At 65.8% G+C, this 52,079-nt stretch carries 37 protein-coding genes; 28 read left to right on the plus strand and 9 right to left on the minus strand.

Annotation, left to right across the window (positions count from 1 at the left end; all coding sequences use genetic code 11):
• Positions 1–353 precede the first annotated feature (353 nt).
• Positions 354–1,532 carry a 5-demethoxyubiquinol-8 5-hydroxylase UbiM gene (gene ubiM / locus HLH36_RS17705; RefSeq protein WP_182987616.1) on the minus strand — a complete coding sequence of 393 codons (1,179 nt, stop codon included), beginning with the start codon at positions 1,530–1,532 and terminating at the stop codon, positions 354–356.
• 16 nt (positions 1,533–1,548) lie between these two features.
• Positions 1,549–2,139 carry a nitroreductase family protein gene (locus HLH36_RS17710; RefSeq protein WP_182987617.1) on the minus strand — a complete coding sequence of 197 codons (591 nt, stop codon included), beginning with the start codon at positions 2,137–2,139 and terminating at the stop codon, positions 1,549–1,551.
• A gap of 185 nt (positions 2,140–2,324) precedes the next feature.
• Between HLH36_RS17710 and hisB the strand changes: the two genes are divergently transcribed.
• The 8 genes from hisB to HLH36_RS17750 all read left to right on the plus strand — a co-directional run bounded on the left by hisB (position 2,325) and on the right by HLH36_RS17750 (position 7,640).
• The gene (gene hisB / locus HLH36_RS17715) at positions 2,325–2,921 is read left to right on the plus strand and encodes an imidazoleglycerol-phosphate dehydratase HisB (protein WP_182975705.1); all 597 of its coding nucleotides are present in this window, start codon (positions 2,325–2,327) and stop codon (positions 2,919–2,921) included.
• Positions 2,918–3,304 (plus strand): hypothetical protein, encoded by a 387-nt coding sequence (locus HLH36_RS17720; protein WP_182987618.1) that lies wholly within the window; start codon positions 2,918–2,920, stop codon positions 3,302–3,304. The genes hisB and HLH36_RS17720 overlap by 4 nt, the downstream gene beginning before the upstream one ends.
• A 2-nt stretch (positions 3,305–3,306) precedes the next feature.
• The gene (hisH, locus tag HLH36_RS17725; RefSeq protein WP_182987619.1) at positions 3,307–3,978 is read left to right on the plus strand and encodes an imidazole glycerol phosphate synthase subunit HisH; all 672 of its coding nucleotides are present in this window, start codon (positions 3,307–3,309) and stop codon (positions 3,976–3,978) included.
• Complete coding sequence (gene hisA / locus HLH36_RS17730; RefSeq protein WP_182987620.1) at positions 3,975–5,330, plus strand: 1-(5-phosphoribosyl)-5-[(5-phosphoribosylamino)methylideneamino]imidazole-4-carboxamide isomerase; 1,356 nt, start codon at positions 3,975–3,977, stop codon at positions 5,328–5,330. The genes hisH and hisA overlap by 4 nt, the downstream gene beginning before the upstream one ends.
• Positions 5,330–6,103 (plus strand): imidazole glycerol phosphate synthase subunit HisF, encoded by a 774-nt coding sequence (hisF, locus tag HLH36_RS17735; protein ID WP_182987621.1) that lies wholly within the window; start codon positions 5,330–5,332, stop codon positions 6,101–6,103. Before hisA ends, hisF begins: the two co-directional genes overlap by 1 nt.
• A gap of 28 nt (positions 6,104–6,131) precedes the next feature.
• The gene (locus HLH36_RS17740; RefSeq protein WP_182987622.1) at positions 6,132–6,614 is read left to right on the plus strand and encodes a phosphoribosyl-ATP diphosphatase; all 483 of its coding nucleotides are present in this window, start codon (positions 6,132–6,134) and stop codon (positions 6,612–6,614) included.
• A gap of 17 nt (positions 6,615–6,631) precedes the next feature.
• Positions 6,632–7,012: a histidine triad nucleotide-binding protein gene (locus tag HLH36_RS17745; RefSeq protein ID WP_182987623.1), complete on the plus strand. Its 381-nt coding sequence runs from the start codon at positions 6,632–6,634 to the stop codon at positions 7,010–7,012.
• 142 nt (positions 7,013–7,154) lie between these two features.
• Positions 7,155–7,640, plus strand: a complete 486-nt coding sequence (locus tag HLH36_RS17750) for a hypothetical protein (protein ID WP_182987624.1) — start codon at positions 7,155–7,157, stop codon at positions 7,638–7,640.
• A 31-nt stretch (positions 7,641–7,671) separates the two neighbouring features.
• On the opposite strand, the gene HLH36_RS17755 is transcribed toward HLH36_RS17750, so the two are convergent.
• Both HLH36_RS17755 and HLH36_RS17760 read right to left on the minus strand, forming a co-directional pair.
• Positions 7,672–9,210 carry a M81 family metallopeptidase gene (locus HLH36_RS17755; protein WP_220792908.1) on the minus strand — a complete coding sequence of 513 codons (1,539 nt, stop codon included), beginning with the start codon at positions 9,208–9,210 and terminating at the stop codon, positions 7,672–7,674.
• 204 nt (positions 9,211–9,414) lie between these two features.
• Entirely contained in the window at positions 9,415–11,247 is a 1,833-nt protein-coding gene (locus HLH36_RS17760; RefSeq protein WP_182987625.1) for an ABC transporter ATP-binding protein, read from the minus strand.
• A gap of 261 nt (positions 11,248–11,508) precedes the next feature.
• Between HLH36_RS17760 and nth the strand changes: the two genes are divergently transcribed.
• Positions 11,509–12,195, plus strand: a complete 687-nt coding sequence (gene nth / locus HLH36_RS17765) for an endonuclease III (protein ID WP_246377016.1) — start codon at positions 11,509–11,511, stop codon at positions 12,193–12,195.
• A 127-nt stretch (positions 12,196–12,322) separates the two neighbouring features.
• Here nth and HLH36_RS17770 read toward each other — a convergent pair whose 3' ends face one another.
• Positions 12,323–14,350: a ComEC/Rec2 family competence protein gene (locus tag HLH36_RS17770; RefSeq protein WP_182987626.1), complete on the minus strand. Its 2,028-nt coding sequence runs from the start codon at positions 14,348–14,350 to the stop codon at positions 12,323–12,325.
• 226 nt (positions 14,351–14,576) lie between these two features.
• On the opposite strand from HLH36_RS17770, the gene gltX reads away from it, so the two are divergent.
• From gltX to HLH36_RS17820, 10 genes are all read left to right on the plus strand, one after another.
• A complete protein-coding gene (gene gltX, locus HLH36_RS17775; protein ID WP_182987627.1) occupies positions 14,577–15,977 on the plus strand; it encodes a glutamate--tRNA ligase in 1,401 nt (466 codons plus the stop codon).
• Positions 15,974–16,939, plus strand: coding sequence for an aspartate carbamoyltransferase catalytic subunit (locus HLH36_RS17780; RefSeq protein WP_182968577.1), 966 nt, complete (start codon positions 15,974–15,976; stop codon positions 16,937–16,939). Before gltX ends, HLH36_RS17780 begins: the two co-directional genes overlap by 4 nt.
• Complete coding sequence (gene pyrC, locus HLH36_RS17785; protein ID WP_182987628.1) at positions 16,936–18,249, plus strand: dihydroorotase; 1,314 nt, start codon at positions 16,936–16,938, stop codon at positions 18,247–18,249. The genes HLH36_RS17780 and pyrC overlap by 4 nt, the downstream gene beginning before the upstream one ends.
• On the plus strand, positions 18,249–18,887 hold the full coding sequence (plsY, locus tag HLH36_RS17790) for a glycerol-3-phosphate 1-O-acyltransferase PlsY (RefSeq protein ID WP_182968595.1): 639 nt from the start codon (positions 18,249–18,251) through the stop codon (positions 18,885–18,887). Before pyrC ends, plsY begins: the two co-directional genes overlap by 1 nt.
• Positions 18,884–20,059, plus strand: coding sequence for a DNA-processing protein DprA (gene dprA / locus HLH36_RS17795; protein WP_182987629.1), 1,176 nt, complete (start codon positions 18,884–18,886; stop codon positions 20,057–20,059). Before plsY ends, dprA begins: the two co-directional genes overlap by 4 nt.
• 36 nt (positions 20,060–20,095) lie before the next feature.
• A complete protein-coding gene (gene topA, locus HLH36_RS17800; protein ID WP_182987630.1) occupies positions 20,096–22,816 on the plus strand; it encodes a type I DNA topoisomerase in 2,721 nt (906 codons plus the stop codon).
• A 2-nt stretch (positions 22,817–22,818) separates the two neighbouring features.
• The gene (rnr, locus tag HLH36_RS17805; RefSeq protein WP_182987631.1) at positions 22,819–25,086 is read left to right on the plus strand and encodes a ribonuclease R; all 2,268 of its coding nucleotides are present in this window, start codon (positions 22,819–22,821) and stop codon (positions 25,084–25,086) included.
• Positions 25,086–26,687, plus strand: a complete 1,602-nt coding sequence (locus HLH36_RS17810) for a S41 family peptidase (protein WP_182987632.1) — start codon at positions 25,086–25,088, stop codon at positions 26,685–26,687. Before rnr ends, HLH36_RS17810 begins: the two co-directional genes overlap by 1 nt.
• Before the next feature lie 36 nt (positions 26,688–26,723).
• Positions 26,724–27,062 carry a DUF1491 family protein gene (locus HLH36_RS17815; RefSeq protein WP_182987633.1) on the plus strand — a complete coding sequence of 113 codons (339 nt, stop codon included), beginning with the start codon at positions 26,724–26,726 and terminating at the stop codon, positions 27,060–27,062.
• A gap of 213 nt (positions 27,063–27,275) precedes the next feature.
• Entirely contained in the window at positions 27,276–28,418 is a 1,143-nt protein-coding gene (locus HLH36_RS17820; RefSeq protein ID WP_182987634.1) for an OmpA family protein, read from the plus strand.
• Between the two features lie 133 nt (positions 28,419–28,551).
• Here HLH36_RS17820 and cysK read toward each other — a convergent pair whose 3' ends face one another.
• Entirely contained in the window at positions 28,552–29,541 is a 990-nt protein-coding gene (gene cysK / locus HLH36_RS17825; RefSeq protein WP_182968584.1) for a cysteine synthase A, read from the minus strand.
• 167 nt (positions 29,542–29,708) lie between these two features.
• Here cysK and HLH36_RS17830 point away from each other — a divergent pair, with 167 nt between their 5' ends.
• Entirely contained in the window at positions 29,709–30,158 is a 450-nt protein-coding gene (locus HLH36_RS17830) for an RrF2 family transcriptional regulator (RefSeq protein ID WP_182987635.1), read from the plus strand.
• 53 nt (positions 30,159–30,211) lie between these two features.
• On the opposite strand, the gene HLH36_RS17835 is transcribed toward HLH36_RS17830, so the two are convergent.
• On the minus strand, positions 30,212–30,751 hold the full coding sequence (locus tag HLH36_RS17835) for a hypothetical protein (protein ID WP_408871913.1): 540 nt from the start codon (positions 30,749–30,751) through the stop codon (positions 30,212–30,214).
• Positions 30,752–31,068: 317 nt separating this feature from the next.
• On the opposite strand from HLH36_RS17835, the gene HLH36_RS17840 reads away from it, so the two are divergent.
• The 5 genes from HLH36_RS17840 to HLH36_RS17860 all read left to right on the plus strand — a co-directional run bounded on the left by HLH36_RS17840 (position 31,069) and on the right by HLH36_RS17860 (position 39,307).
• Entirely contained in the window at positions 31,069–31,611 is a 543-nt protein-coding gene (locus tag HLH36_RS17840) for a hypothetical protein (RefSeq protein WP_182987637.1), read from the plus strand.
• 50 nt (positions 31,612–31,661) lie between these two features.
• Positions 31,662–33,692: a DNA topoisomerase IV subunit B gene (gene parE / locus HLH36_RS17845; protein ID WP_182987638.1), complete on the plus strand. Its 2,031-nt coding sequence runs from the start codon at positions 31,662–31,664 to the stop codon at positions 33,690–33,692.
• A gap of 44 nt (positions 33,693–33,736) precedes the next feature.
• Positions 33,737–34,657, plus strand: coding sequence for an EamA family transporter (locus tag HLH36_RS17850; RefSeq protein WP_182987639.1), 921 nt, complete (start codon positions 33,737–33,739; stop codon positions 34,655–34,657).
• A gap of 81 nt (positions 34,658–34,738) precedes the next feature.
• Positions 34,739–35,674, plus strand: coding sequence for a 2-hydroxyacid dehydrogenase (locus HLH36_RS17855; protein ID WP_182987640.1), 936 nt, complete (start codon positions 34,739–34,741; stop codon positions 35,672–35,674).
• A 537-nt stretch (positions 35,675–36,211) separates the two neighbouring features.
• Positions 36,212–39,307 carry a TonB-dependent receptor plug domain-containing protein gene (locus HLH36_RS17860; protein WP_246377017.1) on the plus strand — a complete coding sequence of 1,032 codons (3,096 nt, stop codon included), beginning with the start codon at positions 36,212–36,214 and terminating at the stop codon, positions 39,305–39,307.
• 793 nt (positions 39,308–40,100) lie between these two features.
• Here the strand turns inward: HLH36_RS17860 and HLH36_RS19950 are convergent.
• Positions 40,101–40,367, minus strand: a complete 267-nt coding sequence (locus HLH36_RS19950) for a hypothetical protein (RefSeq protein WP_246377018.1) — start codon at positions 40,365–40,367, stop codon at positions 40,101–40,103.
• Between the two features lie 52 nt (positions 40,368–40,419).
• Between HLH36_RS19950 and HLH36_RS17865 the strand changes: the two genes are divergently transcribed.
• The 3 genes from HLH36_RS17865 (at position 40,420) to HLH36_RS17875 (ending at position 50,342) form a co-directional block, all read left to right on the plus strand.
• Positions 40,420–43,293, plus strand: coding sequence for a TonB-dependent receptor plug domain-containing protein (locus HLH36_RS17865; RefSeq protein WP_246377019.1), 2,874 nt, complete (start codon positions 40,420–40,422; stop codon positions 43,291–43,293).
• A gap of 181 nt (positions 43,294–43,474) precedes the next feature.
• Complete coding sequence (locus tag HLH36_RS17870; RefSeq protein WP_182987641.1) at positions 43,475–46,123, plus strand: M1 family metallopeptidase; 2,649 nt, start codon at positions 43,475–43,477, stop codon at positions 46,121–46,123.
• A gap of 1,183 nt (positions 46,124–47,306) precedes the next feature.
• Positions 47,307–50,342, plus strand: coding sequence for a TonB-dependent receptor plug domain-containing protein (locus HLH36_RS17875; protein ID WP_182987642.1), 3,036 nt, complete (start codon positions 47,307–47,309; stop codon positions 50,340–50,342).
• Between the two features lie 304 nt (positions 50,343–50,646).
• Here HLH36_RS17875 and HLH36_RS17880 read toward each other — a convergent pair whose 3' ends face one another.
• Positions 50,647–51,813: a nucleotide sugar dehydrogenase gene (locus HLH36_RS17880; RefSeq protein WP_182987643.1), complete on the minus strand. Its 1,167-nt coding sequence runs from the start codon at positions 51,811–51,813 to the stop codon at positions 50,647–50,649.
• Positions 51,814–52,079 lie beyond the last annotated feature (266 nt).

Genomic DNA, 52,079 nt, shown 5'->3' on the forward strand with positions numbered 1-52,079 from the left:
AAACTCGAAAGCTATAAAAACGCATAAATCAAAGAAATATGCCCCACAGCGTCCAAGCAGGCTCAATCAAACCCAGGCTAAACCCAGATAAAACCAACCCCTAACAACCCACTCTCACAGGCCGTCAGAACGCCGCCAACATATCCCTTCCATTCCATTATTCTATTGTCAAAGAACAACTTCTAATCCCATCCGCCCCAGAAGGGCCAAAGAAACTAGCAGGTCCAAACCACCAGGTCAAGAACCTCAGCCCCGGCGGTGAACAGCGATCTACACCCCACCCCTAATACCGTCAACAGCGAAAAATGCGCCCCGTCGTTTTTTTCTGACCCGCCGATCAGAAAATGGCGGTTTCAGGCCGTTCTGCCCCGATCGATCAGCATGTTGGTCACGGCCGCCTTGAATGGCGCGAGAGAATCGGCCGCCCGCAGACCGGCGCGACGCAGGTAACGGAAGGGTGATTCGTCACGCGTATAGAGGGTGGCGATGCCATTGGTGGCGGCGAACAGTGGCGCCGTGGCCAGGCGATGACGGGTAGAGAACCGCCGCAGCACCGCAGCCGCCCCAGGATCGCCATCGCGCACCATCCCGGCCGTGATTTCCTGGGCCAGGATATCCTGGCCCTTGAGGCCCAGATTGAAGCCGTGCGCGGTGATGGGATGCATGCCCACCGCCGCATCGCCGATCAACGCGAAGCGCCGCGCCGTGAAGCGATGCGCATAGACCGCCCGCAGCGGATAGACATGGCGCGTGCTGACCAGCCGCATGGCGCCCAGCCGATTGCCGACCCTGGCCATGATCTCCTCGTTGAAGCGGTCGCGTTCCATCGTCCGTAGCGCCTCGATCTGGTCCGGCGGCAGGGTCAGGACCAGGGAGGACGCGCCGCCATTGACGGGCAGCAGCGCGACCGTCTGCCCGTCATCGAACCATTGGGTCGCCACATGATGATGGGGCGATTCATGCGCCATGCGGCAGACCAGCATGGATCGATGGAAATCATGGATGATCGCGCCGATGCCCTGCAGGCGCCGGATGTCGGAAAACCGGCCATCGGCCGCGATCGCCAGGCGCGACGTCACGTCGCCCCCCTCGGCCAGCACGGTCACGCCGTCACCATCGTCCCGCACACGCCGCGTCGCGACGCCCGCGCGCACCACGATACCGGGGCGCGTCACGGCCTCTTCATACAAGGCCTGACGGATCATGTGATTGGAGACCAGATACCCCAGGGCTTCGACACCCTGGCCGTTCGTATCGAAGGTCAGCGGATGGTTGTGCCGTCCGGTTTCCACCCTTGCCTCGCGCAAGGGGGAAATGCCCACCGGGGGGATGCGCGCCCATGCTCCGGCATTCCGCAGCAGCGTGACCGAATGATGGGTCAGGGCGATCTCCCGCCCGTCGAACGCGGGTTCGGCCAGCGCGGCCTGCGGCGCGCGCTCCAGCACGGTGACGGACAGGCCGGCGCTTTCCAGCGACAGGGCCGTGGCCAGGCCGGCGGGACCACCGCCGATGATCGTGACGTCGCTGCGCATCTCGCTCTTCCGTATTCTACTCTTTGTCCGCCCCGAACGTGACCGGCGCGCCGTGCCATTCCGCCACGTACCCAACCACCGGCCGGCGCGGCGGCACGGCCCGGTTCGGGTCCGGCGTGCCGACGAACAGGAAGCCCGCCAGCCGGTGCGGCGCATCGAACCCCAGCGCCGAAGCCAGCGCGGGATCAACCGCCATGTCGCCCGTCACCCACACCCCGCCGAAGCCGGTGGCATGCAGGGCATTGAGGATGTTCATCGCCGCCGCCGCGACCGCCATTTCCTGCTCGATCAGCGGGATCTTGTCCTCGGGGCGCAGATGCATGCCCAGTGCGATGGTCAGCGGCATGGTGGAGAAGCGGGTGCGGCGCTTCTCGATTTTCGCGGCCGGCACGTCCGGATCGCGCGCCAGCATGCCGGCCACAACCAGTTCGGCCAGCTTGGGCCGGGCCTCGCCACGGATCAGCACATAGCGCCACGGCCTCAGGCGGCCATGGTCCGGCGCGCGCATCGCGGTGGAAAGGATATCCTCCAGCACCGATCCTTCGGGCGCGGGTTCGGACAGGGCGTCGGTCGATGAGCGGGACAGCAGGCTGTCGAGCACGGCCATAGGGGCCTCCTTGATCTTGGGCCCCGGCAGCGGTCGCGCGGCCCTGGCCGGCACCATGCAGCAGAAGAAAGGTGAAGCCAATATCCGCCGCCTGCGACCCAGAGGCACGAACAGGGCTGGCAACACTGCGCGCGCCCCATACAGGAGAGTGGCCTAACGCGGCCCACTCCTGTAGGAGAACGGGCATGGATACTGCCCGCACAGCCACGATTCATCGCGTCACCAGCGAGACCGACATCACGCTCCGGCTGAACCTGGACGGCACCGGCCAGTCCCGGATCGCGACCGGAATCGGCTTCTTCGATCATATGCTGACGGCGCTGGCCCGCCATGGCCTGTTCGATCTGGAAATCGAGGCCAAGGGCGACCTGCATATCGACTTCCATCACACCACCGAGGATACCGGCATCGCGCTGGGCCAGGCCTTTGTCCGCGCGATCGGCGACAAGCGCGGCATCCGCCGCTTCGGCCATGCGCTGGTGCCGCTGGACGAGGCGCTGAGCGAAGTGGTGGTGGATATCTCCGGCCGCCCCTTCCTGGCCTGGTCGGTGGATTTCACGCGCGACAAGATCGGCGAGATGGATACCGAGCTGTTCGAAGAGTTCTTCCGCGCCTTCGCCATGAGCGCGCTGCTGACGCTGCATGTCACGCAGAAGGCCGGGCGGAACTGCCACCATATTGCCGAAGCCTCGTTCAAGGCGGCGGCCCGGGCCCTGCGCATGGCGGCCGAGCCCGACCCGCGCGCGGCCGGGAGCATTCCCTCGACCAAAGGCGTGCTGTGACGAGCTATTCCACATGGTTCCGGACTGACGACCGGCTTCCGCCCATCCTGGTGGCCGAGCGCCTGTCCTGGCGGGTGCTGCTGCTGGGCTGGCTGGGGCTGGTGATTCAGGGAAGCTGGATCGCCGGGCTGCTGGCCGGCACCACCAGCCTGCTGCTGCTGGACGCGGTGCGGGCGGCGCATCTGCCGCTGCTGCCGTTCTGGGCCGGGCTGCATCTGCTGCTGGGCCTGTGCGCCGCCGATATCAGAGAGTGGGAATTGCGGCTGAACGGCCTGGCCGCCGGTCCGGTGATCGTGGCGCAGGGGCGCGAGGCCGCGCTGCTGCGCCTGCTGGAGCGCAACCCCACGCTCGCGCGCACCCGTGGCAACCCGGCGGAGGTATGAATATGACATCCGCGACGCAATCCATCGTCGTCATCGATTATAATGGCGGCAACCTGGCCTCGGCCGCGCGGGCATTGGCGCGGGCGGCGGCGGATAGCGCCATCGACGCCGAGGTGACGATTTCGGCCGATCCACAGACGGTACGCGGGGCGGACCGGATCGTACTGCCCGGACAGGGCGCCTTCGCCGACTGTGCCGCCGGGCTGGATGCCGTGCCGGGGCTGCGCGCGGCCATTATCGACGCGACGGATGCGGGGACGCCGTTCCTGGGTATCTGCGTTGGCATGCAATTGATGGCCGAACGCGGGTTGGAACATGCCATCACCCCCGGTTTCGGCTGGATCGCGGGCGAGATCGCGCCGATGGACGCGCCGGGCCTGCGCCTGCCGCAGATGGGGTGGAACCGGCTGGATTTCACACCGGGCGCGCATCCGCTGACCGACGGGCTGGACGAAGACGCCCACGGCTATTTCGTCCATTCCTATGCGCTGCGCCACGGCACAGCGGGCGAACGGGTGGCGACCACCGACTATGGCGGGGCGGTGCCGGCGATCGTGGCCCGCGGCAACCGGGCCGGCACGCAGTTCCATGTCGAGAAGAGCCAGACGGTCGGCCTGCGAATCCTGTCGAATTTCCTGCGCTGGACCCCGGCCCGCGAAGGAGACCGCGCATGAGCGGCATCGGCAGCACCACCCGGGACCAGCCGCGTGCCGAGCGTGTCCAGTCGCTGACGGAAGACGATCTTCAGGCGCTATGCGAGGCGACCGACGCCGCGATCCTGGATGGCGGCGGGTTCGGCTGGCTGAACGTGCCTGGCCGCCAGGCGATGGAACGCTATTTCCGCGGCCTGCTGATGGTGCCGGAGCGCATGCTGTTCGTCGCGCGGCTGGACGGCATCATCGTCGGCGCCGCCCAACTGGTCCGCCCGCCGCGCAACAACGAAGCGCAGGCGATGAGCGCCACGCTGATGCATCTCTATGTCGCGCCTTACGCCAGGGGGCGCGGCCTGGGCCGGCTGCTGCTGCTGGAGGCCGAACAATGCGCGCGGGCCATGGGCTACCAGATCCTGAACCTGGATGTGCGCGAGACCCAGGAGGCCGCGATCCGGCTGTTCCGCACGTTCGGCTTCTATCAATGGGGCACCCATCCCAGCTATGCCCGCGCCGACGGGCGGACGATGCGTGGCCTGTTCTTCACCAAGCGCCTGCAGGAGAATGAGCGGGTCGTGCCCGCCCACCCCCAAGCGTCTTCCGTTCCCATTCCCGCCACAGGACCTGCCAGCGTGACCGGCCACAGCCTGACCCTCTACCCCGCCATCGACCTCAAGGACGGCGCCTGCGTGCGCCTGCGCCGGGGCGAGATGGATGATGCCACGGTCTATTCCGACGATCCCGGCGCGCAGGCCCGGGCCTGGATCGCGGCGGGCTGCGGCTGGCTGCATGTGGTCGACCTGAACGGCGCCTTTGCCGGCAAGTCGGCCAACAGCGCGGCGATCGAAGCCATCATCGCCAACGCCACCGTGCCGGTGCAGTTGGGCGGCGGCTTGCGCGACCTGGGCAGCATCGAACGCTGGCTGGTCGCCGGGATCACCCGCGTGATCCTGGGCAGTGTCGCGGTGAAGAATCCCGAACTGGTCCGTGCCGCCTGCCGCGCCTTCCCCGGCCGGATCGTCGCCGGTATCGACGCGCGCTCGGGACAGGTGGCGACCGAAGGCTGGGCCGAGACCTCGGACATGAAAGCCATCGATCTGGGCCGCCGGATGGAGGATGTGGGCGTCGCCGCGATCATCTTCACCGAGATCAGCCGCGACGGCATGCTGACGGGCATCGACATTCCCCAGACCGCCGAACTGGCGAACAGCCTGTCGATCCCGGTCATCGCCAGCGGCGGCGTCGGCAATATCGAGCATCTGCGCACGCTTCGGGCCGCCACGGTCACCGCGCCGGGGATCGAGGGCGTGATCGTCGGCCGTGCGCTGTATGACGGCCGGGTGGACCCGGCCGACGCACTGCGGATTCTGTCCTGATGCTGAAGCTGCGGGTCATCCCCTGCCTGGACGTGAAGAACGGACGGGTGGTGAAGGGGGTCAACTTCGTCTCGCTGCGCGACGCCGGCGACCCGGTGGAGCAGGCGGCGGTCTATGACGCCGCCGGCGCCGACGAACTGACCTTCCTGGACATCACCGCCAGCCACGAGAACCGCGACACGATCCTGGACGTGGTCAACCGCACCGCCGAGAAGATCTTCCTGCCCCTGACCGTGGGCGGCGGCGTGCGCACGACCGACGACATGCGCCGCCTGCTGCTGGCCGGGGCCGACAAATGCGCGATGAACTCCGCCGCCGTCAGCCGTCCCGAACTGGTCAACGAGGCCGCGCGGAAATTCGGCAGCCAGTGCGTGGTGGTAGGCGTCGATGCCCGGTCGGACGGGCATGGGTCATGGGAAGTGTACACCCATGGCGGCCGAACCCCCACCGGCCGCAACGCCATCGACTGGTGCCGGGAAGTGACCGAACGCGGCGCCGGCGAGATCCTGCTGACCAGCATGGACCGCGACGGTACCCGCAGCGGCTTCGACCTGGACCTGCTGCGCGCGGCCTGCGGCGCGGTGCGGGTGCCGGTCGTGGCCTCGGGCGGCGTCGGCACGCTGGAGCATTTCGTCGAGGGCGCGCGTGCCGGGGCCACCGGCCTGCTGGCCGCCAGCGTGTTCCATTTCGGCCAGTTCACCATCCCGCAGGTCAAGCAGGCCCTGGCGGAAGCCGGCCTGCCGGTCCGCCGCACGCCGGCTGCCAGATCCTGAACGGCGCGAATACCCAAGCGAGGGCCTGATGCCAAAAATCCCGAAGACCACGCGCAAGAACGACGACGCCAAGGCCGCCGGCAAGAAGGGCGTCACCAAGAAGACGGCCCGGAAAAAGGCCGCCCCCGCTGCCGCCATCGTGAAGGCGGCCCCTGCCCTGCCCGCCGAACCGACGGCGACGGCGGAAATCCTGGACCGGCTGTTCAATGTCGTCGTCTCGCGCAAGGGCACCGACCCGGCAGTCAGCCATTCCGCACGGCTGCTGTCGCGCGGCCGGCGCAAGATCGCGCAGAAATTCGGCGAGGAAGCGGTCGAGTGCCTGATCGAGGCCGTGGCCGGCAATACCGAGGAACTGGTCGGCGAAAGTGCCGACGTGCTGTACCACCTGATCGTCATGTGGGTTGATGCCGGCATCCATCCGTCGGATGTATGGGCCGAACTGACGCGCCGCGAGGGCACCAGCGGCATTGCCGAAAAGGCCGCCCGCCCCCGCGACCCGTTGGCGGTCTGAAACAAGGAGGCATGTCCATGGCCATTTCCGGACGGGGTCCGTACGACCCGCAGAACGTCTTCGCCAAGATCCTGCGCGGGGAAATCCCCTGCCGCAAGGTCTATGAAAACGAATACGCGCTGGCGTTCCACGACATCGCGCCGCAGGCACCGGTCCATGTATTGGTGATCCCCAAAGGGCCGTACGTCTCCTTCGCCGATTTCAGCCAGACGGCCGACGAGGCCGAAATCGCGGGCTTTACCCGCGCGGTCGGCCATGTGGCGGCGTCGCTGGGGCTGGAAGACCACGGATACCGCCTGCTGGCGAATATGGGCGCGGCGGCCGGGCAGGAAGTGCCGCATTTCCATGTGCATCTGTTCGGGGGTGCCGCCCTGGGGCCCATGCTGCATCGGTCCTGAGCGGGCGCTTCCTGTCGGGGCTCTGCCCCGACGCCCCGGCAGGAGGCTTGCCTCCTGCACCTCGATTCAGGACAGGGTTGGTGCCCGTCGGGATAGCGGATAAAGTATGTCAAAATATTGCCGCAAACGGGAGCGAACGGGAATGATCGTGTGGAACCGCGCGCCGGTGCGTGCCCTTGCCGTCCTGACCATGCTGGCCTGCCTGCCATCCTGCGAAACGACGGCCCAGAGGATCGCGCAGAAGGAAGACCATCTCGCCGCGGCCGGCTTTGCCCTGAGACCCGCCACGTCACAGCAGCAGCAGGCGATGCTGAACCGCCTCCCGCCCCATCATTTCGTCCGCAGGACGCATGGGAACAGCGTCTTCTACGTCTATGCCGACCCGACCGTCTGTGATTGCCTGTATGTCGGCGACCAGGCCGCCTACGATAATTACCAGAGCTACCGCCAGCAGAAGATGCTGGCCGACGAGCAGCAGATGACGGCCGGGGAATACCGGGACGCCACATGGAACTGGAACGCCTGGGGCCCGATGACCGGCCCCGGCTGGGGCGGATGGAACCCGTCCTGGAACCCCGCCTGGGGCAACTGGGACCCGGGCATGGGACAGTATAACGCCGGCTGGTGAGTCGGGTTATTCAGCGACGCATGGACACCCCTTAGCTGCGCTGGACCCGGGCGGAAACATAGGGTTCCGGTTTGTAGGCCAGATCGGCGACCCAGGGCCATGTCGGCCTGCGACGGCGATTGGCAATATGGACGATATCCTGGTCAATGGCTCCCGGCGAAAGAGCCATGAGCGCCGGATTGGCCAGGGGTTTCATCGTCGGGTTCAGATACCCGCATTTCAGAACGACGATTTTGAAGTTCGTCGGTTCCAGCCCGATATCCCTGAACGCTTCGGCGGCGTGGTAGAGTCGTCGCCGAGCGGACAAGGTGGCGGTGATGCCGTTGAATTCGACGACGGCTTCACCATCTTCCGGATGCGTTACATGCGTCAGATGCCTGACGATCGCCCTGACATGCACAGGCTGGCACATAAGAGGGTCCAGCGTGGCGCCGATGGAAAGCGGCAAGACGGCACCCACGCCCGCCCTGTAGCAGGCATCTGTCGCGGCACGGTCTGTCATTCCACCGAGCAGGACGTCTTTTGCACCCGCCTTGAGCAGGGCCTGCAGAAAAAAGGTCTGGTCGGAGTTTCCGCCCCCACCTGGATTGTCTCCGGAATCCGAAATAACGACCGGATGGGTCTTTGAAGCCATGGCGCGGGCAAGGCATTCATCAATCGTCCCGGTCGGCGCGCCAAAATGGAATTCATGCCTTGAATTCCAGTAACGTTGCGCAAGTTCGGTGGCGATGCGTTTCTGTTCTTCGAGATTTGTACCCGTCACCACGACCGACGCCGCGGAGCGGGGTTCATCCGCCCAGACATATCCAACAAGTTGGGAAACATCGAGGATTCCCGGCAGACGGTTGTACTCGCTCAGGTCCGACCACAGGCGCCTTCCGGGCTCCCATTCCGTACTGCTTTGCTCGCCCGGCAGCAGCACAGGAATGCTTGCCCATACGATGCCAGGGCGAATGCCGTATCGCAGGCAATGGGTCAACATGTCGGTGGCACGCATGACGTTTTCGACGCGATCGACATGAGGCGCTGTGCGATAAGCCGTGAAGGCATCGAGCGTATCGACAATCCGCTGGCTGAGATTGCCATGAAGATCGTAATAAGCGGAGAGCAGGCAGTCCGGCCCCACGACTGAACGGGTCGCCGCGTACCAGTCGCCTTCCGCATCATCCATGCCATCAACGCTCAGGGCACCGTGCATGGCCAGGTAAACGCCATCAAGCGGCAGGAGCTTATGAAGCCGTTCGAGATATTCGGCTTTCAGGGTCTCGTAAGTCGCCCTGTCCACCGGACCGCCTGGCGGGGCGGAGGCTTCCAGTGTGGGCAGGAAATCGACATCATAACGATGCAATGGCTGCGACAGGGGCGCCCCGAAGATGTCGTCTCCCTTGAGAACGGTGAAGTCCGGCATCCGGGACCGAATGCGACTGTACGTGCTGCATTCCGAGGCGATTCCGCCAACGGCGATGCGGGGAACGCCTTTAAAGGCCGGTATCAGTCCCGCCGCACGGCTCTGATTACGACCTGCGAGAAGCCCCGCCGGCAGCATCTTCAAAATCAGTCTACGACGCACGTCGCCAACCCTCTTTGTATCTTGCCAGATTCGACGCGGCAGAGCTGATCGCACCCCACCCATCGGGCACCGAGAGTCATACTGTGAAGGAGGCCGATATTGTTTTGCTATGAAAATTAACTACGCATCGGCACGCCGCCCCCGACGAACAGGGGTGAAGGGGACGACCGTCCCCTTCCGGGTGCAGGGCAGAGCCCTGCGACCTCACCCGTCCAGCGACTGCAATTCGAACAGGCGGCGATACAATCCGCCCTCGTGCGTCACCAGTTCCGCGTGCGATCCGTCTTCCAGCAGCTCACCGTGGGCGAAGACCAGGATACGGTCCAGCCCGACGACGGTGGACAGGCGGTGGGCGATGACCAGCACGGTGCGGCCGAGCATCAGCCGTTCCATGGCTTCCTGAACCAGGATTTCCGATTCCGAGTCCAGGCTGGATGTAGCCTCGTCGAAGATCAGGATCGGGGCATTGGCCAGGAAGGCGCGGGCGATGGCCACGCGCTGGCGCTCGCCGCCCGACAGTTTGACGCCGCGTTCGCCGACCATGGTGGCGTAGCCCTTGGGCAGGCGGTTGATGAAGCCGGCCGCATTGGCCTGCCGTGCCGCTTCCTCGATCTCGGCCATCGACGCGCCGGGCCGGCCATAGGCGATGTTCTCGGCCAGCGAGCGATGGAACAGCACCGGTTCCTGCTGCACGATCGCGATCTGCGACCGCAGGCTGGATTGCGTCACCGTGGCGATGTCGATGCCGTCGATCAGGATCCGGCCCGACGTGACATCGTACAGCCGCTGCAACAGCTTGATCAGCGTGGTCTTGCCCGACCCTGACGGCCCCACCAGCGCGACGCGACTGCCGGCGGGAATGTCGATCGACAGATCCTGGAACAGCGGCCGGGTCTGCGCCCGATAGCCGAAGCCCACATGATCGAAGCGGATGGCACCATGCGTCACGCGCAGCGTGCCGGCCCCCGGCCGATCCGCGACGCCCAGCGGCAGGCGATAGATGGCGACCAGTTCCTCCATCTCGTTCACCGAACGCTGCACCATCGAGATCTGCTGCCCGATATCGCGCAGATAGCCCTGCACCAGGAACACCATGGTCAGCACATACGCCACGTCGCCGGGCCCGGCGCGACCGCGCCACCACAGGGCCAGCACCGCGCCGATCAGCAGCACCCGCATCAGCAGGGCCGCCACATTCTGCAGGTTTCCCGAATTGGTGCCACGTATCCATGACCGCTCGGTCCGAATCTGCCACCGCGCCAGGATGCGCGACAGATGCGCGTCCTCGCGCTCTTCGGCGCCGAACGCCTTGACGACGGAATTGCAGGTGACGGCATCGGCCAGCGCAGCACCCATGCGGGTATCCCACTTATTGGCCAGCCGGGCCGAAGGCGCGACATAGCGCAGGGTCAGCCAGGTGGACATCGCCACCAGCACGACCGAACTCACCCCCAGCAGCAGGCCCATCGACGGCCAATGCGCCGCCAGCACCACCGTGGTTGCCGCCAGCACCAGCACGCTGGGCAGCAGCATCAGCATCAGCGTGTCGGCCAGCGTGTCGGTGGCCCACATGCCGCGCGTCAGCCGGCGCACGGTCGAGCCCGCGAACGTGTTGCCGTGCCAGTCGGTCGAAAAACGCTGCACGCGGGCAAAGGCGCTCTCGGCAATGCCGCGCATGGTACGCGCGGTCAGGTGCGTGATGCCCAGATAGGACATGCGGCGCCCGGCCACGCCCAGCAGGCCCAGCAGCACCAGCCCACCGACCATCCACAGCGCGCCCCGCCGGGCGGCCTCCATCGCCGGAGTGGCGATCGCGCCCCCCGCTGCCCCGCCGGCGGCGCGCGAGACGTCATCCACCATCCAGCCGGCCAGCAGCGGCGTGACCACGTCGGCCACCGTCGCCACCGAGACGCCTGCCAGCGTCCAGGCCAGCGCGCCGGGATGGCGCAGCCAGCGGCGGATCACAAAACCCAGAACTTCGGCGAATTCATTGCGCGCGGGGCGCTCCTGGCCCGACGCGGCTTGTTGGTCTGTCATGATGCTCCGGCCGGTCATGCCGGCCATCCTTGTGCGTCAGCCCCAACCGCGGCGACGGCGCAGGCCGTCGCGTGCCGCGCGGCGCGCGCCCGCGCCGCACGATGGGCATTCCGATCTTGTCCCGGTTTTCGGGCAAATTATCGCCGTGCCGCCCCCGGAACGCAAGACGGCACGGCATTCAGGCATGCCCGACGATTTACAGATCACGCCATCCGGCCGAAAACGGGTCGTCCCCTCTCCACCCTTTCCCGCAGAGACGGCATGACCCGCACACCGACCGCCCGCCCGCCCGGCGCCCGCCGCCGCATGACGCTGAAGGAAGTCGAACGCTTCATCACCCTGCTGGCCGACGCGCACCCCAATGCGGAAAGCGAGCTGGATTTCGTCGACGATTACACGCTGCTGGTCGCGGTCGCCCTGTCCGCGCAGGCCACCGACGTCTCGGTCAACCGCGTGACCAAGGGCCTGTTCCGCGACGCCCCCACCCCCGCCGCGATGGTGGCGCTGGGCGAAGAGGCGGTTGGCGATCATATCCGCACCATCGGCCTGTGGCGCACCAAGGCACGCAATGTCGTCGCCCTGTCGCAGGCCCTGCTGGACCAGCATGGCGGTCGGGTGCCCCACGACCGCGCGGCGCTGGAAGCCCTGCCCGGCGTGGGCCGCAAGACCGCGAACGTGGTGATGAACGTGGCCTTCGGCGACAGCACCATGGCCGTCGATACCCATATCTTCCGCATCGGCAACCGCACCGGCCTGGCCCCCGGCAAGACCCCCCGCGCGGTGGAGGACCAGCTGGTCGCCCGCATCCCGGCCCCGATGCTGCGCCCGGCGCATCACTGGCTGATCCTGCACGGACGCTATGTCTGCAAGGCCCGCCGCCCGGAATGCTGGCGGTGCCCGGCGATCGAGCCTTGCCAGTATACGGGGAAGGTGCTGGCACCGACTTGAGGCTGTTCTTTTTTGAAAAAAAGAACCAAAAAAACTTCTGATCTGTTCAGGGACTTTGTGCTGGGGACACGCGAGACCCTGAACGAGTAAAAGTCTTTTTGCTTCTTTTTCTTCAGAAAAAGAAGGCCTACTCCCGCTGCGCCAACGGCAGAACGGGCATCCCATGCTGCCCCGGCGCCAGCACCCAAGGGCGCGCCCCACGCCAGTCACGGTCCGAGACCACAAGCGGACCACCGGAGCGCAGGAAGACGGCCTGCGCGCCGCTTTTCCATGTCGTCAGCGTGTCGAGCATGCGTACGCCCGGACAACCCGCATCATCGGGCACCAGCGTGATCAGCAGAACCATTCCCGCGCAACCGGCCGCTGGCGCATCCCGCAGGCACACGCCATCGCGGCAGGTCATGATGCCGCCGGGCGCAATCGGCAGCGCCAGGGCCTGCCGCCAATCGTCCTCGACCAGCCGTTCGCCGCCCGGACGCGGGCCGACGCGCAGCACCGCACCATCACGCACCGCCACCGTGCGCCCGTCGGGAGAAAGCAGCAGATCCGGCCGCACGACCAGGAAGGGCACGGCCAAAGCCAGCACCATCGGCCCCACGCCCCACCAGCGCCACCGCCCGGCCCACAGGCAGAGCCAGCACAGGCCCAGCAGCCATATCGCCAGTCCCCAGCCCGGCATGGCGGGCACCGCCAGCCGCGCCGCCGGCCAGCCGGAGACCATGCGCGCCAGATCGAGAATCAGCCCGATGCCCCAGCCCATCGGCACCAGCGCCATGGCCTCCGCCCCCCATGGCATCAGCAGCAGGGACAGCAGGCCCAGCGGCAGGACCCACATCGCCATCAGCGGCACCGCCAGCAGATTGGCCAGCACGAACCAGGGCTGAAGCGTGCCGAAATGCGCCATCACCACCGGCACCGTCGCCCCGCCGGCCAGCAGGCTGGCCTGCGCCAGATGCGCGATGTGGCGCAGGGCCCGCCGCCACCAGCCAGGCTGCTCGATCAGGCGGGCGAAGAGCGGACGCGTGACCTCGGCCCCCGCCGCCAGCGCCATGACGGCGGCCAGCGACATCTGCAACGGGGCCTCCAGCAGGTCGGCCGGCCCGGTCAGCAGCAGCAGGATCGCCCCCACCGCCAACCCGCGCAGCGACAGCGCCCGCCGGCCGGTGACCATCGCCACCACCACCAGCGCCGCCATGGTCAGGCTGCGCAACGCCGGCAGATGCGCGCCCGTCAGCCCCACATACAGGATGCCGGCCGCCAGCCCGGCAATGGCGGCGATCGACCGGCACGGCCAGTACAGCGTCACCCATTCCGAACAGGCCAGCAGCAGCCGCACCACCGCCACCGACACGCCCATGACGATGCCCAGATGCAGCCCCGCCACCGCCAGCAGATGGGCCAGCCCCGCGTCGGCGAACGCGTCGCGATCCGCCTGCTTCATCCCGACGGCGGAACCGGTCAGCACCGCCGTCGCCACCCCGCCCGCGGCACCCGGCAGCACATGCAGGATATGCGCCGATACACGCTCGCGCAGTCCCTCCAGCGACGACGCCCCCGGCACGGGCCCCAGCGCCTGCGCCCGGCCCAGGGCCATGCCACCGCCGGCCGTTCCGTCAAAATAGGCACGACGCTGCCGGTCGGGACCGCCGGGCAGGGACGGAGGCGCCGGTGGCCGCAACAGGGCACGCACCCGCACGACCATGCCCGGAACAGGCACCAGCGGATCGTCGGCGCGCAGGCGCACGCGCAGGATGCGGCGCAGGGGCGGCATGCCGGAATCCAGCGGGTCGTCCAGTACCGCGTCGGCCAGGTCCAGCCGCCGGACGGAGGGACCATCGGCCGGCAGCAGGGCCACGGCCACGATGCGCCCGGTGACGATGGTCGCGCGCGCCGGCAGGTCGGGCAAAGGCGGCTGACGATGCGTGGCCCAGAACGCGGCCAGAAACCCCAAGGCCAGCGTCGCGGCACCTCCGCCGAACACACGAGGCGCCAGCGCGTAAGGCCGCCATGCGATCCAGCCAAGCCCCAGAACGGCAATGCCGGCCCCGGCGAGACCCCCCGGCGTTCCGGGTTCGTGCCGCAGTCGGAAATACCACGCGATGCCCAGCCCCAGCCCGACCGGCAGCCACAGCGCCAGACGCCGTTGTTCCGCCATCAACAGGCCGGCCAGCGCGTCCCGTTCTTTTTTGAAAAAAAGAACCAAAAAACTTCTAGCCTTTTAAGGGGAAGACCGCCGGACAAGGCGGAATGCCGACAACGGATTAAAAGTCTTTTTGCTTCTTTTCCTTCAGAAAAAGAAGAGACAAACGCCCAGGCCCCGCAACGCTCCCATACCGGCGCCCCCTGTCGGCAAACAGCGTCTCATGGTAAGGAGCCGGCTCATGACCGTTCGTACGCGCTTCGCACCGAGCCCGACCGGGTTGCTGCATATCGGCAACGCCCGCGCCGCCCTGTTCAACTTCCTCTATGCCCGCCACCATGGGGGAAAATTCCTGCTTCGTATCGAGGATACGGACCGCGAGCGGTCGACCCAGCATGCGGTCGACGTGCTGTTCGACGGGCTGGCCTGGATGGGCATCACCCCGGACGAGGAACCGGTGTTCCAATCCACGCGCCAGGCCCGGCATGCCGAAATCGCGCATCATCTGCTGGCGCAGAACCTGGCCTATCGCTGCTACTGCACGCAGGAAGAACTGCAGCAGATGCGCGAGCAGGCGATGGCCGAGGGCAAGCCGCCCCGCTACAACGGCTACTGGCGCGATCGCGATCCCTCCGAAGCCCCGCCCGGCGCGCCCTTTACCGTGCGCATCCGCGCCCCGCGCGAGGGCGAGACGGTGATCCAGGACCTGGTGCAGGGCGATGTCCGCGTCGCCAATGCCGAAATGGACGACATGATCATCCTGCGCGCCGACGGCACGCCGGTCTATCAGCTCGCGGTGGTGGTGGACGACCATGACATGGACATCACCCATGTCATCAGGGGCGACGACCACCTGACCAACACGTTCCGCCAGGCGATGATCTATCGCGCCATGGGCTGGGACCTGCCGAAATTCGCGCACCTGCCGCTGATCCACGGGCCGGACGGCGCCAAGCTGTCCAAGCGCCACGGCGCGCAGTCGGTCGTGGAATTCCGCGACATGGGCTACCTGCCCGAGGCCCTGAACAACTATCTGCTGCGTCTCGGCTGGGGCCATGGCGACGCCGAGATCCTGTCGCGCGACGAGCAGATCCAGCTGTTCGACCTGGACGGCGTCGGCCGGTCGCCCTCGCGCATGGATTACGCCAAGCTGTCGCACCTGAACGGCGTCTGGCTGCGCCAGGCCGACGATGCGCGCCTGACCGACGACGTGCTGGAACGCCTGGCCGGGCGCGAGGGCGTGACCGTGGACGACACGCTGCGCGCACGCGTGCTCACGCTGATGCCCGGCCTGAAGGAGCGCGCGAAGACGCTGGTCGAACTGGCCGACAGCGCCGCCTTCCTGGGCCGGCACGTGCCGCTGGCCTTCGACGCCAAGGCCGAGAAGCTGCTGACCGACGAGGCCCGCGCCATGCTGGGCATGCTGGCGCGCGACCTTGCGGTGCTGGCGGATTTCGATGCGCCCTCGATCGACGCCGCCCTGCGTCACTTCGCCGAGAACCACGGCCACAAGCTGGGCCAGGTGGCCCAGCCCCTGCGCGCCGCGATGACCGGCGGCGCGACCTCGCCCGGCATCGACGCCACGCTGGCCGCCCTGGGAAGGGACGAGGTGATGGCGCGGCTGGGAGCCGTCGCCCGATGAACGACAGCCCGCGCGCGGCGCCGCCCCGGTTCTTCCCGCAGCACGGGCGGCACCTGCTGGGTCTCCAGGGCATGCATCCGACCCGGATCGTGCCCTTCCTGGACCTGGCCGAGAGCTATGCGCTGATGAACCGCTCGCGCCAGACGCCGCGCGACCGGCTGCGCGGGCGTACGGTCATCAATCTGTTCTTCGAGGACAGCACCCGCACCCGCACCTCGTTCGAGCTGGCCGCCAAGCGGCTGGGGGCGGACGTGGTGAACATGACGGTGGCCACCTCGTCGGTGAACAAGGGCGAGACGCTGCTGGACACCGCCGCGACGCTGAACGCGATGCGCACCGACCTGCTGGTGGTGCGCCATTCGCAATCCGGTGCGCCGGCGCTGCTGGCCCGCAAGGTCGAGGCCAGCGTGGTCAATGCCGGCGACGGCACCCACGAACACCCGACCCAGGCGCTGCTGGACGCGCTGACCATCCGCCGGCATTTCGGCACGCTGCACGGGCTGACGGTGGCGATCTGCGGCGATGTCAGCCACAGCCGGGTGGCGCGGTCGAACATCCACCTGCTGACGGCCATGGGCGCACGCGTGCGGGTGGTCGGGCCGCCGACGCTGATCCCAGGCGCCATCGGCGCGCTCGGCGTGGATGTCCATTACACGATGGAAGACGGGCTGCGCGACGCCGACGTGGTGATGATGCTGCGCATGCAGCGCGAGCGGATGAATGGCGGCCAGGTGCCCAGCCCGCGCGAATATTTCCGTTTCTACGGGTTGGACCTCAAGCGGCTGGCCCTGGCCCGGCCCGAGGCGCTGGTGATGCATCCCGGCCCGATGAATCGCGGCGTCGAGATCGAAAGCCGCGTCGCCGATTCAGACCAGAGCGTGATCCGCGAACAGGTCGAAATGGGCGTGGCCGTGCGCATGGCCGTCCTCGACCTGCTGTCGCGCGCCGGAGACCAGACGTGACCGCCTCTTCCCTCTCTGCCCCGCCGATCCTGTTCGAGAATGTCCGCCTGATCGATCCCGCGCGGGGGCTGGACCGGCCCGGACGCCTGCTGGTCCAGGGCGGCGTGATCGCCGGCACCGACCTGCCGGGCGCCGAGGGCGTGCCCGAGGGCGCCCGACTGGTCGACGGCGCCGGCGCGATACTGTGCCCCGGCCTGGTGGACATGCGGGTGGCGATCGGCGAGCCCGGATTCGAATATCGCGAAACGGTGGCCTCGGCCGCGCGGGCGGCGGCGGCGGGCGGCGTCACCACCATGGCGGTACTGCCCAACAGCCAGCCGACGATCGACGACCCGGCGCTGGTGCGGCACCTGCGCGCGCGCGGCGAGGAAACGGGCATGGTCTCGATCCTGCCCTATGGCGCGCTGACGCGCGGGTGCGCGGGCACCGAGATGGCCGAGATCGGCCTGCTGGACGAGGCCGGGGCGGTCGCCTTCACCGACGGCACGCGCGCACTGGCCGATGCGCGGATGATGCGGCTGGCCCTGACCTATGCCAGGGGCTTCGACGCGCTGGTGGTCCAGCACCCCGAAGACCCGTCGCTGGCGCGCGGCGGCTGCGCGACGGATGGCGAACTGGCGACGCGCCTGGGCCTGCCGGGCATTCCCACGGCCGCCGAGGCGATCATGATCGCCCGCGACCTGCGCCTGGCCGAACTGACGCGCGGCCGGCTGCATTTCGCCCATGTCTCGACGGCGGAAGGGCTGGAGCTGATCCGGGCCGCCAAGGCGCGCGGCCTGCGCGTGACCTGCGACACCGCGCCGCCCTATTTCGACCTGAACGAAACCGCGATCGGCGATTTCCGCACCTATGCCAAGCTGTCGCCGCCGCTGCGGGGCGAGTCCGACCGGCTGGCCGTCTGCGCGGCGCTGGCGGATGGCACGATCGACGCCATCGCCTCGGACCATGCGCCCTGCGACGCCGACGACAAGCGCCAGCCCTTCGCCGTGGCCTCGGCCGGCGGCACCGGGCTGGCCACCCTGCTGGCCGTCACGCTGGCGCGCGTGCATGGCGGCGCCCTGCCCCTGATCGATGCGCTGGGCCTGCTGACCCACCGGCCCGCCGCCCTGCTGGGCAGCGGCGCCGGCACGCTGGCCGATGGGGCCGAGGCCGATCTCTGCCTGTTCGACCTGGACCGCGCCTGGAAGATCAAGGCCGACGCCCTGCCGGGCCGGGCCCGCAACACGCCCTTCGACGGGCGGGCGGTGGAAGGCCGGGTGCTGGGCACATGGAAGGCCGGGCGCCAGGTCTACGGGCAGGACGCGGCATGATGACCGAGACGCTCCCCGGCTACGTCCTGCAATTGCTGGGGGCCATCGCCGTGCTGGCCTACGGCATCGGCAGCATCCCCTTCGGCCTGCTGCTGACGCAGCTTGGCGGCGCGGGCGATATCCGCGCCATCGGATCGGGCAATATCGGCGCGACCAACGTGCTGCGCACCGGCCGGCGCGGCCTGGCGGCGGCGACGCTGCTGCTGGATGGCGGCAAGGGCGCGTTCGCGGTGCTGTGCGGCTTCATCCTGTCGCCGTTCCATACCGCGCCGGCGATGGCGGTCGCGGCCCTGTTCGCCGTCATCGGCCATTGCTTTCCCATCTGGCTGAAATTCAAGGGCGGCAAGGGCGTGGCCACCGGGCTGGGGGCGGCGCTGGCGCTGTCGCCGCTGACCGGCCTTGCCTGCTGCGCCCTGTGGCTGGGGGTGGCAAAGCTGACGAAGATCTCGTCGGCCGGCGCGCTGGCCGCGTTCGTGGCCATGCCCGTATTGCTGACCCTGTTGAGCGGCGACGGCCTGCGCAGCCCGATTCCGCTGGCGGGGCTGCTGATCGCGCTGCTGGTGATCGCCCGGCATCACGGCAATATAAGTCGCCTGCTCAACGGAACCGAACCGCGAATCGGGCGGAAGACTCCGTGACGCCGGCCGGGCCGCTGGCCGCGCGCCTCCGCCTGGCGCGCAGCGAAGGCGTCGGCCCGGTCGGCTATCGCAAGCTGCTGCTCGATTATGGCGACGCTGAAAGCGCGCTGTCCGCCCTGCCCGCACGAGCGCGCGCCGCCGGCAGGGGGCGCACGCTGCGCATCCCGCCCGAGGACGAGATCGCGGCCGAAATCGCGGGCACGGCAGCGCTGGGCGGCCGCATCCTGATGCTGGGCGACCCCGACTATCCGCCTCTTCTGGCCGCCATCCATGATGCACCGCCGGCACTCTCGATCCTGGGCGACCCGGCCCGGCTGAACGGGTGCTGTATCGCGATCGTCGGCGCACGCAATGCCTCGTCCAACGGTGCGCGCATGGCCGAAAGCCTGGCCGCCACCCTGGCGGCGCACGGCATTACCGTGGTCTCGGGCATGGCGCGGGGCATCGACGCCGCCGCCCATGCCGGCGCGCTGCGCGCCGGCACGACCATCGCCGCCGTCGCGGGCGGCCTGGACCGCCCCTATCCGACAGAACACGCACAATTGCAGGACAGGATTGCGCAATACGGGGCGGTGGTCACCGAAACCCCGCTGGGCGTCGCGCCGCAGAGCCGGCATTTCCCCCGCCGCAACCGCCTGATCGCCGGCCTGTCGCTGGGCTGCGTGGTCGTCGAAGCCGCGCTGCGCTCGGGCAGCCTGATCACCGCCGATCTGGCGGCGGGCTATGGCCGCACGGTCTTCGCCGTGCCCGGATCGCCGCTCGACCCGCGCAGCCGGGGCGCAAATTCCCTGCTGCGGCGCGGCGCGATCCTGACCGAAAGCGAGAACGACATCCTGGCCGAACTGCCCGACGCGGCGGCCGGGGACCTCTTTTCCACCAGCACCGGCAAGCGGCCCGGCAGCCTGGCGCAAAGCACCGCCCCCTGGCCCGAACCGCCGGTCCAGGCCGGTCCCGTACCCCCTTCCGGCCCCGGCGGGACTGTGTCCGATATCCGTCAGGCGATCCTGACTCTGCTGTCATTCACGCCAACGCCGGTTGACGATCTTGTACGGCGCTGCCAGTTCTCGACATCGGCGATCCTGACCGTACTGTCGGAACTGGAACTGGCAGGCGACATTGAAACCCTTCCTGGCGGGAGTGTCGTCCTTCCATCCCAATCCGACGAAGGCTGACGGACGCCGGAACGAGACGCGTGATCCGGAGACAGAATGACTGACGTGGTCGTGGTCGAATCGCCCGCCAAGGCGAAGACGATCAACAAGTATCTGGGAGACGGCTTTACCGTTCTGGCGTCGTTCGGCCATGTCCGCGACCTGCCGCCCAAGGATGGCAGTGTCCGCCCGGACGAGAATTTCGCCATGGACTGGGAAGCCGATGAGCGCGGCAACCGGCAGATCGCCGCCATCGCCAAGGCGCTGCGCGGCGCCAAGAACCTGTACCTGGCCACTGACCCGGATCGCGAGGGCGAGGCGATTTCCTGGCATGTCCGCGCCATGCTGGAGGAGCGGAAGCTGCTGAAGGGCGTGGACGTCCAGCGCGTCACCTTCAACGAGATCACCAAATCCGCCATCCGCACCGCGATGGCCCACCCCCGCGACCTCGACCAGCCGCTGATCGAGGCCTATCTGGCCCGCCGCGCGCTGGATTACCTGGTGGGCTTCACCCTGTCGCCGGTCCTGTGGCGCAAGCTGCCGGGGTCGCGCAGCGCCGGGCGCGTGCAGTCGGTCGCCCTGCGCCTGATCTGCGAGCGCGAAGCCGAGATCGAGAGCTTCAGGAGCCGCGAATACTGGACGGTCGCCGCCCAGTTCACCACGCCCGAAGGCGCGCCCTTCACCGCGCGCCTGACGCATCTGGGCGGCCACAAGCTGGACCAGTTCGACCTGCATGACGAGGCCGGGGCCATGGCGGCCAAGGCAACGGTCGAGGGCGGCAAGTTCGCGGTCCGCTCGGTCGAGCGGCGCAAGGTCCGCCGCAACCCGCCGCCGCCCTTCACCACCTCCACCATGCAGCAGGAGGCCTCGCGCAAGCTGGGCATGGGCGCCCAGGCGGCGATGCGCGTGGCCCAGCAACTGTATGAAGGCATCGATCTGGGCGGCGAGACGGTCGGTCTGATCACCTATATGCGAACCGACGGCGTGCAGATGGCCGGCGAGGCCATCACCGCCATTCGCGACCATATCGGCAGCAGCTTCGGCGCCCCCTATGTACCGGAAAAGGCGCGGATCTATTCCACCCGCGCCAAGAACGCGCAGGAAGCGCACGAGGCGATCCGCCCCACCGATGTCGCCCGCACCCCCGCCGAGGTCGCCCGTTATCTGAGCGACGAGCAGCGGCGGCTGTACGAACTGGTCTGGAAGCGCTCGGTCGCCAGCCAGATGCAGTCGGCGGAGCTGGACCAGGTGATCGTCGAGATCGCGGATGCCGCCGGCGCCGCGACCCTGCGCGCCAACGGCTCGATCATCGCCTTCGACGGCTTCCTGAAACTCTATAGCGAAGGCCGCGACGACGCCGCGACGAAGGACGAGCAGGACGACGAAAGCCGCATGCTGCCGCCGATGCGCGAGCGCGACCCGCTGAAGACCGGCGCCGTCGAGGCCGACCAGCATTTCACGCAGCCGCCGCCGCGCTATTCGGAAGCGTCTCTGGTCAAGAAGATGGAAGAGATCGGCATCGGCCGACCCTCCACCTATGCCTCGATCCTGTCGGTGCTGCGCGACCGCAATTACGTGCGGCTCGATGCGCGGCGCTTCGTGCCCGAAGATCGCGGCCGGCTGGTGACGGCGTTCCTGACCTCGTTCTTCGAACGCTATGTCGACACCGGCTTCACGGCCGGGCTGGAGGAGCAGCTCGACGACATCTCGGGCGGCCGTGCCGACTGGCGCGACGTGATGTCGGCCTTCTGGCGCGATTTCTCCCACGCGGTCGACCAGACGAAGGAGCTGAAGATCTCCGACGTCATCACCGCGCTGGACGCCGACCTCGCGCCCCATTTCTTCCCGCCCCGCCCCGACGGCACCGACCCGCGCGTCTGCACCGCCTGCGGCACCGGCCGGCTGGGGCTGAAACTGGGGCGCTACGGGGCCTTCATCGGCTGCTCGAACTATCCGACCTGCCAGTTCACCCGCCGCCTGGTGGTGGATTCGAAGGAGGAAGGCGAGGCCGACACGCTGAAGGACGGGATGCGGGTGCTGGGCCAGGCCCCGAGCGGCGAGGACGTGACCGTCAAACGCGGCCCGTGGGGGCTGTACGTCCAGCAGGGCGAACCCAACCCCGAGGACAAGAAGGCCAAGCCGAAGCGCGCCACCATTCCGCGCGGCATCGAAGGCGACAAGATCACGCTGGAACAGGCGCTGGGCCTGCTCTCGCTGCCGCGCATCGTCGGCACCCACCCCGAGACCGGCGAGCCGATCGAGGCCGGGCTGGGCCGCTTCGGCCCCTATGTGAAGATGGGCGCCATCTACGGGTCGCTGGACAAGGATGACGACATCCTGACCGTCGGCCTCAACCGCGCGGTCGACGTGCTGGCGCGCAAGCTGGCCTCGGTCCGCACCATTGCGCCGCATCCCAGGGATGGCGAGCCGGTGATGGTGCGCAAGGGCCGGTTCGGGCCGTACATCCAGCACGGCCAGATGGTGGTCAACGTTCCGCGTGGCGAAGCGATGGAAGACGTGACGCTGGAGCAGGCGGTGGCGCTGCTGGCCGAAAAGGGCAAGCCGCTGAAGCCCAAGGGCAAGGCCGCCGCCAAGAAGACCACCGCCAAGGCCACCACCCGCAAGACGGCGGCAAAAACCGCGAAGACGGAGGCCCCCGCCGACGGGGCGGATGCCCCGGCCCCCAGGACCACCCGTGCCAAAAAGGCGGCCCCGGCCAAAGCCGCCGCCGAAGGCACGGCGAAGCGAAGCCGGCGCACGGCCGCCAAGGCCGGGTGACGATGGAGGGGAGGAAGCCTTCCGACCCTCAGCCGCCGCCCGATACGCTGCCCGATCCCTCCAGCCCGCCCCGGGCCGGTGGGCTTCCGGATCGCGAAACCCTGCGCCGGTTCGTGACCGAGGCCACCGGCCGCGTCGGGAAGCGCGAGATCGCGCGCGCCTTCGGCCTGGGCCCGGAACACAAGGCGGCGCTGCGCGACATGCTGCGCGAACTGGCGCTGGACGGCGCGCTGGTCCCGGCCGGCGCGCGCCGCTTCCGCGCCTCCGCCGCCATGCCCGAGGCAACGGTGGTGCAGGTCACCGGCACCGACCCGGACGGCGATCCGATCGCCCGCCCCGTGATGTGGGAGGGCGACGGGCCGGCGCCGGTCATCTTCATGCACCCCGAGCAGAAGGGCCGCCCTGCCCTGGCACCGGGCGAGCGGGTGGTGGCGCGCCTCAAGCGCGTCGGCCCGGGCCGTTACGAGGGCCGCACCCTGCGCCGGCTGACCGACGCGCCGGGCCGCGTCGTCGGCCTGTTCCGCGCCACCCCGGCCGATCCGGCCGCCGCGCCGCGCCGGGTGCAGGAAGCCGGGCGCATCGTCCCCGCCGACCGCCGGTCCAAGGCGGAATGGATCGTCCCGGCGGGCGAGACGCTGGGCGCCGAGCCTGACGAGATCGTGGTCGCCGAACCCCTGCCGATGGCGGGACATGGGCTGAAACCGGCGCGGATCGTCGAGCGGCTGGGCCCGATGGGCGACGCCCGCTCCGTCAGCCTGCTGGCGATCCACACCCACGCCATCCCCCACCAGTTCCCGGCCGATGCGCTGGCCGAGGCCGAGCGCGCGCGCGGCGTCTCGGCCGAGGGGCGCGAGGATCTGCGCGACGTGCCGCTGATCACGATCGACGGCGCCGACGCCCGCGATTTCGACGATGCCGTGTATGCCGAACCCTGGTCCGGGCCGGAGGGCAGCGGCTTCCGCCTGATCGTCGCCATCGCCGACGTGGCGCATTACGTGCGCCCCGGCTCGACGCTGGACAGCGAGGCAAGGCGGCGCGGCAACTCGGTCTATTTCCCCGACCGGGTAGTGCCGATGCTGCCCGAGGCGCTGTCGAACGGCTGGTGCTCGCTGCGCCCCGGCGAGGATCGGGGCTGCCTGTTCGTGGAAATCCATATCGATGCGGAGGGCCGGAAACTGCGCCACCGTTTCGGCCGGGGCATCATGCGCAGCGCCGCGCGCCTGACCTATGACGAGGTCCAGGCGATCGCGGAGGGCGAGCAGGACAGCCCCCTGCCCGAGGGCATGATGACCACGCTGTTCGATGCCTGGCGTGCCCTGTCGACGGCGCGGGCACAACGTGGCACGCTGGAACTCGACGTGCCGGAACGGGTGGTGCGACTCGACGAGACCGGGCGGATCACCGCCATCGAGCCCCGCATCCGCCATGACAGCCATCGCCTGATCGAGGATTTCATGGTGCTGGCCAACGTCGCCGCCGCCGAGGAACTGGAACGAAGCCGCCGGCCGTGCCTGTACCGCATCCACGCCCCGCCCTCGCCGGAACGGGCCGAGGCGATGCGTGACAATCTGTCCGCCATGGGCTTCACCGTGCCGCCGGTCGGCACGCTGCATGCGCGCGACTTGGCCGGGGTGCTGGCCCGCGCCGCCGAGGGCGACGCGCCCACGCTGGTCAGCGAGACCATCCTGCGCGCGCAGAGCCAGGCCGAATACAGTCCCGACAATATCGGCCATTTCGGCCTGGCGCTGTCGTCCTATGCGCATTTCACCAGCCCCATCCGGCGCTATGCCGACCTGATGGTCCATCGGGCGCTGATCGGCATGGGCACGCACCCGCCCGATGCCATGCCCGCCGCCGACGCGGCCAGGCTGGAGGAAATCGGCCAGCAGGTCAGCACCGCCGAACGGCGCGCCATCCTGGCCGAGCGCGAGACGACCGAGCGCTACGTCGCCGCCTGGCTGGCCGATCAGGTTGGTACGGACTTTACCGGCCATGTGTCGGGCGTGACCCGGTTCGGCGTGTTCGTGACATTGACGCGGACCGGGGGCAGCGGTCTGGTGCCGGTATCGACCCTGCCCGACGATGTCTGGACCCATGACGACAAGACCCACACCCTGCGCGGCCGCGACAGCGGCCTGGTCCTGCGCCTGGGCCAGCCGGTCACCGTGCGCCTGGCCGAGGCGACGCCGGTGACCGGCGGCCTGCTCTTTACCCTGACGGACCTGCCGCCCGTGCCCGCGCGCCGCGCCCGCGGCCAGCGCCCGCGCTGATGCGCCCCCGGGCCGCCTCGTCGGGGTGGATCGGCCGGCGGCGGCCCCTGCGGCTGCCGGCGCGGTCGGTCGCGATCATGCTGGTCGTCATCTATCTGATGACGCCAAGGCTGGCGGCCGCCGATGCGGCCCGCCCGGCGCTGGACACCAGCATGACGCAGGCCGTCCTCAACGCGGCCCTGACCTTCCTGCTGCCCCGCACGCTGGAGAGCCATACCTCGCGCGATTTCTGCCTGTGGGGCCTGAACGGGCTGAGCGCGATCGACCCCGCCCTGACCGTGACGGACCGGGACGGCACCGTGCAGCTGGCCTTCGGGCAGGACGTCTTGCTGCGCGTGCCCGACCCCGCCGAAACCGACCAGGCAGCCTGGACCGACGTGACGGTGCAGTTGATGCAGGCGGCATGGGGCCGGTCCTCCGCCGTGCGCGACGCGGGCGGCGGCGGATTGCTGCAGGGGTTCTTCGACGAACTGTTCAACCATATGGACCCGTATTCGCGCTACGTCGCGCCCGCACCGGCGACGACCGACCGCGACATCCGCACCGGTGGCGAGGCCGGAACGGGCCTGACCCTGGGGCGCGACGCGCGTTCGATCCTGATCACGGCGGTCAATGCCAACGGGCCGGCCTGGCCGGCGGGCCTGGTGGTCGGGCAGCGGCTCTACGCGGTCGACGGCCGGTCCACCCGCGACCAGACGCCCCAGACGGTGACGCAATGGCTGCTGGGCGATCCCGGCAGCAGGGTGACGCTGCTGGTGGGGGACGAGCGCGCACGCCGCACGATCACGCTGCACCGGGCCTCGGTCCCGCCCGAGACGGTCTTCGCCTATGCCGACGGGCATGTGGTGGTCATCCGCATCACCGCCTTTTCCGCCGATACCGCGCAGGAAATGAGCCAGTACCTGGACCAGGCGGGCGACGATCCGCATCTGCGCGGGCTGGTGATGGACCTGCGCGGCAACCGTGGCGGCGTGCTGCAACAGGCGGTCACGGCCAGCGCCCTGGTGCTGGATCGCGGCGTGGCGGTGGTCACCCATGGGCGCGACGCCCAGGCCAACCATGTCTGGGCCGTGCAGGGCGGCGACATGACCGGCGGCGTGCCGATCGTCGTGCTGGTCGACGGGCGCACCGCCAGCGCCGCCGAGATCCTGGCCGCCGCCCTGGCCGACCACAGGCGCGCCGTCGTGATCGGCAGCGCCACGCTGGGCAAGGGGCTGGTGCAGACGATCGGCCAGATGCCCGACGGCGGCGAACTGTTCGTGACCTGGAGCCGCGTCCTGGCGCCGCTGGGCTGGCCGCTGCAAGGGCTGGGCGTGATGCCGCAGGTCTGCACCAGCCGGGGCGAGGCCGACCTGGAACGGCAGCTCCAGGACCTCGCGGCCGGCCAGGTGGACATGCGCGACGCCGTGCTGGCGACGCGCGCCGTCCGCTTCCCCGTCGCCGTGTCGCGCATCCTGGACCTGCGTAAGGCCTGCCCCGCCGCGATCGGCACCGATTCCGACCTGGACGCCGCCCGGTCGCTGCTCGACAATCCGGCTGAATATCGCGCCGCCCTGTCCGCCATCCCCGAGGAGGGCACCTATGCACCCCAAGCGGAATAAGGCGCTGCCCGCCGGCCGGGTCCGGAAGCCCGGATCGTGACCGAAGCCCGCCTGCGCGCCGGCCTGTGGGTTTCCGCCGTGGTCCGGCACGCGAACCAGAGCGGCCATCCGGCGATGGTCCTGCGGCGCGGCGACGCGGACGCGGGCGGCATCCTCGCCGTCCTTCTGGGGCGGGATGGCCGCCTGTCGGTCCTGGCACAGACCCGCACGGCGGATGGCAGCCCGGCCTGGCTTCGCGGCACCGGCCCCGACCCGGTCGACCAGGCTGCCGCCGACGCCTATATCGCCCGGCAGGTAGGGCGTGACCCCGATCTGTGGGTGCTGGAATTCGATGCCCCGGACCTCACCCCACCGTTCGAGGCAACCCTGCTCTGACCCCCGTGGCGGGAACCTTGTGAGTGTGTCATACGCTCCACACCGTCCCCCTCGCGACCGTCCGGCGCCGGTCTGGCCGCCGTACATGCCACCCTATTATGGATTGCCATCGGCGCGTCTTTCGGCAAAGAAGACAGAAATATAATGGACGACGCGCATTCATTCGACCGGGCCGCACAGTCAGCACACCCGGCTCAAGGGAGAAATCAGACCATGACAGTGCGGCACGGATTGCTTGGAGGAACGATTCTGGCGGCGGCGTTCGCCCTCGGTTCCATGCTCTCCGTCGCCCCGGCCTTCGCCCAACCCGTCCAGGGCCTGTATGTGGCCGGCGAGGGCGGGGCGACCTTCAATCAGGACCAGCGCGTGCGCTCCTCGCCCAATTTTCCCGACGGGCGCGACAAGTACCATACCGGGGCGGTCGGAATCGGCAGCGTCGGCTGGGGCCTGGGCAACGGCTTCCGCGTGGAGGTCGAGGGCAATTACCGCAATAACGGTCTGAAGAATTTCAATTCCGCTGCCCTGCCTTCCAGCCATGCGGGCGGACGGCAGCAGACCTACGGGGTCATGGCCAACGCGCTGTTCGACATGGATATCGGCAAGAGCTGGCTCTACCCCTATTTCGGCGCGGGCGTGGGTTATGCCTGGCAGTCGATGAACGCCTCCGTCATGGGGCCGGGCTTCAACCAGCAGATCGGCGGCACGTTCGGCAATTTCGCCTATCAGGGCATCTTCGGCCTCGCCTTCCCGGTGCCATGGGTCGTCGGCCTGTCGGCAACGGCGGAATACCGGTTCTGGACCATGCTCGGCCCGCAATCCCATGGCGCGACGTCCATCGGCACCATCGGCGGCTACAACGCCAGCCGTCCCTATGGCGCCGCGACGGGCAACCGCGACACCATGACCGACTTCAACCATTCGCTGATGCTCGGCCTGCGCTACGAGTTCAACCCGGCCCCGCCCCCGGCCCCGCCGTCGGTGGAGCCTGCGGCCCCGGCCCCCGCGCAGACCCGGACCTACCTGGTGTTCTTCGACTGGGATAAATCCGGCCTGTCGGACCGCGCGCGCGCCATCGTGGCAACAGCCGCCCAGGCCTCGACCCACACCCAGACCACACGGATCGAGGTCAACGGCTATACCGACAATTCCGCCGCCCATCCCGGCCCGCGCGGCGCGCGCTACAACATGGCGCTGTCACTCCGCCGCGCCCAGGCCGTGCAGGCCGAACTGATCCGCGACGGCGTACCCGGCACCGCGATCGACATCCACGGCTTCGGCGAAGACCACCCGCTGGTCCCCACAGGCCCCAATACCCGCGAGCCCCAGAACCGCCGCGTCGAGATCATCCTGAAATAAGGTCAAACTCGGGCTCTGCCCGAACCCGCAAGGGGCCAGTCGGCCTCTTGACCCCAATTCGTTTTGAGCCACGCCGTTTTGGCCCCCGAACGCGCGCCCGGATCGCCACCAGCACGCGTTTACGGGGCCAAACTTAGGTTAGACCGGTGAAAAGCGAGGTGGACAGATAGCGTTCGGCGAAGGACGGGGCGATGACGACGATCGTCTTGCCCGCATGCTCCGGCTGCTCCGCCAGCTTCAGCGCCGCATGCAGCGCCGCCCCCGACGAGATCCCGATCGGCACGCCATCCAGCCGCGCACACCGCCTTGCGGCCGCGATCGCCTCGCGCTCCGACACCGTCAGCACGCCGTCCAGCGCCGGCAGGTCCAGCGTGCGGGGACAGAAGCCGGGGCCGATCCCCTGGATACCGTGCGGACCGGCCTCGTCCCCGTTCAGGATCGCGCTTTCCACCGGTTCCACGCCATAGACCGCCAGCCCCGGCTTGCGCGGCTTCAGCGCATGGGCAATGCCGCTGGCCGTGCCGCCGGTGCCCACGCCGGCCACCACGATATCGACCGCACCTTCCGTGTCGGTCCAGATCTCCTCGGCAGTGGTCAGGGCATGAATGGTCGGGTTGTCGGCATTTTCGAACTGGCGCGGCATCCACGCATGCGGCGTCTTCTTCACGATGTCCTCGGCCCGGGCGATGGCACCGGCCATGCCCAGCCGGGACGGAGTCAATTGCAGTTCCGCATCCAGCAGGCGCAGCATCTTGCGCCGCTCCATCGACGCGCCCTCCGGCATGGTCACGATCAGCCGATAGCCGCGCGCGACGGCGACGAACGCCAGCGAAATGCCGGTATTGCCCGATGTCGGCTCCACCAGCACGGTACGCCCCGGCGTGATGTCGCCCCGCTGCTCGGCGGCCAGCACCATGGCGGCGCCGATCCGGTCCTTGACCGACCCCAGAGGATTGAAAAACTCCAGCTTCATCAGGATCCGGCTGGCCACCTCGTCCTCGCGCATCAGGCGCGGCAGGGCAACCAGCGGGGTGCCGCCGACCGTATCCACGATCGAGTCGTACACCCGCCCACGCGGCCCGGCCAGGCCCAGATGGCCGTCCGCCGCCACTGAATGATCCATGGGTCGCTCCTTCCTTCAACGCGCCGACGCAGATTTAATCGTAATAGCTGACATAATCCATCATCACACCAAACAGAAGCGTGGATCATCGCCGCCGATCCTGCTAGCCTCACGCCCGGCGCGTGTCCGGTCGTCGGACACACCATGGATTGCAGGAGAAATCGGGAATGCTGCTTCGGCGTGACAGGGCCATGATCGCGGTGCTCATCATGCTCGACGTCGCGTTCCATGCCGGACGCACCGGAACCGTCAGCGCCGCCGACATCGCCGAGCGCGCCGGGCTGGCCCGACGGGGCATCGAGCCGCTGCTCCAGACATTGTCGCGTTCCAGCCTGCTGGAAAGCGTGCGCGGGCCGCGCGGCGGCTACCGGCTGGGCCGCCCGCGGCGCGACATCACCGTGGCCGACATCGTCGAGGTCGCGACGGCCGACGATTCGTCGTCCGATGACGGGCCGATGGGCCAGCTTTTCACCCGCGTCATCGATCCGTGCTGGCAGAAGCTGGACGAGACCGTGTCGGCCCAGTGCCGCAAGCTGACCCTGGACGATCTGGTCCACCGGGCGGAATCCAGCGGCATGCGCCGTCCACTGGCCGAGCCGATCAGCTTTTCGATCTGATTTTTCCCCGCGCGTGCGGGGATGGGCGGGGGAATGCCTCCCGCCGCCTCCCATCACGGATGAGTGGTCTTGGCGCGACGCCTGGTCGCCGCCCTACTCGTGCTCTTGGCCGGCGCGGGCGCCGGGGTCGGGGCCATCACCATGGGGGTCGGCACCACCACGCCGGTCGCATCGACCGTCGCCGTGACATCCAGCGTATCGCGCGGCTGACCGGGGCCGCGGATCAGCGTCACGCTGAAATGGTCCTGCCCGGCATAGGCGGTGTTGGGCGTGTACATCACGTACGTGTGATTGTTGTAATTATACAGGAACGCCTTGCCATGCTCCGGCGCCGGCGCAACGCCGAACGAGGCATAGGACCGTTCCCCGTCCTGCTGGACCAGAACGCCGCAATTGCCGTCATCGCTGCGCACGGACATCGTCGCCGTCTTCCGGGCCGGCCCGGCCGACTTGACGGGGCTGACCTGGCAGACCGCCGAACGCTTCATATAGCCGAACGGGTCGGGCGGACCCGCGACCTGGAGTCCAGGCTTGTTTTGACATCCGGCCAGCACGGCAGACGCCGCCACCAGAATTGCAGAAGACAATCGCACGCGCACTCGTCAACTCCGCTCGCTCAAGAACCGGCCCGCACCAGGCTGCCGCGAATCGTCCGGCAACGCTCTAGAACAGTACCGGGATGCACATAAAGACCCAATCCGATCCTCAAGGATCGGCAATCACGGATGGCAGGGGGCGGCAGAACGCGCCATGATGCGAGGACCAGCCGTGACCCCAAAATTTGATTGCCAACACTCTGGTCAGGGTTATGCTGCCATTATAGAACGCTAGCAAGTCCAGTTCACATGCCGGTTCATGTCATCGACCACGACCCGGCACAGCTTTCCGGTCGGTCGGGAGAAACCTTATCATGACGTTTCCCATTTGGCGCGCCGCCGTGGCCGGCCTGGCCCTTGCCGGGCTTGTGAACGGACAGGCCGCATTCGCAGCCGGCGCCTGCACCTCCTCCCCCGCGCATGAGGCCTTCGACGTGCAGGGTCTCAAGAGCGAGCTGATGGTGACGGCCCTGTCGTGCAACATGCAGGACCGCTACAACGCCTTCGTCGAACGCTTCCGCCCCAGGCTGCTGGACGAGGAAGGGACGCTGAACGCCTATTTCCGCACCACCTACGGCCGGGGCGCCCAGCGCGAGCATGACGACTACATCACCCAGCTCGCCAACGTGCAGTCCGAGCGCGGGCTGAAGGCCGGCACCGCCTTCTGCAACCAGCGCGCGGCGATGTTCGACGAGGTCGCGGTGCTGGAAAGCGCGCAGGACCTGTCGCGCTACGCCCAGGCCAAGGACATCATCCAGCCCGCATCGTACGAAACCTGCGCCGCGCCCGAGCGCGTGCTGCACTCGGAAGTCCGCAGCCGTTCGCGCGCCCGGGCCGCCCACACCACCCGGAGCTGACACGCGCGCCTGCTTGACAGGGAACCGGGCTGCGGAACAAAGAACAGTCCATGAACGACGATCTCTTTTCCGCGCCGCGCCCGAAGCGGGAGTCGCGCCCCCGCGCGACCGGGGCCACCGCACCGGCTCCGGCCAGCGCGGCCGAGACGTACGATGCCAGCGCCATCGAGGTGCTGGAGGGGCTGGAGCCCGTCCGGCGGCGCCCTGGCATGTATATCGGCGGCACGGATGAAGGCGCGTACCATCACCTGGCCGCCGAGATCCTGGACAATGCGATGGACGAGGCGGTGGCCGGCCACGCCACCACCATCGACGTCACGCTGGATGAAGGCGACTGGCTGACCATCCGCGACAATGGCCGGGGCATTCCGGTCGATCCGCACCCCAAATTCAAGGATCGCTCGGCGCTGGAGGTCATCCTGACCACGCTGCACGCGGGCGGGAAATTCTCGGGCAAGGCCTACGCCACCTCGGGCGGCCTGCACGGCGTGGGCTCGTCGGTGGTCAATGCGCTGGCGGCGCGGATGGAGGTCGAGGTCGCACGCGACCGCACCGTGTGGCGCCAGGCCTATGAACGCGGCCATCCGGTCACGACGCTGGAAAAGGTGGGGCCGACCCAGAACCGGCGCGGCACGCAGATCCGCTTCACCCCGGACCCGCAGATCTTCGGGCGCCTCCATTTCTCCCCTGCCCGGCTGTATAAACTATGCCGGTCCAAGGCCTATCTGTATCGCGGCGTGACCATCCGCTGGGCCTGCGACCCGACGCTGATCCGTGACGAGGCCATTCCAGCCGAGGCGGTGCTGCATTTCCCCGGCGGCGTCGCCGACAGCCTGCGCGACGAGCTGGGCACGGCCGCGCTGCTGGCCGAGATGTGGTCCGGCGACGCCGACCTTCCGGTCGGCCCCGATGGCGCCGAGACCGGCCGCATGGAATGGGCGGTGGCATTCCTGGAATCCGGGTCGTCCAGCCTGGCCTCCTACTGCAACACCATCCCCACCCCGCAGGGTGGCACGCACGAGGCCGGATTCCGCGCGGCATTGCTGAAAGGCTTCCGCGCCTGGGGCGAGCAGCGGTCGAACCGCCGCGCCTCCGCGATCGCGGCCGACGATATTCTCGGGATCATCGCCGCCAAACTGTCGGTCTTCATCCGCGATCCGCAATTCCAGGGCCAGACCAAGGAAAAGCTGACCTCGTCCGAAGCCAGCCGCCTGGTCGAGACCGCGCTGCGCGACCGGTTCGAGCAATGGCTGGCCGGCCATCCGGCGCAGGCCGACAACCTCCTGGCCTTCATCATCGAGCGCGCCGAGGAACGGCTGCGCCGCAAGGATCTGAAGGACACGCCGCGCAAGAGCGCCACACGGCGCCTGCGCCTGCCGGGCAAGCTGACCGACTGCACGCGCGAGAACGCGGCCGAGACCGAGATCTTCCTGGTCGAGGGCGATTCCGCCGGCGGTTCCGCCAAACAGGCCCGCAACCGCGAGACGCAGGCCGTGCTGCCGCTGCGCGGCAAGATCCTGAACGTCGCCAGCGCCTCGACCGAGAAGCTGCGCGCCAACCAGGAACTGCGCGACCTGGTCGAGGCCCTGGGCTGCGGCATCGGCGAACGGTTCGATGCCACGCGCCTGCGCTACGGGCGCGTCATCATCATGACCGACGCCGACGTGGACGGGGCGCATATCGCGTCGCTGCTGATGACCTTCTTCTACCGCGAGCTGCCCGAACTGATCCGCCGGGGCCATGTCTACCTGGCGCAGCCGCCGCTCTACCGCCTGACCCAGGGCGGCCGGACGGTCTATGCGATGGACGATGCCGACCGTGAGCGGAAGCTGAAATCGGATTTCAAGCCCAACGCCAAAATCGAGATCTCACGCTTCAAGGGCCTGGGCGAAATGCCGCCGGGCGACCTGAAACAGACGACGATGGACCCGAAAAAGCGCACGCTGCTGCAGGTCGTCACCCGGCCCGAAGACCGCGCGCTGACCAGCGACCGCGTCGAGCAGTTGATGGGCCGGAAGGCGGAATCGCGCTTCCAGTTCATCCAGGAACATGCCCGCCTGGTCGAGGAACTGGACGTCTGATCGCCCATGTTCCCTGACCATCCCCACACGCCTCCGGACGAACGATGACCACGGCCGCGCGTTCCGCGGCCGGAGACGAACAGACGCAGGGTCCGCTGGCCGGCATCCTGCTGGTCGTGGGGGGCATGGTCTCGTTCCAGGTCGGCGGTTCGTTCGCCAAGCTGCTGTTTCCCGTCTTCGGGCCACTGGGCACGGTCAGCCTGCGCCTGTGGATCGCCGCCATCGTGCTGGGCATCCTGACGCGCCCCTGGCGCGCGGCACCGAACCGGGCGACCCTGAAGCTGGTCCTGTGGTACGGCGCCTCGATCGGCGTGATGAACATGGCGTTCTACCTGTCGCTCGACCGGCTGCCGCTGGGCGTGGCGGTGGCGGTCGAGTTCCTGGGGCCGCTGATCCTGTCCCTGTCGGGCGCGCGGCGCGCGCGCGAATTGCTGCTGTTTCCCGTCATCGTCGGGGGGCTGTACCTGCTGCTGCAACCCGGCGCGGCGCTGGCCGGCCGGCCGCTCGACCTGCTGGGCGTGGCCTATGGGCTGATGGCCGCGGCGGCCTGGGCTGCCTATATCGTGACTGGCGGCCGGGTCAGCCGGCGCATCGACGCCGCGCGTGCCACGGCCCTCGGCCAGGCCGTGGGCGCCGTGCTGGTGACGCCGCTGATGGCGGCGACCCTGCCCGTCGCCGCCAGGCATCCGCATGCCGCCCTGCTGGCCTGCTTCGTCGCCATCCTCTCGTCCGCGCTGCCCTACACGCTGGAAATGCTGGCCATGAAGCGGCTGCATCCCCGCCAGTTCGGCATCCTGACCAGCCTCGACCCGGCGGTGGCCGCCATCATCGGGCTGGCATTGCTGGGCGAACATCTGGCCCCCGCGCAATGGGCGGGAATCCTGTGCATCGTGCTGAGTTCGATCGCCGGCGTCCTGCTCCAGCGCCCCGGCCAGGAAACCGCGCCGGTACTGCCCGAGATGTAGCGGGCCCCTCCGGCGCCCTGCTCTCCCCACCGCCCGAGGATCGCGATAGATTCGCAACGATCGGACAGCGAGGAGAGAGACATGACCGACCGGATGGTCTTCTACAGCCAGATGGACAATCCCGAACCCTGGCGGGCCGCGCTGCATGCGGCCCTGCCGGATTTGGGGTTCGCACTGGCCGACTCGGTCACCGACACCGCCGGGATACGCTATGCGCTGGTCTGGAACCCGCCGCAGGGGTTCTTCGCCCGTTTTCCCGACCTGCGCATGATCGTCAGCCTGGGTGCCGGCGTCGATGCGCTGGTGGCGCGCGACGACCTGCCGCCCGGCGTGGCGATCACGCGGCTGCAGGACCCGATGATGTCGCGGATGATGGCCAGCTACGTCCTGTTCGCGACCCTGCGCCTGGCCCGCGACATTCCGGCCTTCGCGGCCGCGCAGCGCGAGGGACGGTGGCACTTCATCGAACCCCGCCCCCTCTCGCACACGCGTGTCGGCATCATGGGATTGGGCGAACTGGGCCTGTTCGCGGCACGGGAATGCGCGCGGCTGGGCTTTACGGTCAGCGGCTGGTCGCGCAGCCCGAAAGCCGAGCCCGGCATCACCTGCCATGCGGGAATGGACAGCCTCCCCGCCTTCCTCGGCGAATGCGATATCCTGGTCTGCATGCTGCCCAAGACGCCGCAGACCATCGGCCTGCTGAATGCCGAACGGCTGGCGATGCTGCCGCGGGGCGCGGGCTTCATCAATGTCGCGCGCGGCGCCATCGTCGATGAAGAGGCGCTGGTCGCCGCCCTGCGCTCCGGCCGGATCGGACAGGCCACGCTGGACGTCTTCAGCCAGGAGCCGCTGCCGCAAGACCATCCGCTGTGGCACCTGGACAATGTGCTGATCACGCCGCACGTCGCCTCGGTCGCCCTGCCGGACTCGGCGGCACCCCAGATAGCCGAGAATATCCGCCGCCTGCGCACCGGCCTGCCCGCGCGCGATACGGTGGACGTCGCGCGCGGTTACTGACAGGGCCGGAATGACGCAATCGGGCGGCTACAATACGCATGAATCCGCGCTTGGTGCGGGCGGCCTGTGGCTTCCACGGCACAGGTCGATCCGGCTTCCGAACAAAAAGCCCGCAGTTTTTCCAGAAAAATTCGTCCACGAATTTCTTCTGACAATTTAATTGAATTTCCTGATTCTTAATACTCGTCCTCCCCTACGGTCTTCGCAATCGCGCAGCGTTCATGTTGCATAACGGCAACATGATGCAAGAAATCCGTAACAGACGGCACACGAGCGGTCGACACGACCGTTATGATCATGTGTAGTTTTTGTTAACGCGCTGTAACAGGCCAATGACACATGCCCAGGGAGCTCCACGGCACATCGCATTCACCGGACATCCGGAACGAGATGGGACGCGGTCGCCCGTTAAATCCTGTCGGAATCGCTCGGATTCCGCCGGATTTTCCGGTCGGAACGCCTGGCATCGCATACAGCGCACCATTCTGATCAAGACACTGGCTTACCAATCTTCACGTTAATATCTTTGGAGCAATCATGGGCGATCGCCAGATCAAGCAGACGACCGCACGAACTCTTCGCCGAAAGAACGTTCTTCTTCTCGCCTTCACGGCCATGAGCGGGGTGATGTATTCCTCCGCTTACGCCCAGAGCGCGCAGACGGCGACACAGACCCCGCGCAAGCCCCATGTCCGGACGACCAAGGCCGCCAAGGCCATGAAGTCGACCCTGGCAACGCCGGCCGTGGCCGCACCGGTCGTGGCCCCGGCCACCCGCAACGCTTCGGTCCTCTCGGCCGCGGCCGAAGCCCCCGCACCGGAGACCGCCTCGAAGGCCGAGACGATCATGGTGACGGGTTCGCTGTTCCGCGATCCGAACACGACCAGCGCATCACCGATCACGCGCATCACGGCGAAAGACCTGCAGCAGCGTGGTATCAAGACAGTAACCGACGCCCTGCAGCTTCTATCGTCGAATGGCGGCGGTAACCTGACCAATGCATGGTCGGCCGGTGGCGGCTTCGCGGCTGGCGCCTCGGCACCGTCGCTGCGCGGGCTCAGCACCGATTCGACCCTGGTTCTGATGGACGGGCAACGCCTGTCCTACTACCCGCTGGCCGACGACGGGGAGCGCAACTTCGTCGACACCAACTGGATGCCGCAATCCATCATGCAGTCGGTCGACGTGCTGCAGGATGGCGGGTCGGCCACCTACGGCGCCGACGCGGTCGCGGGCGTGGTCAACATGATCACGCGCAAGGAAATCCAGGGCTTCGAAGGCAATGCCGAAGGCGGCCTGACCCAGCGCGGCGATGCCGGCCACCAGCGGCTCTACGCCACCTATGGCCATGGCGACCTTGCGCGCGATGGCTACAATTTTTACGTCAACTCGGAATACCAGCAGGACGATCCGCTCTATTATCGTCAGCTGGGCTATCCTTACAATAACGGCGACCTGACCGGCATCGGCGGCACAAACGGCAACGACAATATCGTTTCCAACGGCACGATCGCCAACTTTGCGGCGACGCCGGGTGCAATCGTCCATCCGGTCGACGGATCCGGTAAGGCAACCGGCCCGTGGCAGCTTCTGAACCCGTCAGGCTGCAACAGCCTGGGAGGCATCGTTGCAACCGGAACGGTCACCGGCACGCCGGGCATCAGCCAGGCCTGCACGATGAACACGCAGAAATATGAACAGGTTGCCCCTGATCTGCGTCGTATCAGTGCCAGCGCGCATTTCACCGCGAACGTGACTGACCGCTCGCAACTGGTCGCGATGTTCAACTGGTCGCAGGCCCGTTCAACCGTTACCGGCACGCCATACGGCACCTACGGCAGTTCGTCCTATTCCCAGGCCCGGCTGGCCACGGCGCAGAATACCTATCTGCCCATATACCTGCCTGACGGGTCGCTGAACCCGAACAACCCGTTCGCGGCTCAAGGTGAGCACGCACAGGTGTCCGCTCGCTTCGGCGACCTGATCCCCACCACCACCGAAACCAGCTCGAACTTCCGCGGATCGGTTCGCTATTCCGGCTGGGCGCCGTCCAACTGGGGTTCGGACTGGAATTACGATGCCAATTTCGTCGGCATGAACACGCTGCTGAACCAGACAATCACCGGCGTTCCAACGATCAATGGCATCAACAATGCGATTCTCAACGGCACCTACAATTTCGTCGATCCGTCGCAGAACTCCCGCTCCGTCCTGAATTCGATCGCGCCGCGGAACGTGATCAATGCCCGCACGCAGGAATATTCAGGCGAACTGTCGGCCAGCAAGGGCCTTTTCCACCTGCCGGGTGGCATGGCCAAGCTGGCGATCGGCGGCAATGTCCGATGGGAAGCACTGAACGCCCCGAACGCCAATCCGCTGGATCCGAACGATCCCGGCGCGCAATATACCAGCTATATCAATCCGGTGAATGCACGCGGCAGCCGCTGGGTCGAATCCGGCTTCTTCGAAGCTGATCTTCCGTTCGTAAAGATGCTGGATGCCACGGTGTCCGGCCGTTACGACAATTATTCCGAAGGCTTCAGCCACTTCTCGCCGAAGGTCGGAGTGAATTTCAAACCGATCGACAAGCTGACATTGCGAGGCACCTTCTCGAAGGGCTTCCGCGTTCCCAGCTTCGCTGAAACCGGCGGATCGAACGTCGGGTACATCAATTATACCCCGACCAATGCCGCCTTCATCAGTCAGCATCTGAACGCTGACGGCTCGCCGGACAATTACGCCCAGACCTACCGGATTGGCCAGAACAGCGCGGGCAACCCGGATCTGCGGCCCGAAACCTCGACCAACTTCTCTGGTGGCCCGGTCTACCGTCCGACCCGATGGCTGACGCTGAGCGCCGATTACTATTATATCCGCAAGAATCACTATATCGCGCCGAACCCGATCGCGCTTTCGAGCGTGGCGGACGATTGGCTGACCTCCGGAAATGCAAACCTGCCTTCGTCCGTAACGGTTACGCCGGATGTCGCCGATCCGCAGCACCCCGAGGGTCAGCGTCGTCCCGGCATCGTCAACCTGGGCTATGTCAACACCAACAAGCTGGTGACCGACGGTTTCGACCTGTCGATGGAAATCAACACCCAGTTGCCGGGCTTCCTGCATGAAGTGCATTGGTACAGCAAGGGCAGCGCCACGTTCGTCGACAAGATGAACCTGACGAATCCTGATGGATCGGTGTACCGCTTCGCCGGAACGCTCGGACCTTACGGTGCGGTTTCGGCTTCCGGCACGCCGAAATGGCGCGCCAACTGGTCGAACACCTTCACCTGGAAGAAACTGGCCGTCACGCCGACCGTCTATTATACCAGTGGCTACAAGACGACGGCCGAAGATCAGAGCGGCTCTGGAACCGCCAACAACTGCGCCGACGCTCAGGCCGGCAATAACTTTGTTCCGTCTCAGTGCAGGGTCAAAGGCTGGTGGGATGTCGACCTGACGCTCAACTACCAGTTCAGCCCGCGCTGGTCCGCCTATGCCAACGTCTACAATCTACTGGGCTTCCGGGCACCGTACGATTTCGGCACCTATGGCGGCTATCTCTACAACTCTTCATGGTCGCAGCAGGGCGTCGTCATGCGCTCGTTCCAGTTCGGCGTGAACGTCAAACTCTGACGAAACCCAGCGCAATAAGGGAGGGGGTGGTCCAAGGACCACCCCTTTTTTTTACATACCGACTTGCGCCCGAGGACGACCCTTGTCCGGTTCGCTTCCTGACCCGATGATCCGTTAACCATCCCGCGGTCATGACCTGCCTCTATCCGGCTTATTTTCCTGGCAGATCGGGCAAATAAACAATGACGGCCGGCCGACCCTCTTCCATGGTCTGCCGCCCCCACGCTTCAGCATGTATTTCGGACCAGCCTTCGCCGCTCGGTACTCCGCGCCAAATGTCTTCAGCCGGAAAAAGAGCACCACAGTGCGCACGAATCACGCCTCAGACTGTTGAGGGCGATCGATCTGTGCCGTTTACGGCACGTGCTCTCTTGCACGCGTAAAGACTGGGAAACAGTATGATATCTATAAATTTCATTAAAAAGATTTCTTATATTTTAATAACTTTCCATTTCCAATATCTATCCCCTTTTTTCAATACCTTCCTCCGCGACGGCACATATGTATCCGTTGCCTCCATGCAACATAATGACAAAAATCTGCAATAATTCACACACGAATGGTCGACACTCCCACTCCGATCATGTGTAGTTTCGTTAACGCGCCGTAACAGGCAATGGACACATGTTCGGAGAGTTCCACGATCTCACACTCATCGAAAATCCGGAACGGGATGAGACGCGGCCAATCGTTGCAGCATCGGAATCAGGATGATTCAGAGGTGTTCTCCGATGGGACGACCCGGCATGACCTTTGGCGCCGAATGCTGATCAAGACACTCGTTTACCAATCTTCACATCAATATTCTGGAGAAATTCATGGGTGATCGCCAGATAAAGCCGACAACCGCACGAACTCTGCGCCGAAAGAATATCGTTCTGTTCGCCTTCACGGCCATGAGCGGGATGATGTACTCTTCCGCTTTCGCGCAGAGCGCGGAGACGGCGACGCAGACACAATCCCCGCGCAAGCCCCATGTCAGGACGATCAAGGCTGCCAAGACCGTGAAAACGGCCCCGGCCGCGGCGGGGCCGGTCGCGATGGCACCGGTCGCGGCCACGCTCCCTCCGAGGGCCCCGAACAATGCGACAGCCATAGCGAACGCGGCGACAATGGCCAGCAGTCCGGCTCCGGAGCAGGAGGCCGAAAGTGTCACGGTGACCGGCACGCTGTTCCACGATCCGAACGCGACCAGTTCCTCCGAAATCACGCATATCACGCGCAAGGACATGCAGCAGCGCGGCCTGAAAACCGCCAATGACATCCTGCAACAATTGTCGGCGAACGGTGCGGGCAATCTTACCAGCCAGTGGGCGGCGGGTGGCGGCTTTGCCCCCGGTGGATCGGCGCCATCGCTCCGTGGCCTCAGCACCGACTCGACCCTCGTCCTCATCGACGGGCAGAGAAACTCCTACTATCCCCTCGCTGACGACGGCGAGCGGGATTTCGTCGATACGACATGGATTCCGCAATCCATCATGGAGGGTGTCGACGTTCTGCAGGACGGCGGGTCCGCGACCTATGGCGCCGATGCTGTGGCCGGCGTCGTGAACTTCACGACCCGCAAGAACATCCAGGGATTCGAGGCCAATGCCGAAGGCGGCCTGTCGCAACGTGGGGATACGGGCCATCAGCGGCTATACGCAACATATGGCCACGGTGACCTGAATCGCGACGGATATAATTTCTACATCAATTCGGAATACCAACAGGACGACGCTTTATACTATCGCCAGCTTCAATCCCCCTATAACAACGGCGACCTCACCAGCCTCGGTGGATCGAACGGAAACACGAACACCCTGCTTCCCGGTACGAACCAGTTCAATACCAATTACACCGGCTCCACCTCCGCCGCGATTGTCCGGCCCTTCGTCAATGGGGCAGGCGTCGGCGGATACAGCCTGCTCAACCCGCAAGCCGGATGCGGCGGCCTGACGCCGGTTTCGGGGTACAATTTCACGGGAAATGACACGTCGCTGACATCGGCGTGCTCGCAAAATTCCAAGCAATATGCAATGGTGCAGCCGGACCAGCGCCGGGTCAGCGCGACCGCGCACTTCACGGCGAATGTGACGGATAATTCGCAACTGGTCGCGATGTTCAACTGGTCGCAAGCCCGGACCATAACGACGTCGGCGCCTTCCCCATACGGGACGGCGACGCAGGCGGAACTGGTGTCGAGCAGCCCGGTCGTCCTGCCATGGCAGCTTTCCAACGGCCAACTGAATCCGAACGATCCGTATGCGGCCCAGCATCAGGACGCCCAGATCGCAGGATTGTTCAATCAGGTCCCGGTCACGACCGATACGTCGAACAATTTTCGCGGATCGGTACGCTATACCGGCTGGGCGCGTTCGAACTGGGGATCGGACTGGAACTACGATGCTGACTTTGTCGGCATGAATACGCTGCTGAACCAGGTTCAGACAGGCCAGCCTTATCTCAGTCACCTTGAAAACGCCATTGCCGACGGGTCCTATAACTTCGTCAACCCGTCCCAGAATTCCAGAAGCGCCACGAACTACGTCTTGCCGGTCAACACCATCAATGCTCGCTCGCAGGAGTATTCCGGCCAGGCAACCTTGAGCAAAGGCCTGTTCAAATTGCCCGGCGGAATGGTGAAAGTCGCGATCGGCGGAAATATCCGTTACGAAGCCGTAAACGATCCGAATGCCAATCCGCTCGATGTGAACAACCCCGCCAATCAGTGGGCCATCTATAATCCGGTGGCCCAGGTCGGGCATCGCTGGGTCGAATCCGGATTCTACGAAGTCAATATTCCGATCGTCAAAATGCTGAATATCGACACATCCGGTCGGTATGACAATTATAACGAGCAATCGGAAAATTTCAGCCACTTCTCGCCGAAAGTCGGCTTTCAGTTCAAGCCCATCAAGCAGATCACACTGCGGGGAACCTTCAACCGCGGCTTCCGTGTGCCCAGCTTTGCCGAAACGGGCGGACAGACCGAAGGCTTCGTGCCGGTACAGTGGGACCAGACAAACCCCGCCATCACCGCCTGGCAGAACAGCCACGGCAATGATGGATATGTTCAGTCGGGGAATTACATCGGGCAGTTGAACGTTGGCAATCCGCAGCTGAAGCCGGAAACCTCGACCAGCTATACCATCGGTCCGGTCTTCAATCCGACGAACTGGCTGACCATTTCGGCCGAATACTACTACATCAAGAAAAACCATTTCATTACGAGTGGTATCCTGAACCCGAACGCCTACCTCAATCAGTGGGTTGAGAACGGTGGTTCGAACGTGGGGCTGCCTGCCGGAATTACGGTCGTTCCGGGCCCGAAAGACGGCAATTACCCGAACGCGCTGGTGGCCCCCGCTTATGTCGCGGGCGAATACATCAACGCCAAAAGCATGATGACGGATGGTGTCGACCTGTCGATCAGCGCGCATGCCCATCTTCCGGGTGCGCTGCATGACGTCACATGGTACAGCAATGGCCAAGCGACCTACGTCAGGCGCTTCAACCAGGTCAACCCTGATGGATCGATTTACCAGTTCGCCGGGACGCTCGGTCCGTATTCCGCCGTTTCCGCTTCGGGTACGCCGCGCTGGCGCGCGAACTGGTCGAACACGTTCGCCTGGAAAAAACTGGCCGTTACCCCCACCGTCTATTACACGAGCGGTTACAAGACAGTGGCGGATGATTCCGGCGCGACGGCGCCTGCCGCCGATGGACGTTACAGCCATAGCTGCGCGAATTCGGTCGGGATGTTGCAGTTTAACGGCCCGGCCTATCCGACCCAGTGCCGCGTCAAGAGTTTCTGGGATGTTGATCTGACCGTCAATTATCAGTTCAACAAGAAATGGTCGATATACGCCAACGTCTATAACCTTCTCGGTTTCCGCGCGCCGTATGATTACGCGACGTATGGCGGATACCTCTACAATTCTTCATGGTCGCAGAAGGGTGTGATCATGCGCTCCTTCCAGTTCGGCGTGAACGTCACGCTCTGACGAAACCCGATACGGGAAGAAAAGGGGGTGGTCTTCGGACCGCCCTTTTTTTGTCGGCGGAATGACGGCCGCTTCGCGGCGGTCTTCTACGCTGCCCGCCCGATTTGCGTTGTGCACCCAACAGGGGAACAATGGCGGGTAGATGATCAGGCTTGCTGGTCCACTACACCGGAGTTTCCGTATGAATTTCAAACCCGCCATCGCCACGCTTTTATTGGCGAGCACGGCCCTGCTGTCAGGACCTGCCCTGGCCGAATCTCCCTTCGATTTCGCCCACGCACCCGGCCAGTTGCCGAAAGATGTGGTGCCCGCCGCCTATCGGATCGACATCGTCACCGACCTGAAGCGCCTGACCCTGACCGGGCATGAAGACATCGACGTCAACGTCACGGCCCCCACCGCCAGCATCACGCTGAACCAGGCGGGCCTGACGCTGACAGCGGCCACGCTCGACGGCACGGCGGCCAAGATCACGCAGGACGACAAGGCCCAGACGGCGACGCTGACCCTGCCGCAGCCCATGGCCACCGGGGCGCACAAGCTGGCGATCACCTATCGCGGCCCCATTCCGGCCACGCCGAACGGCATCTATTACGATGATTACCGCACCTCCAACGGCAAGCAGCACCGCATGCTGGTAACGCAGTTCGAGGTCGCGGACGCCCGCCGCATGTTCCCCGGCTGGGACGAACCCGCCTTCAAGGCGACGTTCCAGTTGACGGCGACCCTGCCGGCCAGCTTCACCGCCGTCAGCAACATGCCGATCGAATCGTCCACGCCGGCCGGCGCGAACGCCAAGCGGGTGGTCTTCGGCACCTCGCCGCGCATGTCCACATACCTGCTGGCCCTGGTGGCCGGTGACATGAAGGCCGTCAGCGGCAAGGGCGGCGACACGCCGATCAATGTCTATGCCCCGACCGGCGAGCAGGAAAAGGGCCGCTACGCGCTGACCGCCGCATCGCAGATCCTGCCCTATTACAACGCGTATTTCGGCGTCGCCTATCCGCTGCCCAAGATGGACCTGATCGCCATTCCCGGAAATTACGAGGCCGGGGCGATGGAAAACTGGGGCGCCATCACCTTCATCGACGACGACCTGCTGTTCGACCCCAAGACCAGCGCGCCGACGACCCAGGAAGCCGTCTATATCGTCGTGGCGCATGAAATGGCCCACCAATGGTCGGGCGACCTGGTGACGATGGGCTGGTGGGACAATATCTGGCTCAATGAAGGGTTCGCCACCTGGATGGAGACCAAGGCCACCGACCATTTCAACCCGACCTGGCAGATGTGGCCGCGCCAGCATTACGAACGCGAACAGGCGATGGCGCAGGATGCCCATCCGACCACGCACCCCATCCAGCAGGTGATCCACGACGTCAGCGAGGCCGATACCGCCTTCGACCGGATCAGCTACCAGAAGGGCGAGCAGGTCATCCGGATGGTCGAGGACTGGCTGGGTCCCGATATCTTCCGTGACGGGATGCGCGCCTATATGAAGGCCCACGCCTACGGCAACACCACCAGCGCCGATCTGTGGGTCGCGCTGTCGCAGGTGTCGCACCAGGATGTGGCGACCGTCGCCCGCAGCTTCACCGAGCAGCCGGGCATCCCGCTGGTCACCGTCGGCCGACGCTGCGAAGCCGGCAAGACGACCCTGACGCTGACCGAAGGCCGCTTCGCCATCGGTGACGCCCATCCGCTGCCCGCACGCTGGAACATCCCCGTCACCATCGGCGGCCCCGGCGTCACCGCGCAGCGCGTCATCCTGACGCCCGACCAGCCGGCGCACCTGACCTTCACGGGCTGCGACCAGGCGCTGAAGGCCAATCCGGGCGAAAACGGCTATTATCGTACGGCCTACGATGCGTCGTCGCTCACCGCCCTCGGAAAAGCATTCGGCCAGTTGAGCGCCGTCGACCGCGCCAACCTGCTGGGCGACCAGTATGCGCTGTTCCAGGCCGGCCTGGCACCGCTTTCGACCTGGCTGGACCTGGTTGCCACCCTGCCGGCCACGCACGAGGACAATATCGCCGTCTGGCAGGACACGATCGGGCGCCTGAAGGATCTGGACGCGATGGAGCGCGGCAGCCCGTCCCGCCTCGCCTTCCATGCCTTTGCCCGCGCCCTGCTGGGGCCGCAACTGGCACGCCTGGGCTGGACGCCGCGCGCGGATGAATCCTTCCTCGACACGCTGCTGCGTCCGCAGGTGATCACGGCCCTGGGGCAGTTCGACGACCCGGCGGTCATCAGCGGCGCGCAGGCGCGCTTTGCCGCCTATGTGAAGAACCCCGGCAGCCTGCCGGCCAGCCTGGTCGATCCGGTCACTTCGGTCGCCGGCCAGCATGCCGATGCCGCGACCTACGCGACGCTGGTGAAGATGCTGCACGCGGCAACCAGCACCGAAGACAAGCTGCGCTTCTTCAGCGCGCTGGCGGCGGCGCATGATCCCGCCTTGATCCGCCAGACCGTGCAGATCGCCTATAGCGGCGTCATCCCCAACGGCCGCGTCGCCCGCTCGCTCGCCCGGGTGGCCGCCACCAGCGACAATCCCGATCTGGTCTGGTCGCTGGTGCAGGACCCGCAGACGCAGAAGCAGATCCGCGCACGTCTGGCTCCCTGGTCGCAATCCGCGCTGCTGCCGGCCATCGCGTCGCACTCGGTCAACCCGGACGTGGCGAAGGCACTGGCCGCCGACCCGTCGGCTACAGCCTCGATCGGCGCCAAGATCGAGGCCCGTAAGGCCACGGATCTGATCGCCGCCAATGCCGCCATCGCGGCGCGGGCCCAGGCCGACCTCACCCCCTGGCTGGCCGCCCTGTCACACTGACCACCATCGAAGCGCCGGAACACACAACGGATCGTTTCAGGCCGGCGGGGCCTGAAACGATCTTCTCCGGCGATACGATTTCCGGGCACGATCAACCGTAGCCCTCTCTGCCGCCGGCAGCCCTGTTCGCCCGCATGGATTCGCGAACATTGCCCCGGCGCCTCTTCTGAATCCTCCTTCAAGGCCCGTTGGGCAATAGGCTCTGAGGCGCGAGAGCGGCCTTATGGGCCGGCACGGCCGAGCACGGAAATCATGCGGCGAATCGCCGCCAGCGATATTTGCCAACAGCCCCGGCAAACCCGCCTGCGGCCGGAAAACATGGGAACGGCCCCGTGATTCGCCTCCCCACATCCATCCTCGCCCAAGACCCGGCCTTCATCCACCCTCCACCATCATTGGGAAAATGCAGGTGCCATTGCTTCAACCCGACGCCAGCAGCCTGGACGATGTGAGAGCGGAATAAAAAGAAAAGAATAGCGCAAATATATTCGCAAAAAGATCTCCGGAATGTCCATTCTGGAAATTTTATCGAATGCCATCTCGCCTCCGTTCTATTGTTCAATCAAAACAATCCCTTCGGGCAGAAGCATTTATGTTGCACCAATGCAACATAACGAACGAAATTCGTTACGAACAGAATGGAACGGTCGACAGGGTCGTCGTCTTTATGCGTATTTTGTTACCGCTATGTAATAGGAAGTTAAGCATGGTTTCTTGGCATCATGAGGATGGTGATCGTAACGCGCGGCACTTCTATGCCGGGTGGATCAACATGCGCTTTTGTCAGGACCTTACCATATGCACACGCGGGGGCTTGGCGCAGCCGGCCCGATGTCCGCGCCGTCCCTGACGGCCGCAGAACGTTACAAAAACCACATGACAAATATGGTTCGGATGCCCATGCGGTCATGGGTATTTTGTAATTCTTCAGCAAGCAAGATCATTCAAAAATCAGAATGATAAGCCAGGGACACAGTATGCCGGACCTGGAATACCTCCGGTGCTCTTCTTATTTCATGTCAATAAAATTCGTTCCGGAATCAATCAAATCGGAACAGCTTTCCCCTCAAGCATAAGAACGATCCAGGAGAAATTCATGGGCGATCGCCGAGCCAAACAGACGACATCCAGAACTTTTCGACATAGAAACATCCTTCTTCTGGCCTTCACGGCCATGAGCGGAATGGTGTGTTCCCCTGTCTTCGCCCAAGGCACGATGACGGCGACGCAGACGCCCCGCAAGCATATCAAGCCGACCAAGGCGACTAAGAAGACGGTCGCACCGACCACGGCAACGGCCCCGGTGACCACCAGGCCGGCCGTCATGGCGCCGAACGCCGCGATCGTGGCGCAGACCTCGACTGCCCCCGTCGTGCCGACCTCGGCGGAAGCCGAAAATGTCGTCGTGACGGGTTCGCTGATTCGCGACCCGAATTTCCGCAGCGCCTCCCCCATGACGCATCTGACGTCCAGGGACCTGCGGCAGCGCGGAATCACGACGGCTTCCCAGGCGTTGCAGCAGTTGGCTTCCAACGGTTCGGGCAACCTGCCGGCCAACTTCTCGGCCAACGGTGCCTTCGCGGCCGGCGCCACCGCACCGTCCTTGCGCGGCCTGACGACGGACTCGACCCTCGTCCTCATGGACGGGCAGCGCCTGTCCTACTATCCGCTTTCCGATGACGGCGAACGCAACTTCGTCGACAGCAACTGGATTCCGATGTCGATCATGGAGACGATCGACGTGCAGAAGGACAGCGCCTCCGCCACCTACGGCGCCGACGCGGTCGCGGGCGTGATCAACTTCATCACCCGCAAGCAGATCAAGGGATTCGAAGCCAACGCCGAAGGCGGGCTGAGCGGTCAGGGCGATTCCGGCCATCAGCGCCTCTACGCCACCTACGGCCATGGCGACCTGGATCGCGACGGCTACAATTTCTACGTCAATGCCGAGTACCAGAACGATGACATGCTGTACAATTCGCAGCGTGGCTATCCCTACAACACGGGCGACCTGACGGGTATCGGCGGCTACAACGCCAATCCAAACGCCGTCCAGGCCGACGGCTCGGTCACGGGCATCGGCGCGACCACGACCGCGCTCGTCCGGCCGGTCTCGGTCGGTTCCAGCGGTGCGCTGACGCCGCTTGGCGGCCTTCAGCCTCTTGGCGGCTGCGGCGACCTGACCGCGCACAACGTGCCTGTGGGCGCGTTCCCCGGCAGCACCGGTAAATTCGCGAACAGCATCTGCGAGCAGAACACCGTCGGCAATTACAAGGTGATCACCCCGGCAGACCGCCGCGTCAGCACGACGGCGCATTTCACCGTCCGCCCGTGGCAGCGGGCCGAGCTGACGGGCATGTTCACCTATTCGCAGAATCTGAACTACAATACCGCCACCCCGATCAGCATCCGCTCGCAAAGCCGCTCCGGCGATATCAGCTTCGCCAATATCACGCTGCCGGCGCTGCTGGCCAACGGGCAGTTGAACCCCAACAACCCGTATGCCGCGCAGGGGCAGGCCGCCCAGATCTATTATCTGTTCGGCGACATGCGCCCCACGTCTACCCAGTTCAACCAGGCCTATCGCGGCTCGGTCCATCTTTCGGGCTGGGAACCGTCGAACTGGGGCTCGGACTGGAAATATAACGCGTCGTTCGTCGGCATGACCGACGACCTGGCCTATGTCCGGACCGGCTACCCGATCTTCAACCGCGTCCAGCAGGCAATCAACGACGGCAGCTACAATTTCATCAATCCGTCGATGAACTCGGCCGCCATCCGCAACTGGATCGCGCCGCGCTCGACGCAGCACTCGGATTCCTCGGAATATTCGGGCGAACTGACTTTGCAGAAAGGCCTGTTCAAACTGCCGGGCGGCATGGTCAATCTCGTCGTCGGCGGCAATATCCGCTATGAATCGCTGAACAATCCCAGCGCCAACCCCGACGATCCGTTGAATCCCAGCGCCCAGTATATGGGCATCAACGGCTTCTACGCGAAGGGCAGCCGGTGGGTGGAATCCGGTTTCTTCGAGACCTATATTCCGTTCGTCAAATATTTCAGCGCCGACGTGTCCGGTCGCTATGACAATTACTCAGTCGGCTACAACCGCTTCTCGCCCAAGGTCGAAGCCCTGATCAAGCCGATCAAGGAATTCACGCTGCGCGGCACCTTCTCGAAGGGCTTCCGCGTGCCGAGCTTCGCCGAAACCAACAGCCAGACGGTCGGCTACGTCACGGACAATCCGTCCAGCCACTCCTATACGTCCGCCTTCCTCGCCCAGCATCAGAATGCCGCTGGTACGGGGCCCGACGCCTATGCGCAATCGTACAGCCTGGCGCTGAACACGGTCGGCAACCCCAATGTGAAGCCTGAACTGTCGACCAGCTTCACCGGCGGTGCCGTCATCCAGCCGACACGCTGGATGAACCTGAGCGTCGATTACTATTACATCAAGAAGGACAACTATATTACGACGGCCAACCAGGCGACGGCGCTGGAAGCCTATTACACCGGTTCGCCCATGCCTTCCGGCATTTCGGTCATCCCGGACGTCGCCGATCCGGATCATCCCAACGCGCAACCCCGCGCTGGTATCGTCAATCTCGGCTATATCAACGGCGCCTCGCTCACGACCGATGGCCTCGACCTCGCGCTTGATGCCAATATCCCCCTGCCTGGCAAGCTGTCGAAGATCAAGTGGTACAGCAAGGGCGAAGCCACCTATATCTTCCGCTACAACATCACCTATCCGGGCGTAGGCACCGAGCGTTTCGCGGGAACCCTGGGACCGGCCAACACAACTTCGGCGTCCGGAACGCCCCGCTGGCGCGCCAATTGGGCCAATACCTTCACTTATGACAAGCTGTCGCTGACCACGACCGTTTATTATACCAGCGGCTACAAGCTGACCGCGGAAGACTATAATGGTCCCGGCACCCGCAACGACTGCTCGACAGCCGCCACCGGCTTCGCTGGCGAAACAACGCTGGATGGCAACCCCATCCGCTGCAACGCCCCCAGTTTCTGGGATGTGGACCTGACGCTGGCCTACCGCATCAGCAATCGCTTCTCGGTCTATGCCAACATGTACAATGTCGGCAACTGGAAACCGGCCCTCGATCTCGGTACCTATGGCGGCTATCTGTACAACCCGTCCTGGGCGGCAGCCGGCATGCTTGGCCGCGCCTTCCGCTTCGGCGTCAACGTGACGCTCTGACACTCTGCACGATTGGGGTGGTCTTTCCGGACCACCCTTTTTTTGACCAGAACATGCAGCCTCGCAGCATGTCTGCGTCTCCGGCTTCTTCCCGCCCTCTTTTTCGAAATCGTGGGAAAGCCTGGTCGGATCCTCTTCCGCCTGACCTGCCATGGAGACTTCCTTCTATCTTGAAGGAGAGGCTGGCTTATTGAGAGGACAGATTGATGAAGCTCAGCCGCTTCAACAAGAAACCGATCCGCCAATTCCGGGCGGTTCAATCCCACACGGACAAGTAGGCCACCCCGTCAAAATAGGCCGGACATCAATCCGCGCCGAACACATCGCGCGTGAAGATCTTGTCCTCGACATCGATGAGTTCCTGGGTGCGCCGGTTCGCCACGATCACATCACAAACCGCCTTGAACTCCGCCAGATTTCTTACAACGCGCGAGCTGAAGAATCTGTCCTCGTGCAGGGCAGGCTCGTAAACGACGACTTCGATTCCCTTGGCCTTGACGCGCTTCATGATTCCCTGAATCGCGCTCTGGCGGAAATTATCCGACCCGGCCTTCATCACCAGTCGATAGATACCGACCACCTTAGGCTTCAGCGCGATGATCCGTTCCGCCAGGAAATCCTTGCGGGTACGGTTTGCGTCGACCACCGCCGAGATCAGATTCTGCGGCACCTGGTCGTAATTGGCCAGAAGCTGTTTCGTATCCTTGGGCAGGCAGTAACCGCCATAACCCAGGGAGGGATTGTTGTAATGCTGCCCGATGCGCGGATCGAGGCACACACCATCAATGATCTGACGTGAATCCAGGGCACGCGAAAGCGCGTAGCTGTCGAGTTCGTTGAAGAAGGCAACACGCAGCGCGAGATAGGTATTGGCGAACAGCTTGATGGCTTCGGCTTCGGATGGATCGGTAAGAAGGACGGAGATGTCCTTTTTTACTGCCCCTTCGATCAGCAGATCCGCAAAGCGACGCGCGCGCGCACTGCGCTCACCCACGATGATTCGCGAGGGATACAAATTGTCATAAAGCGCACGACCTTCCCGCAGGAACTCGGGCGAGAAGATCACCTGGTTGGTATGCATCCGTGATCGGACGGCCTCGATGAAGCCCACAGGTATGGTCGATTTGATGACGATGGTTGCCGATCTGTTCAGCGCGATGACCTGAGAAATCACCGCCTCCACCGACGAGGTGTCGAAATGGCTGGTTTCCGTATCGTAGTTCGTCGGGGTGGCGACAATAACGAAATCAGCATTCCGGTAAGCTTCAGCGGGATCAGTCGTCGCCTTCAGCGAAAGCCGCGCGTTGGCGAGGAAATCTTCCATCTCGCTGTCGATGATGGGCGACCGGCGTGCATTCACCTTCTCGACACGTACGGAACTGATGTCGACCGCTGTCACGTCATTGTGCTGCGCCAGCAGAACGGCGTTCGACAAACCGACATATCCAAGCCCCGCAACCGCGATCTTCATATAGTCCTCGCTTCACATCAATCCATGGAGTCCACGGGGCGAATTGACCTTGCCCCCGACCTGCTCTGAAGCTTTCATCCAACTGAAGGTAGACCTCAGGGAAAGTTAAGCCCTTGGTTGTAGGGTGTGCAATGGGGCCAGGATCGGAGTGACCCTGCTGACCCTGCTCCCAACATGCCCTCAGTTTTGAGTCAGATTCGGGTAGCATCTGATTTTATTATGTTTTATTTTCAGCCCATCATCTGCCCAAAGAAAAACCCCACGAA

This window comes from Gluconacetobacter aggeris, assembly GCF_014174395.1.
Classification (GTDB): domain Bacteria; phylum Pseudomonadota; class Alphaproteobacteria; order Acetobacterales; family Acetobacteraceae; genus Gluconacetobacter; species Gluconacetobacter aggeris.

Bases quoted from the DNA above. Each gene is read 5' to 3' on its own strand.
- ubiM (WP_182987616.1), bottom strand. From the start codon at position 1,532: ATGCGCAGCGACGTCACGATCATCGGCGGTGGTCCCGCCGGCCTGGCC.
- HLH36_RS17710 (WP_182987617.1), bottom strand. From the start codon at position 2,139: ATGGCCGTGCTCGACAGCCTGCTGTCCCGCTCATCGACCGACGCCCTG.
- hisB (WP_182975705.1), top strand. From the start codon at position 2,325: ATGGATACTGCCCGCACAGCCACGATTCATCGCGTCACCAGCGAGACC.
- hisH (WP_182987619.1), top strand. From the start codon at position 3,307: ATGACATCCGCGACGCAATCCATCGTCGTCATCGATTATAATGGCGGC.
- hisA (WP_182987620.1), top strand. From the start codon at position 3,975: ATGAGCGGCATCGGCAGCACCACCCGGGACCAGCCGCGTGCCGAGCGT.
- hisF (WP_182987621.1), top strand. From the start codon at position 5,330: ATGCTGAAGCTGCGGGTCATCCCCTGCCTGGACGTGAAGAACGGACGG.
- HLH36_RS17740 (WP_182987622.1), top strand. From the start codon at position 6,132: ATGCCAAAAATCCCGAAGACCACGCGCAAGAACGACGACGCCAAGGCC.
- HLH36_RS17745 (WP_182987623.1), top strand. From the start codon at position 6,632: ATGGCCATTTCCGGACGGGGTCCGTACGACCCGCAGAACGTCTTCGCC.
- HLH36_RS17750 (WP_182987624.1), top strand. From the start codon at position 7,155: ATGATCGTGTGGAACCGCGCGCCGGTGCGTGCCCTTGCCGTCCTGACC.
- HLH36_RS17760 (WP_182987625.1), bottom strand. From the start codon at position 11,247: ATGACAGACCAACAAGCCGCGTCGGGCCAGGAGCGCCCCGCGCGCAAT.
- nth (WP_246377016.1), top strand. From the start codon at position 11,509: ATGACCCGCACACCGACCGCCCGCCCGCCCGGCGCCCGCCGCCGCATG.
- HLH36_RS17770 (WP_182987626.1), bottom strand. From the start codon at position 14,350: ATGGCGGAACAACGGCGTCTGGCGCTGTGGCTGCCGGTCGGGCTGGGG.
- gltX (WP_182987627.1), top strand. From the start codon at position 14,577: ATGACCGTTCGTACGCGCTTCGCACCGAGCCCGACCGGGTTGCTGCAT.
- HLH36_RS17780 (WP_182968577.1), top strand. From the start codon at position 15,974: ATGAACGACAGCCCGCGCGCGGCGCCGCCCCGGTTCTTCCCGCAGCAC.
- plsY (WP_182968595.1), top strand. From the start codon at position 18,249: ATGACCGAGACGCTCCCCGGCTACGTCCTGCAATTGCTGGGGGCCATC.
- topA (WP_182987630.1), top strand. From the start codon at position 20,096: ATGACTGACGTGGTCGTGGTCGAATCGCCCGCCAAGGCGAAGACGATC.
- rnr (WP_182987631.1), top strand. From the start codon at position 22,819: ATGGAGGGGAGGAAGCCTTCCGACCCTCAGCCGCCGCCCGATACGCTG.
- HLH36_RS17810 (WP_182987632.1), top strand. From the start codon at position 25,086: ATGCGCCCCCGGGCCGCCTCGTCGGGGTGGATCGGCCGGCGGCGGCCC.
- HLH36_RS17820 (WP_182987634.1), top strand. From the start codon at position 27,276: ATGACAGTGCGGCACGGATTGCTTGGAGGAACGATTCTGGCGGCGGCG.
- cysK (WP_182968584.1), bottom strand. From the start codon at position 29,541: ATGGATCATTCAGTGGCGGCGGACGGCCATCTGGGCCTGGCCGGGCCG.
- HLH36_RS17830 (WP_182987635.1), top strand. From the start codon at position 29,709: ATGCTGCTTCGGCGTGACAGGGCCATGATCGCGGTGCTCATCATGCTC.
- HLH36_RS17840 (WP_182987637.1), top strand. From the start codon at position 31,069: ATGACGTTTCCCATTTGGCGCGCCGCCGTGGCCGGCCTGGCCCTTGCC.
- parE (WP_182987638.1), top strand. From the start codon at position 31,662: ATGAACGACGATCTCTTTTCCGCGCCGCGCCCGAAGCGGGAGTCGCGC.
- HLH36_RS17850 (WP_182987639.1), top strand. From the start codon at position 33,737: ATGACCACGGCCGCGCGTTCCGCGGCCGGAGACGAACAGACGCAGGGT.
- HLH36_RS17855 (WP_182987640.1), top strand. From the start codon at position 34,739: ATGACCGACCGGATGGTCTTCTACAGCCAGATGGACAATCCCGAACCC.
- HLH36_RS17860 (WP_246377017.1), top strand. From the start codon at position 36,212: ATGGGCGATCGCCAGATCAAGCAGACGACCGCACGAACTCTTCGCCGA.
- HLH36_RS17865 (WP_246377019.1), top strand. From the start codon at position 40,420: ATGGCCAGCAGTCCGGCTCCGGAGCAGGAGGCCGAAAGTGTCACGGTG.
- HLH36_RS17870 (WP_182987641.1), top strand. From the start codon at position 43,475: ATGAATTTCAAACCCGCCATCGCCACGCTTTTATTGGCGAGCACGGCC.
- HLH36_RS17875 (WP_182987642.1), top strand. From the start codon at position 47,307: ATGGTGTGTTCCCCTGTCTTCGCCCAAGGCACGATGACGGCGACGCAG.
- HLH36_RS17880 (WP_182987643.1), bottom strand. From the start codon at position 51,813: ATGAAGATCGCGGTTGCGGGGCTTGGATATGTCGGTTTGTCGAACGCC.